At 74.5% G+C, this 57,671-nt stretch carries 45 protein-coding genes (1 of these 45 cut by a window edge); 18 read left to right on the forward strand and 27 right to left on the reverse strand.

The window, feature by feature from the left end:
- Positions 1–70: 70 nt before the first annotated feature.
- A complete protein-coding gene (locus ACFVVL_RS01540; protein ID WP_387670489.1) occupies positions 71–3,877 on the reverse strand; it encodes a ricin-type beta-trefoil lectin domain protein in 3,807 nt (1,268 codons plus the stop codon).
- Between the two features lie 621 nt (positions 3,878–4,498).
- Between ACFVVL_RS01540 and ACFVVL_RS01545 the strand changes: the two genes are divergently transcribed.
- From ACFVVL_RS01545 to ACFVVL_RS01555, 3 genes are all read left to right on the forward strand, one after another.
- Positions 4,499–11,950 (forward strand): ricin-type beta-trefoil lectin domain protein, encoded by a 7,452-nt coding sequence (locus ACFVVL_RS01545; protein ID WP_387670491.1) that lies wholly within the window; start codon positions 4,499–4,501, stop codon positions 11,948–11,950.
- 149 nt (positions 11,951–12,099) lie between these two features.
- Positions 12,100–12,591 carry a hypothetical protein gene (locus ACFVVL_RS01550; RefSeq protein WP_387670493.1) on the forward strand — a complete coding sequence of 164 codons (492 nt, stop codon included), beginning with the start codon at positions 12,100–12,102 and terminating at the stop codon, positions 12,589–12,591.
- 806 nt (positions 12,592–13,397) lie between these two features.
- Positions 13,398–13,730, forward strand: coding sequence for a hypothetical protein (locus ACFVVL_RS01555; protein WP_387670495.1), 333 nt, complete (start codon positions 13,398–13,400; stop codon positions 13,728–13,730).
- 84 nt (positions 13,731–13,814) lie between these two features.
- Here the strand turns inward: ACFVVL_RS01555 and ACFVVL_RS01560 are convergent, their stop codons facing one another.
- From ACFVVL_RS01560 to ACFVVL_RS01580, 5 genes are all read right to left on the reverse strand, one after another.
- Complete coding sequence (locus ACFVVL_RS01560; protein ID WP_387670497.1) at positions 13,815–16,352, reverse strand: ricin-type beta-trefoil lectin domain protein; 2,538 nt, start codon at positions 16,350–16,352, stop codon at positions 13,815–13,817.
- A gap of 389 nt (positions 16,353–16,741) precedes the next feature.
- Positions 16,742–17,755 (reverse strand): alcohol dehydrogenase AdhP, encoded by a 1,014-nt coding sequence (gene adhP / locus ACFVVL_RS01565; RefSeq protein ID WP_380287223.1) that lies wholly within the window; start codon positions 17,753–17,755, stop codon positions 16,742–16,744.
- Positions 17,756–17,908: 153 nt separating this feature from the next.
- Complete coding sequence (locus tag ACFVVL_RS01570; RefSeq protein ID WP_380287222.1) at positions 17,909–18,292, reverse strand: VOC family protein; 384 nt, start codon at positions 18,290–18,292, stop codon at positions 17,909–17,911.
- 82 nt (positions 18,293–18,374) lie between these two features.
- Entirely contained in the window at positions 18,375–19,298 is a 924-nt protein-coding gene (locus ACFVVL_RS01575; RefSeq protein ID WP_380287221.1) for a helix-turn-helix domain-containing protein, read from the reverse strand.
- Positions 19,299–19,369: 71 nt separating this feature from the next.
- Entirely contained in the window at positions 19,370–20,212 is an 843-nt protein-coding gene (locus tag ACFVVL_RS01580) for an SDR family NAD(P)-dependent oxidoreductase (RefSeq protein ID WP_387670500.1), read from the reverse strand.
- Between the two features lie 149 nt (positions 20,213–20,361).
- Between ACFVVL_RS01580 and ACFVVL_RS01585 the strand changes: the two genes are divergently transcribed.
- Positions 20,362–21,795, forward strand: coding sequence for an MFS transporter (locus tag ACFVVL_RS01585; protein ID WP_387670502.1), 1,434 nt, complete (start codon positions 20,362–20,364; stop codon positions 21,793–21,795).
- A 151-nt stretch (positions 21,796–21,946) separates the two neighbouring features.
- On the opposite strand, the gene galK is transcribed toward ACFVVL_RS01585, so the two are convergent.
- The 4 genes from galK to ACFVVL_RS01605 form a co-directional block, all read right to left on the reverse strand.
- Positions 21,947–23,104, reverse strand: a complete 1,158-nt coding sequence (gene galK, locus ACFVVL_RS01590) for a galactokinase (protein WP_387670504.1) — start codon at positions 23,102–23,104, stop codon at positions 21,947–21,949.
- Positions 23,101–24,366, reverse strand: coding sequence for a galactose-1-phosphate uridylyltransferase (gene galT, locus ACFVVL_RS01595; RefSeq protein ID WP_387670506.1), 1,266 nt, complete (start codon positions 24,364–24,366; stop codon positions 23,101–23,103). Before galT ends, galK begins: the two co-directional genes overlap by 4 nt.
- A gap of 153 nt (positions 24,367–24,519) precedes the next feature.
- Positions 24,520–24,873: a sulfurtransferase TusA family protein gene (locus ACFVVL_RS01600; RefSeq protein WP_387670508.1), complete on the reverse strand. Its 354-nt coding sequence runs from the start codon at positions 24,871–24,873 to the stop codon at positions 24,520–24,522.
- The gene (locus tag ACFVVL_RS01605; RefSeq protein WP_387670510.1) at positions 24,870–25,535 is read right to left on the reverse strand and encodes an ArsR/SmtB family transcription factor; all 666 of its coding nucleotides are present in this window, start codon (positions 25,533–25,535) and stop codon (positions 24,870–24,872) included. The genes ACFVVL_RS01600 and ACFVVL_RS01605 overlap by 4 nt, the downstream gene beginning before the upstream one ends.
- A gap of 99 nt (positions 25,536–25,634) precedes the next feature.
- Between ACFVVL_RS01605 and ACFVVL_RS01610 the strand changes: the two genes are divergently transcribed.
- The gene (locus ACFVVL_RS01610; protein WP_387670512.1) at positions 25,635–26,954 is read left to right on the forward strand and encodes an MFS transporter; all 1,320 of its coding nucleotides are present in this window, start codon (positions 25,635–25,637) and stop codon (positions 26,952–26,954) included.
- 149 nt (positions 26,955–27,103) lie between these two features.
- Complete coding sequence (locus ACFVVL_RS01615) at positions 27,104–27,640, forward strand: GNAT family N-acetyltransferase (RefSeq protein ID WP_387670514.1); 537 nt, start codon at positions 27,104–27,106, stop codon at positions 27,638–27,640.
- Between the two features lie 125 nt (positions 27,641–27,765).
- Here the strand turns inward: ACFVVL_RS01615 and ACFVVL_RS01620 are convergent, their stop codons facing one another.
- The 3 genes from ACFVVL_RS01620 to paaK form a co-directional block, all read right to left on the reverse strand.
- Positions 27,766–29,070 carry an MFS transporter gene (locus tag ACFVVL_RS01620; RefSeq protein WP_387670516.1) on the reverse strand — a complete coding sequence of 435 codons (1,305 nt, stop codon included), beginning with the start codon at positions 29,068–29,070 and terminating at the stop codon, positions 27,766–27,768.
- A 154-nt stretch (positions 29,071–29,224) separates the two neighbouring features.
- Positions 29,225–29,599: an ArsR/SmtB family transcription factor gene (locus ACFVVL_RS01625; protein ID WP_387670518.1), complete on the reverse strand. Its 375-nt coding sequence runs from the start codon at positions 29,597–29,599 to the stop codon at positions 29,225–29,227.
- A 149-nt stretch (positions 29,600–29,748) separates the two neighbouring features.
- Positions 29,749–31,098, reverse strand: a complete 1,350-nt coding sequence (paaK, locus tag ACFVVL_RS01630; RefSeq protein ID WP_387670520.1) for a phenylacetate--CoA ligase PaaK — start codon at positions 31,096–31,098, stop codon at positions 29,749–29,751.
- Between the two features lie 254 nt (positions 31,099–31,352).
- Here paaK and ACFVVL_RS01635 point away from each other — a divergent pair, with 254 nt between their 5' ends.
- Together ACFVVL_RS01635 and ACFVVL_RS01640 are read left to right on the forward strand one after the other, a co-directional pair.
- Positions 31,353–32,345, forward strand: a complete 993-nt coding sequence (locus ACFVVL_RS01635; protein WP_387670522.1) for an ATP-binding cassette domain-containing protein — start codon at positions 31,353–31,355, stop codon at positions 32,343–32,345.
- Positions 32,342–34,036: a hypothetical protein gene (locus ACFVVL_RS01640; protein ID WP_387670524.1), complete on the forward strand. Its 1,695-nt coding sequence runs from the start codon at positions 32,342–32,344 to the stop codon at positions 34,034–34,036. Before ACFVVL_RS01635 ends, ACFVVL_RS01640 begins: the two co-directional genes overlap by 4 nt.
- 28 nt (positions 34,037–34,064) lie before the next feature.
- On the opposite strand, the gene ACFVVL_RS01645 is transcribed toward ACFVVL_RS01640, so the two are convergent.
- Entirely contained in the window at positions 34,065–34,802 is a 738-nt protein-coding gene (locus tag ACFVVL_RS01645) for a hypothetical protein (RefSeq protein WP_387670526.1), read from the reverse strand.
- 92 nt (positions 34,803–34,894) lie between these two features.
- On the opposite strand from ACFVVL_RS01645, the gene ACFVVL_RS01650 reads away from it, so the two are divergent.
- Together ACFVVL_RS01650 and ACFVVL_RS01655 are read left to right on the forward strand one after the other, a co-directional pair.
- Positions 34,895–35,242 (forward strand): GntR family transcriptional regulator, encoded by a 348-nt coding sequence (locus ACFVVL_RS01650; RefSeq protein ID WP_387670528.1) that lies wholly within the window; start codon positions 34,895–34,897, stop codon positions 35,240–35,242.
- Positions 35,239–36,264: a DUF1648 domain-containing protein gene (locus ACFVVL_RS01655; RefSeq protein ID WP_387670530.1), complete on the forward strand. Its 1,026-nt coding sequence runs from the start codon at positions 35,239–35,241 to the stop codon at positions 36,262–36,264. The genes ACFVVL_RS01650 and ACFVVL_RS01655 overlap by 4 nt, the downstream gene beginning before the upstream one ends.
- Before the next feature lie 38 nt (positions 36,265–36,302).
- Here the strand turns inward: ACFVVL_RS01655 and ACFVVL_RS01660 are convergent, their stop codons facing one another.
- Positions 36,303–37,073 (reverse strand): LysR family substrate-binding domain-containing protein, encoded by a 771-nt coding sequence (locus ACFVVL_RS01660; protein WP_380293741.1) that lies wholly within the window; start codon positions 37,071–37,073, stop codon positions 36,303–36,305.
- A 58-nt stretch (positions 37,074–37,131) separates the two neighbouring features.
- Between ACFVVL_RS01660 and ACFVVL_RS01665 the strand changes: the two genes are divergently transcribed.
- On the forward strand, positions 37,132–37,566 hold the full coding sequence (locus tag ACFVVL_RS01665) for a DUF5997 family protein (RefSeq protein WP_380293739.1): 435 nt from the start codon (positions 37,132–37,134) through the stop codon (positions 37,564–37,566).
- 289 nt (positions 37,567–37,855) lie between these two features.
- The gene (locus tag ACFVVL_RS01670; protein WP_387670533.1) at positions 37,856–38,554 is read left to right on the forward strand and encodes a transglycosylase family protein; all 699 of its coding nucleotides are present in this window, start codon (positions 37,856–37,858) and stop codon (positions 38,552–38,554) included.
- A 57-nt stretch (positions 38,555–38,611) separates the two neighbouring features.
- Here ACFVVL_RS01670 and ACFVVL_RS01675 read toward each other — a convergent pair whose 3' ends face one another.
- Together ACFVVL_RS01675 and ACFVVL_RS01680 are read right to left on the reverse strand one after the other, a co-directional pair.
- On the reverse strand, positions 38,612–39,028 hold the full coding sequence (locus tag ACFVVL_RS01675) for a cupin domain-containing protein (protein WP_387670535.1): 417 nt from the start codon (positions 39,026–39,028) through the stop codon (positions 38,612–38,614).
- A 392-nt stretch (positions 39,029–39,420) separates the two neighbouring features.
- Positions 39,421–40,425 carry an MBL fold metallo-hydrolase gene (locus ACFVVL_RS01680; RefSeq protein WP_387670537.1) on the reverse strand — a complete coding sequence of 335 codons (1,005 nt, stop codon included), beginning with the start codon at positions 40,423–40,425 and terminating at the stop codon, positions 39,421–39,423.
- Positions 40,426–40,708: 283 nt separating this feature from the next.
- Between ACFVVL_RS01680 and ACFVVL_RS01685 the strand changes: the two genes are divergently transcribed.
- From ACFVVL_RS01685 to ACFVVL_RS01695, 3 genes are read left to right on the forward strand one after another with little or no spacing between them, the layout of a single operon-like run.
- Complete coding sequence (locus ACFVVL_RS01685) at positions 40,709–41,809, forward strand: ABC transporter substrate-binding protein (RefSeq protein WP_387670539.1); 1,101 nt, start codon at positions 40,709–40,711, stop codon at positions 41,807–41,809.
- Positions 41,810–41,850: 41 nt separating this feature from the next.
- Positions 41,851–42,690: a helix-turn-helix transcriptional regulator gene (locus ACFVVL_RS01690; RefSeq protein ID WP_380293729.1), complete on the forward strand. Its 840-nt coding sequence runs from the start codon at positions 41,851–41,853 to the stop codon at positions 42,688–42,690.
- Positions 42,691–42,700: 10 nt separating this feature from the next.
- On the forward strand, positions 42,701–43,537 hold the full coding sequence (locus tag ACFVVL_RS01695) for a GNAT family N-acetyltransferase (RefSeq protein ID WP_387670541.1): 837 nt from the start codon (positions 42,701–42,703) through the stop codon (positions 43,535–43,537).
- A 147-nt stretch (positions 43,538–43,684) separates the two neighbouring features.
- Here ACFVVL_RS01695 and ACFVVL_RS01700 read toward each other — a convergent pair whose 3' ends face one another.
- The 4 genes from ACFVVL_RS01700 to ACFVVL_RS01715 all read right to left on the reverse strand — a co-directional run bounded on the left by ACFVVL_RS01700 (position 43,685) and on the right by ACFVVL_RS01715 (position 50,075).
- The gene (locus ACFVVL_RS01700) at positions 43,685–45,031 is read right to left on the reverse strand and encodes a M64 family metallopeptidase (protein ID WP_387670543.1); all 1,347 of its coding nucleotides are present in this window, start codon (positions 45,029–45,031) and stop codon (positions 43,685–43,687) included.
- An 83-nt stretch (positions 45,032–45,114) separates the two neighbouring features.
- Positions 45,115–47,085: an amino acid transporter gene (locus ACFVVL_RS01705; protein ID WP_387670545.1), complete on the reverse strand. Its 1,971-nt coding sequence runs from the start codon at positions 47,083–47,085 to the stop codon at positions 45,115–45,117.
- Between the two features lie 334 nt (positions 47,086–47,419).
- Complete coding sequence (locus ACFVVL_RS01710) at positions 47,420–49,672, reverse strand: heavy metal translocating P-type ATPase (protein ID WP_387670547.1); 2,253 nt, start codon at positions 49,670–49,672, stop codon at positions 47,420–47,422.
- 121 nt (positions 49,673–49,793) lie between these two features.
- Positions 49,794–50,075 (reverse strand): heavy-metal-associated domain-containing protein, encoded by a 282-nt coding sequence (locus tag ACFVVL_RS01715; protein ID WP_387670549.1) that lies wholly within the window; start codon positions 50,073–50,075, stop codon positions 49,794–49,796.
- 189 nt (positions 50,076–50,264) lie between these two features.
- On the opposite strand from ACFVVL_RS01715, the gene ACFVVL_RS01720 reads away from it, so the two are divergent.
- Positions 50,265–50,546: a metal-sensitive transcriptional regulator gene (locus tag ACFVVL_RS01720; RefSeq protein ID WP_380293717.1), complete on the forward strand. Its 282-nt coding sequence runs from the start codon at positions 50,265–50,267 to the stop codon at positions 50,544–50,546.
- 62 nt (positions 50,547–50,608) lie between these two features.
- A complete protein-coding gene (locus tag ACFVVL_RS01725; RefSeq protein ID WP_380293715.1) occupies positions 50,609–51,655 on the forward strand; it encodes a hypothetical protein in 1,047 nt (348 codons plus the stop codon).
- Positions 51,656–51,738: 83 nt separating this feature from the next.
- Here ACFVVL_RS01725 and ACFVVL_RS01730 read toward each other — a convergent pair whose 3' ends face one another.
- Complete coding sequence (locus tag ACFVVL_RS01730; RefSeq protein WP_380293713.1) at positions 51,739–52,533, reverse strand: metal-dependent hydrolase; 795 nt, start codon at positions 52,531–52,533, stop codon at positions 51,739–51,741.
- Between the two features lie 194 nt (positions 52,534–52,727).
- Positions 52,728–53,981, reverse strand: a complete 1,254-nt coding sequence (locus tag ACFVVL_RS01735; protein WP_387670552.1) for a DUF418 domain-containing protein — start codon at positions 53,979–53,981, stop codon at positions 52,728–52,730.
- A 103-nt stretch (positions 53,982–54,084) separates the two neighbouring features.
- Between ACFVVL_RS01735 and ACFVVL_RS01740 the strand changes: the two genes are divergently transcribed.
- Positions 54,085–54,723: a GNAT family N-acetyltransferase gene (locus ACFVVL_RS01740; RefSeq protein ID WP_387670554.1), complete on the forward strand. Its 639-nt coding sequence runs from the start codon at positions 54,085–54,087 to the stop codon at positions 54,721–54,723.
- Between the two features lie 63 nt (positions 54,724–54,786).
- On the opposite strand, the gene ACFVVL_RS01745 is transcribed toward ACFVVL_RS01740, so the two are convergent.
- The 4 genes in view from ACFVVL_RS01745 to ACFVVL_RS01760 are tightly spaced (at most 58 nt apart) and all read right to left on the reverse strand, a layout consistent with a single transcriptional unit that may run on beyond the window.
- Positions 54,787–55,221 (reverse strand): PPOX class F420-dependent oxidoreductase, encoded by a 435-nt coding sequence (locus ACFVVL_RS01745; RefSeq protein ID WP_387670556.1) that lies wholly within the window; start codon positions 55,219–55,221, stop codon positions 54,787–54,789.
- Positions 55,218–56,168, reverse strand: a complete 951-nt coding sequence (locus tag ACFVVL_RS01750) for an NAD(P)-dependent oxidoreductase (protein WP_387670558.1) — start codon at positions 56,166–56,168, stop codon at positions 55,218–55,220. Before ACFVVL_RS01750 ends, ACFVVL_RS01745 begins: the two co-directional genes overlap by 4 nt.
- Before the next feature lie 58 nt (positions 56,169–56,226).
- Positions 56,227–56,871: a response regulator gene (locus ACFVVL_RS01755; RefSeq protein WP_380295476.1), complete on the reverse strand. Its 645-nt coding sequence runs from the start codon at positions 56,869–56,871 to the stop codon at positions 56,227–56,229.
- Positions 56,823–57,671, reverse strand: the 3' portion of a protein-coding gene (locus tag ACFVVL_RS01760) for a sensor histidine kinase (protein WP_387670560.1). Its footprint extends 498 nt past the window's final position; 849 of the gene's 1,347 nt are visible here — the last part of the coding sequence; its start codon lies beyond the right edge, outside the window; the stop codon is at positions 56,823–56,825. The genes ACFVVL_RS01755 and ACFVVL_RS01760 overlap by 49 nt, the downstream gene beginning before the upstream one ends.

Here is a 57,671-nt window from a genome sequence, read left to right on the forward strand (position 1 = left end):
TCGGCCCCTCCCCCCGGGTCCCGACCACGCGTGGGGCGGCGGGGCCCCGCGGGCCTGGTGGGGGCGCCGGTCAGGCGGTGTTGACGGAGAGCCTCCAGCGCTGGTTGGCGTTGACGTTCCCGTAGGCGTCCCGGTTGCACTGCCAGATGCCCAGGGCGGTGCCGTTGGCGTCGTTCCAGCCGGGCAGCTCCAGGCAGGCGTTCGAGGCGGGGTTGACGAGTTCGCCCTTGTCGCCGTAGGTCCAGATCTGGCCGCTGGTGCCCTGGCAGTCCGCGATGGCGGCCGGTGCGCCCCAGTCGGTCCGGTCGTCCCGGACGGTCACGCAGCGACCGCCGGTGCGCAGGGTGCCGTCGGAGGCGAAGGTGAACTTCTGGTTCGTGCCGTTCCAGCAGTTGTAGAAGCCCAGGAAGCCGCCGTTCGGAGCGCCGTAGTTGTCGACGCAGCGGCCAGGGTGGTAGGCGGATTCGATGTTGTAGCTGACGGGCTTCACCCCCGAGATCTCCTGCGGCGCGCCGAACCGCGGCTGGTTCCCCTGCGGAGCGGTTCCCAGGTACTGGATCAGGCGGCCGTCGACGACGGTGAGGACCAGGTCGGGGTAGCCGTCGGCGTTGATGTCACCGGGTGAGTCGACGTTGGGGAAGACGTCCGAGGCGACCCCGAGCGGCAGCACCGTGTGGGCGGCCGGGACCGTCCACTGCTGGGCCGGGCCCATGTGGCAGTCGAAGATCGTCAGGCGGTTGCCCTGGGTCGCGTTGGCCCCGGGAACGTCGAGGCAGCGGCCCGAGTTCGGGTTCACCAGCCGCCCGGAGTCGAGCACCCACGTCTGCGCCGGGGTGTTGTTGCAGTCCCAGAGGTTGACGTGCGAGCCGTTCGCGGTGACGCCGCCGGTGACGTCGAGGCACTTGCCGAGGACGTGCAGCGAGCCGTCGGTGCCGAGGGTGAACTCCTGGTTGGAGCGCGCGCCCTGGGCACAGTCCCACAGCTGGGCGGCGGCGCCGTTGGCCGTCCACGCGCCGTTGATGTCGGCGCACATGCTCTGGCCGGAGGCGCCCTGGAGCGCGGAGACCAGGGGCTTGCGGACGGGCGCCTTCAGGGGCTGGAAGCCGGTCACCAGCTTGCCGGTGGAGTCCAGCGGCAGGGGCAGGCCGGTGACGGCGCCGCTCACGCTGTCGCGCACCCAGAGCGCCGGGGCGCCGGCGACCTGGCCCGGCGTCATCAGGGTGAACCCGCTCCAGTCGGTGCCCTCGCCGAGTTCGACGCCGGCGCCGAAGACGCAGTTGACGAGCAGGGTGGCGGGGTAGTAGCGCAGGTGACCCTTCTCGATGGTGACGAGGTTGGGGCGCCCCTTGCTGGCGGGTGACGGCGTGATGGCCGTCATCTGCTCGATGTGGTTCCACGTCCCGTCGATGCCGCGGGCGCACTGGCCTTCGGCCGTGGCGACCTCACCGTGGTTGAAGGTGAAGTGGCCCGCGGTGCCCTGGGGGGTGTGGCTGGCGTCGTTGCGGTAGAGGTGGAGCTGCTTCGTCGCCTTGTTGTAGGCGAACAGGTCGTCGTAAGGGTCCTCGCTGACCGAGCCGCGGTGGGTCAGCAGGTAGTTGTTCCAGCTGTCGCCCTGGGGGCTGCGGACCTGGGTGGAGGCGACGCCCGGCTGCGCGGTGAAGTCGCTGTTGCCGACGAGCAGGGACAAGTTGCCGTCGGCCGTCGGCACCAGGTAGTCCGGGGTGCCGTCGTCGGTCACGTCACCGGGGACGATCTTGGTCGCCGGGTTCCAGGGCGCGTAGAACTCGTACTCGGCCCACTCCGACTGGGAGTTCCCGGCCCGGTCGACGGCGCGGACGTAGAGATGGTGGGTACCCCAGTTGCCGCGGTTGAGCTCGATCGGGATCTCGGCGGAGGCACTGCCGTCGGGCCCGGCCACGGCCGGGCTGCTGCCGAAGCCGTTCGGGGAGCTGAGGTTGTCCAGTGCGTACTGGAACTCCAGGACGCCGCTGGACACGCAGCTGCCGCGGGTGCAGCCGCCCGGCACCGGGTCGGTGCTGGTGACCTTGACCGTCACCCCGGTGTCTCCGGCGTGACCGGCGGGCTTGATACCGCTGCCCAGCGGCGGGAACACCGGGGAAGGGGCGATGCTCGCGAGCGTCGGCGCGCTGAGGTCGACGTTGAAGTAGCAGTACCCGGACGGGGGGCTGTCCAGGATGCCGTCGGTGGCCCAGGCGTTCCAGCCGTACTGGTGCCCGTCCTGGACCGTGAAGCCGAGCGTGGCCTCGCCCCAGCCGCCGCCGGGGCCGATCGTCTCGCTGGCCCGCCACGCTCCGCCGCCGGGTTCACCGTTGGCGCCGGCGGTCATGTTGTCCCAGACGTGGAAGCCGATCGTGATGTTGGTTCCGGGCATGGGGGTCCTGGCCCAGGCCCTCAACCGGATGTTCGACTCCGGCACCGTCCGGCCGATCCATCCGGGCCGGCTGCTTCCGCAGGCCTGGTCGTCGGGGTTCGAGGGCTGGGGGCTGACCTGCAGCGAGTCGGGGGTGTACGGCGCGATGTCGTACGTGGCCCGGATGTACGGGTTCGGGGAGAACCGCATGAAGTGGTTGACGTCGGTCGACCAGTTCTCGTCACCGATCAGGGCGACCGTCCACCGCTGGATGCCCTGCTGGGCGACCTCCCGCAGCTCGTTGGTCACCGTGAAGACGACGTCCTGCGGCTCGCATCCGTCGTAGGCGCTGCGGGGCCACTTCTCCGTGTCGATGCCCCGCAGGATCTGCGGCTGGTGGTTCCAGGTGGTCGCGGCGTCGATGCCCCCGGTCCACTTCAGCCAGACCGGCGCGGTGGCGTTGCAGTTGTGCGCCGCCGCGTAGGACTCGGAGAAGTACATGTGGGCCTCGTCGATGTACATCTGCGACGTCACGGCGCTGGTGTCCAGCTCGAAGTACGAGCGTTCCATGCCGTAGCAGTTCGGCCGCTCGTAGTGCTGGTAGCCGACGCCCTGGCCCCTGGTCTGGGGCTTGTCGTAGGTCGAGACGTTCGCACACTCCGCGGCCGACATCACCTGGGCGAAGTGGGTGGTGCCCATCGGCCGGGTCGGCTGGAAGGTCGGGTCGATGTACAGCGGCCAGACGGTGCCCTCGCCGTCGAGCAGCCCGGGATCGGGGGTCAGGGTCAACGCCGAGGAGTCGACGCTGACGCCGATCGGCTTCACGTGCGCGCCCGCGCCGGGGGCGTCGGCCGACGACGGGCTGCCGGCGGTGCCCGACGGGGCACCCCCGTCCGGCACCTCGCCGACGGCGGGCACCGCGGCGGCCCCGCTCCGCGCGGCGGCGGCCGCGGGAGCCTCCGCGGCGGAGTCCCACATCAGCGGGGCGGACGCCTGGAAGACGGGTGCGCCACCGGCGGGGCCGGCGGAGATGTTCCCGTGGCCGTCGTCGGAGACGACCAGGTCCTTCGTGGCGGTGCCGAACCGCAGTGACCTCAGCGCCGGGTTGGCGGCGGCGGTGGCGTCCTTGACGACCAGGACCTCGCGGACCGAGCCCTGGTCACCCACCTCGACCCGGAGGTCGACGCCCGGCATCACCTCGGCGTAGACGGCGGTGCCGCCGTCCACGGTGGGCGCGGGCAGGCGCACCGGGAAGGTCAGGGCCAGGCTCCGGCCCTCCCGGTCGGTGAGGGTCGCCAGCGGGCCGGTGCCACCGCCCGACACGGCGACGCCGGACGGCGTGGCCTTCGGGGCGTAGTTCCCGTCCGGACCCCGGACGAGCCCGGGGTCGACGTCGGCCCATCCGCCGTCGCGCTTCACCCGGGCCGGCAGCAGATGGCTGGTGAGGCTGAGCTTGCCGGTCGGAAGGGCGACCGTGAGCGAGGTCTCGGTCGTCAGTTCGTCCACGGCGACCGGCTTCCCGGTCGCCTTCGCCGTCCGGAGCGCGGTCTCGACGGCGCTCGGGGAGGACGCCGACCGGGCGTCGTCGCGGCCCGTGGCCGGTGACGCAGCGGGGGTCCGGGTCTCGGCGACGGCGCCCCCGGGGGTCGCCAGGACGAGGCCGACCGCGCACAGCGGGGCCAGGTATCTCGCCGGCCGGCCCCGTCTCCGCGGTCCGGATGGTGGGATTTCTCGCATGGTGTGTCAGTTCGCCTTCGCAACAGGGCTCGGCTTGCTCCGGAGGCCAGGTATGCCGCACGCCATACCGACCGCCACGCAAGGCGGCCTTTGTCCATTTTGATACCGATTCCGACCACGAGTCAGTTGAGCTGTCGTCAATTGCTGGCAGTTCGGCGGCAGGCGAACGCTATTGCGTGCACGACTGGCCTGGCAATACGGTTCCCGCCATCACCCTGGGACACCTGCGTCGGGCACATCGCCGCAGGTCACGAACCCATTGCGATTCTGTTAACGCGGAGACATCGAATGCAAACCGGTCCTGGACAAACTGTCCGCAATTCCCGAAGAGGAGGGAGCGGCTGGCGAAAGGCACTGACACTCGGCGCCCTGACCGCGACGCTCTCCCTCGTGGTCCCGCTCGTCGGTGAGGGATTCGCCCACACCGCGCTGGCGGCCGAACAGAAGCCGGAAACCCTTCCGGAACTGCCCAAGGTCGGCGGCCACGACGCCGACATCGATCGCCCGTCGGAACCGCTCCACCACCCCGGGGGCGCCCACGATCTGAAGGCCCACAAGCCGGGCGCCGTCCAGTGGCCGGCCGAGTCGACGGTCACCGTCGACCTCAAGGGCCGGCCGGACCTCGTCGCCGCCCGGCGGGACACCGGCAAGCCCGAGCAGCCCGCCGTCCGAGCGGGCTCGACGCCGGTGCTGCTGCGCACCGCGGCCGGTGCGCCGGCCACGGCCAGGGCCGGCGGTTCCGGTGACGACTCCGCCGCCGGCACGGCGCCGGGTGCCGTCGAGGTCAAGGTCGCCGGCCGCGCCCAGGCCGAGAAGGCCGGAGTGAACGGCCTCCTGGTGTCGCTCGACCGCGCCGACGGCGTCCCGACGCCCTCCGCCGTCGAGGTCTCCCTCGACTACGGCTCCTTCGCCGACGCCTTCGGCGGCGGCTGGGCCTCCCGGCTGCGTCTGGTCGCCATGCCCGCCTGTGCGCTCTCCACGCCGGAGCTCGCGCAATGCCGCACCCGTCAGCCGCTCGACGCGGCGCTCGACCCCGCGGCCCAGCGGATCACCGGTACCGTCGCCCTCCCCGGCGCCACAGGCGCCCCCTCGGAGGCCGGCGCGCCCGCCACGGCCCTCGCCCCGGCGACGGCCACCGCCCCGGCCACCGGCGGGATCGCCCTCGCGCTGGAGTCCGGCACGAGCGGCTCGCAGGGCGACTACGGCGCGTCCGACCTGTCCGCCACCGGCTCCTGGTCGAAGAACGCCTCGGGCGCCTTCACCTACAACTACCCGATCACCGTTGCGCCGTCCCTGGCCGGCAACGCACCCGGCGTGGCCCTCTCCTACGATTCGCAGTCCGTCGACGGGAAGACCTCCGCCCGCAACTCCCAGGCCTCCTGGATCGGCGACGGCTGGTCCTACAATCCGGGCTTCGTCGAGCGGTTCTACAAGACCTGCAAGAACGCGGGCGTGGCCGAGTCCGGCGACCAGTGCTGGGCCGGCTGGAACGCCACTCTGTCGCTCGGCTCCCACAGCGGTGAGCTCGTCCGCGACGGCAACGGCGCCTACCACCTCCAGAACGACGACGGCACCCGCGTCGAGCGGCTGACGGGCGCGGCCAACGGTCTGTGGCAGGGCGAGTACTTCAAGGTCACCACGACCGACGGCACCGCCTACTACCTCGGTCTCAACCACGCCCCCGGCACCACCTCCGACGCCGCCACCAACAGCGCCTGGGGCGTGCCGGTCTACCACCCGAACAACGGCGACCCCTGCTACAACGCCGCCAAGGGCGCGGGCTCGCAGTGCGACCAGCAACCCGGCTGGCGCTTCAACCTCGACTTCGTCGTCGACCCCAACGGCAACGTCCAGCGCTACGACTGGGCGGCGGAGACCAACCGCTACGCCATGGGCGGCGGTCAGGCCGCGGCCACCGGAGGCACCGGCACGCTGACCCCGTACACCCGTGGCGGCCAGCTCAGCCGGATCTCCTACGGCTACAAGCTCGCCGACGCCGTCGCCGGGCGCGAACCCTCCGCCCGGGTGAACTTCGAGACCGCCGAGCGGTGCACGGTCTCCGACGACACCTGCCGGCCCGAGAACCTCTCCGCCTCCACCGCCAAGAACTGGCCCGACGTCCCGTACGACCTCGCCTGCCCGGACGGATGGACGACCAGCGGCTCCGGCGCCAACGTCTGCTACACCGGCTCGCCCACCTTCTGGTCCACCAAGCGGCTGCGGCGCATCGGTACGGAGCTGCGCACCCAGGGCGGCTGGCAGGCCCTGGACCGCTACGACCTCACCCACATCTTCTCCGAGGCCGGTGCGCTCATCGACCCGGCGACCGGCCAGCCCGGGGACGCGAACTACAGCGACGGCTCCCTGCAGTCGGTGATGTGGCTGTCCTCGATCCAGCGCACCGGCCTGGACACCTCGGCCGGCGGTTCGGGCCCGATCACGCTCGACCCGGTGACCTTCGCCGGCACCGAGCTCAACAACCGGGTCGACGGCCCCAGCCCGCCGGCGCCGCTCTACCGGCCGCGGATCATCGGCATCGGCACCGAGTCCGGCGCCCGGATCGCCGTCACCTACCGCGACCCGGAGTGCTCGCGGACCACGGGCGCCATGCCGGCCTCGGCCGACGGCAACACCATGGCGTGCTACCCGGTCCACTGGTCCCCCGGGAAGAGCAAGGAACCGGTCGCCGACTGGTTCCACAAGACCCTGGTCGCGAAGGTCACCGTCAGGGACGGCACCGCGAGCGCCTCGCCGTCGCGGGTGACCTCGTACTCCTACGAGGGCGGCGCCGCCTGGCACCGTGACGACTCCGACCTGACCGACGACCGGTACCGCACCTGGAACGACTTCCGCGGCTACCGCACCGTCACCACCACGAGCGGCTCGGGCGACGACCCGGTCACCAGGAGCAGCGTCTCGTACTTCCGCGGTATGGACGGAGACTACAAGGCCGACCGCACGCCGCGCAGCGTCAGGCTGACAAACTCACTCGGCGAGGAGAGCGCCGACAGTCCCTGGCTCTCGGGCCTGGCCCAGGAGTCGGTCACCTACGGCTCGGCGGGCGGCCCGGCCGTCGCCAGGCAGTTCTCCGACCTGTCCGTGGCTTCGGACGCCACCGCCACCCGGACGCGCACCGCATGGAGTTCCAAGCCCCCGGCGCTCTCGCCGCTCCCGGAGCTGAAGGCCCTGCGCACCGTCACGTCGGGCACCCGGTCCAGCGTCCTGCTGTCCGACGGGACCTGGCGCACGGGCCGGACCGTTACCACGCTCAACGAGTGGGCCCAGCCCGTCAAGGCCGACAGCCGGCCGGACCTGACCACGGACGACAACCGCACCTGCACCACCACCGACTATGCGGATCCCCCGGCGGGCAATCCGATGATGCGCTCCTATCCGAGCAGCACACGGACCGTCGCCGGGCCGTGCGGCACCGCGCCCTCCGCCACCAGGACCATCAGCGACCGCCGGGTGATCTACGACGGCAACGCCGACCCGGCCGGCCCCGGAGCCTCGAAGGTCCTCGGCCAGAACGGCACGACCTTCGGCTACGCCACCGCCACCCAGACCGTCACGGGCTACGACGCCCAGGGCAACGCCGCCTACCGGACCGTGAGCGCCCAGGCGTTCGACGGCTACGGGCGCGTCTTGCGCAACGTCAATGAGGCGGGCCTCGCCGAGGACACGAGCTACAGCCCGGCGAGCGACGTCCTTCCCGGGACCGTGACGAAGACCAACTCGCTCGACTGGAAGAGCACGGACACCGTGTCGCCGGCCCGCGGTCTGGTGACCCGCTCCGTCGACGCCAACAACCGGATCACCGATTCGATCTTCGACGCCCTCGGGCGCCGCACCGCCGTGTGGCTGCCGGGAAACGCCAAGGCTGACGGCAGGCCCGCGAACCAGACCTTCGGCTACGACATGCGCGGTGCGCTCGCCGGGGACGAGAAGCGGGTCACCTCGCCCAGCGTCACCACCCGCACGCTCCGGGAGGACCAGAACTGGTCGACCTCGGTCGACATCCTCGACGGGTTCCTGAAGTCACGCCAGACGCAGTCCACTCCGGCCAACAATGACCCCGGCAGGGTCCTGACGCACACCCGGTACGACAGCCACGGCCAGGTCGCCAAGACCACTGCCGCCTGGTACGACAAGGACCACGGGGAGCCGGGCACCGTCCTGTTCGAGGAGAAGGACGACGAGTCCCCCTCCCAGACGTACTACACGTACGACGGAACCGGCCGTAAGACGTCCGAGCAGCTCTTCTCCCGGGGCCGCGAGCTGTGGCGCACCGTCACGTCCTACCCCGGCGCCGAGCGGACGGACATCACGCCTCCCGCCGGTGGCACGCCGAGCACCGTGATCACCGACGCGCTCGGCCGGACCACTTCCTCGGTGCTGCACGGCGGTGACCCGACGGGTGATGTGACGACCCGCTACGCATTCGACGCACGCGGCCTGCTCGCGTCCATCGCCGACAACGCCGGGAACACCTGGACGTACTCCTACGACGTCGAGGGCCGGCCCGTCTCCCAGAGCGACCCGGACGCCGGCACCTCCACGACGGCGTACGACGCCCTCGGCCGGGTGGCCACCACGACCGACGGCAGCGGCAAGCGGATGGCCTTCGCCTACGACCTCCTCGGCCGCGTCGTCGGCCGCTACGAGGGCGACAACACCAACAATCCGGCCAAGCTGCTCGCCTCCTTCACCTTCGACAACCTCGCCAAGGGCTACCCGACCGCCTCCACCCGCTACGTCGGGGGCGCCTCGGGGAGCGCGTACGTCCAGGCGGTCGACGGCTACGACGTCCGCTACCAGCCCACCGGCACCACGACCACCATTCCGGCGGCCGAGGGCAAGCTCGCGGGCAGCTACTCCCAGACCCTCACCTACAGCAAGCGACTCGGTCTGCCGACGGGCCCGCGCTACCACGCGCACGGCGGTCTGCCCGAGGAGACGTTCAGCATCTACCGCAACAGCGCCGACCAGGTCGAGGCCACGTCCACGGACTACTTCAAGATCCTGGCCCGGACCAACTACGACCAGCTCGGCCACGTGCTGCTGTCCCAGTACGGCGAGTCGGGGAAGCTCATGCGGACCGCCCGCTTCTACGACGACGTCACCGGGCGGCTGAAGGCGGCCGACGTCAAGTTCCAGGAGGCCGACACCAACCCGATCTCGGACATCACCTACGGCTACGACCCGGCCGGCAAGCTCGCGAGGATCTCGGAGCGGCAGTCCTCGGGCAGCGGGGACATGGCCGTCGAGACCCAGTGCTTCCGCTACGACGGGCTGAACCGCCTGACCGAGGCATGGACCGACGTCTGGGGCTTCACCACCCCGACGGCCGGTCAGGTCTCCCGCTGCACCCACTCCGATCCCGGCCCCGCCAACATCGGCGGCCCCGCGCCGTACTGGCAGAGCTTCCAGTACAACCAGCTCGGTGACCGGACCCAGCAGGTCAAGCACGACATCACCGGCGACACCGCCCGTGACGTCACACAGACCAGCAGCTACCCCGGCGAAGGCCGCACCCCCGCCGCCAAGCCGAACACCGCCACCAGCGTCACCACCCGCACCGGCCAGGCCACCCTGCGGCTCACCTCGGGCCAGACGACGACCGATGGCGCGGCACTCTGCCTGGACGTCTGGGGATCCCGGACGTCCGACGGCACCTCCGTCGGGACCTGGACCTGCCACAGCGGCGGATCCGAACGGTGGACCCGCCCCGGCGACGGCTCCCTGCGGGCCCTCGGCAAGTGCGCCCGGCCGGTCGGCGGGAACGCCTACGCCGGTGCCAGGATCGAGCTGGCCGCCTGTGACGCCGGCAGCCGGAAGTGGACGGACGGCGCGGACGGCGCCCTCGTCTACGACTCCCAGTACTGTCTGGAGATCCCCGGCGGGAACCGGACACCGGGCACCCAGCTCGGTCTGTGGTACTGCAACGGTCTCTCGCACCAGAAGTGGGCCGCCACGGTCAACGCGCCGAGCGGGCCCACCTACAGCGCGACCCTGACGCCGCAGTACGACGCCCAGGGCAACACCACCTCGCGCGCCATGACCAGCACGGGCACCCTGGTGTCGGGCGTCGCCACCGGCGGCACCCCGGTCTGCCTGGACGCCACCGGTGCCAACAGCGCCAACGGCACCCCGGTGGAGACCTGGACCTGCCACGAGGGCAGCGCCGAACAGTGGACCCTCGGGACGGACGGCACGCTGCGCGTGCTCGGTGTCTGCGCCCGCCCGACCGGCGGTCAGACCGGTCCGGGCACACAGCTCGAACTGTGGGCCTGCGACGGCAGTCCGAGCCAACGCTGGAGCACCGCCGCCGACGGCTCCCTCGTCCATCAGTCCGGCCTGTGCCTCGACGTCCCCCAGGGCAGCGGCACCCCCGGCACCCGCGTCGCCCTCTGGTACTGCAATCAGGGGTCCAACCAGAAGTGGTCCACCGGCACCACGGCGCAGCCCCTCGCCGGCTCCACCCAGACCTTCACGTACGACGTGGAGGGACGGACCGAGTCCGTCACCGCGCCGAGCGGATCGGGGACCGCGACGTCGAGGTACCTGTACGACGCCGACGGTGACCTGCTCCTCCAGCGCGGTCCCACCGGCACCATCCTCTACCTGTTCTCCGCCGCCGAGCAGATCACCCTCTCGGCCGACGGCAGCACGGTCACGGGAGAGCGCTACTTCCCGCAGCCGGACGGATCGGTCGCGGTCCGCACCAGCGGCGGAACGCTCTCCTACCAGATCACCACTCCGCAGAACACCGCGACGATCCAGGTCGACGCGGCCACCAAGGCCGTCACCCGCCGCCCGTTCGACCCCTACGGCAACGTCCGCGACGGCAGCCGGCCCCCGGGGTGGACCGGAAACCGCGGCTACCTCGGTAAGCCGTTCGACTTCACCACGGGCCTCAACCTCCTGGGCGCCCGCAACTACGACCCCGTCCTCGGCCGCTTCCTGACCGTCGACCCGCTCCTCGCCCCCGGCAATCCCGACCAGATGAGCGGCTACACGTACAGCAGCAACGACCCGGTCAACCGGATGGACCCGAGCGGACGCATCGACCACGACTGCTACGACGGACTCTGCGGAGGACACCGAACTCCTCAGCAGGACGTCGGCCCCGGCCCCCATCGCGACTTCAACACGTGGTACGGGCCGCTTCCTGCCGCGCCGCCGCCTCCCGCCGTCGTAGGACCTGTTTCGGGTCCCACACCGCGCCCGAAGGCCTCCGGTACTCTCCGGCACAACGCCGCCCAGGAGATGGCGTACGAGTACCTGAAGGCGACTCATCCCAACGCGTGGGTGGCCAAGGAATACGAGATTCCCGGAGCCGGGAAGAACGGAGCCACCGACGGCTCCGCGGACCTGGTCATGATAGAAGACAATGTCATGCACATCTGGGAGGTCAAGTCCGGACTGACCGGAAAGGATGAGGACGTGGCCTTCGGAGAGGTCACGAACTACGTTTCCGTGGAACAGAAGATACAGAAGGCAAAGGGGAGCCGCCTGACGGTCATGCCGGGTTTCGAAATACCTCAGCTGGTGGGCCCGGACCCGATGAACCTCAATGGCGTGCTGGTGGCGCAGTCGACCAGCAAGAAGGACAAGTACACAACCTCCCGCGGTAAGCCGGTAGAACTGAAGAAAGCCACCGGCGTGATCAGCTGGTGGGATCGGAAGAACGCCAAGCCGCCGGGTGACGACTGGGTCCCGCATCCCATTACGGTCACCACCACGGTCTGGGATCGCAAGACGACCACAGCCGTCGGGACGGCGGCAGGCCTGGCCGTCGGGTTCCTCATCTACGTGTCCACCTTCGGAACCGTGCAGTAGCGCTACCCTTCGGAAGCAACATGACCGGGGCGGGTCGACAGGAATTCGCTCGGCCCGCCCCCTGTCAACCGATCCTGCGCGGACCCGCCCCCGCCGCCCGGCGAGCACGGCGGGCGGCCGTCCGCCCGAGTTCAGAACAGGGAAAATCGATGGGCTACTTCACCGAATATCAGGGGTCGATCAGGATCCACCCCCCTCTGAATTCCGCAGAGGCCGCCTACCACGAGCGATTCATCGACACCCGCAGAATGCATCGGCACTCCGGCCCGTACTCGACCCCGGCCGAACAGCCGCTCTGGATTCCCGACGCCGACGTGATCAATGATTCGGAGCCGCCCGCCGGGCAGCCCGGCCTCAGCTGCCAGTGGGCCGTGGGCAGTGACGGCCGGGAGCTCTCGTGGAATCACCGCAGCAGGTTCTACTCCGGCGGACCTTGGATTCGGTACCTGATCGACACCTTCTGGCGCCCGGGATGCGCCCTGCAGTCCGAACTGGCCGCTCGGTTCGAAGGGCGCGACTACGCACCGGAGTTCGACGAGTTCACCTTCGACCATGTGCTGAACGGGGAGATCGAGGTCACCGAGGAGGACGGGACGAGCTGGCTGATCAAGGTGGTGGACAACGTCGTCTCCGAGACCTAGGCCGGCGCCGGTATCCGGAGGACTCCGCAGCCCGGAGGGTCCGGGAACGGCCGCGGGCCCGCGACGCGTGGTGCGTCGCGGGCCCGCTGGCCTGGTGGGGGCGCCGGTCAGGCGGTGTTGACGGAGAGCCTCCAGCGCTGGTTGGCGTTGACGTTCCCGTAGGCGTCCCGGTTGCACTGCCGGGACGATCCAGGTCGACGCGGCCACGAAGGCCATCATCCGTCGCCCGTTCGACCCGTACGGCAACGTCCGTGGTGACGGTCAGCCCCAGGCGTGGACCGGCAACCACGGCTACCTCGGCCAGCCGGTCGACCGCAGCACCGGCCTCAACCTCCTGAGCCACCGCAAACTACGGCGCGGTCCTCGGCCGCTTCCTGACCGTCGACCCGTTCCGGCCGCCGGCAACCCGGACCAGATGGGCGGTTGCACCTACAGAGCAACGACCCCGTCGACCGGTCCGGCGGCGGTGGCGCTCCGAAGCCGCCGAAGCCCGATACCGGGAGCGCGGACCCGCGCGTACCGACAGAAGAAGGGGAAGGCCAGCGACGACGACTGGACGATCAACTCGGGGCACGCAGACGATCGCGAACACGATATGGGCGGAGGCAGGAAGAGTCCGTCCCCGGCGTCCACGGGAATCTCCGCCGACGACATCGAGAAGGAAATCGTCGCCGATGTGTACCGGCGGATGGAGGGCGGCCAGGAGGTACCGGGGCCCGGCTCCAAACCGTCGCACCTGCAGGAAACGGGAGAACCGCTACAGCCTCGGCACGTACTGGCTCGAAAAGTAAGGTAAGGGCGACACCATGTCAGGACTCGACAGGTTGACCGAGGATTTCATCGAATCAACCTACGGAGAAAACGCGGAGAGCGTTTCGGATGCCACCAGGTATTTCATCGAGAAGCTCACGTTCGCGAGCCCCGAGGAAATCCTCACCGTGCTCCGGGGTGTTCTTCGGGAGGACATTCTGGGAATTCCGGTGTGGGCCCGTAACCTGGCCTACCGGCTCGCCTGTCTGCAGCGGCCCGACGATCCGGACCTGCTCCGCGAGGCGGCGGCCGACATCCTCTTCGTGGGTCCCGACTGGGACGACCAGGCGGAGGCGATGATGGAGCAGGCCGCACGACTGGAGTCCTGACCGGCCGCCGTCACGGCCCTCGGAGAAAACGCTCGGCCCGACCGGAGACTCCGGTCGGGCCGAGCGCGTCCCGGGCGAAGCCGGTCAGGCGGTGTTGGGGTAGAGGGTCCAGCGCTGGTTGGGGTTGCCGTTGCAGCCCCAGATGCCGAGGGCGGTGCCGTTGGCGTCGTTCCAGCCGGGCAGTTCCAGGCAGGCGTTGGCGGCGGGGTTGCGCAGGGTGCCGTCGGCGCCGTAGGTCCAGATCTGGCCGGTGCCGGCCCGGCAGTCGGTGAGGACGGCCTGGGCGCCCCAGTGGGTCGCGTTGTCGCGGACCGTCACGCAGCGGCCGCCGGTGCGCAGGGTGCCGTCGGAGCCGAAGGCGAACTTCTGGTTGGCGCCGTTCCAGCAGTCGTAGAAGCGCAGGCTGCCGCCGGCGGGCGCGCCGTAGTTGTCGAGGCAGCGGGCCGGGCTGTAGACGGAGTTGACGTTGAAGGCGGTGGAGCGGTCCCAGGGGACGTCCTGCGGCGCGGCGAAGCGCGGCCGGCCGGCCAGCGGGGCGGTGCCGGCGTAGCGGACCAGCCGGCCGTCGGAGACGGTGGCGAGCACGTCGGGGTGGCCGTCGGCGTTGAGGTCACCGGGCGAGTCCACGGTCGGGAAGACGTTGGCGGCCAGCGCGAGCGGGAGCACGGGCTGGGCGTCGGGGTACGTCCACGCCTCGCTCTGCGTCTTGCCGCAGTCCCTGATCACCAGGCGGGCGCCCAGCGGGGCGCTCGCGTCGGCGTCGAGGCACTTGTCGGCGTTCGGGTTCCGCAGGGTGTGCGGGTGGGGGCCCGGGAGCCACTGCTGGGCCGGGCTGCCGTTGCAGTCCCACAGGTTGACGGGCGAACCGTTCGCGGTGGCACCGCCGGTGACGTCGAGGCACTTGCCGAGGACGTGCAGCGAGCCGTCGGTGCCGAAGGTGAACTGCTGGTTGGGGGCGGCGGAGCCCGCGTCGGCGCAGGTCCACAGCAGGGCGGCGGTGCCGTTGCCGGTCCAGCCGTGGTCGATGTCGGCGCAGATGTCCTGGCCGGCGGACTGCAGGCCCCAGACCAGGGGCCGGTGGGCGGGCAGCGTCAGCGGGGTGAAGCCGGCGACCGGCTTGCCCGTGGCGTCCAGCGGCAGCGCCAGGCCGGTGACGGCCCCGGTCACGGTGTCGCGCACCCAGAGCGTCGGCACGCCGTTGACCTCGCCGGGGGACATCAGGGTGAAGCCGCTCCAGTCGGCCCCGGCCGCGCCGAGCTCGACGCCGGCGCCGAGGGTGCAGGCCAACTCGGCGGGGTAGTAGCGCAGGTGGCCCTGCTCGACGGTGACCAGCCCGGTGCCCCCGGTGCCGCGCTGGACGGCCGTCATCTGGGCGATGTGGTTCCAGGTCCGGTCGATGCCCTGCGGGCACGCGCTGCTGGTGCCCAGCTGGAGGGAGGTGCGGGTGAAGTGGCCGGCGACGGCCTCGCCCGGGTAGGCGTTCGCGTCGTTGACGTAGACGTAGAGCTGCTTCTCGCTCCTGTGGTACGCGAACAGCGAGTCGCCCTGGCCGTTGACGGCGCCGCGGTGGGCCACCAGGTAGTTGTTCCAGTCGTCGCGCCGGGGGCTGCGGTCGGCCGGGGAGGACGTCTCGGGCGTGCGGAAGGTGCCGTCGGCGCCGCCCCGGAAGAGGGTCAGCGAGCCGTCGGCGGCCGGAGTGAGGTGGTCGGCCACGCCGTCGAAGTCGACGTCGCCCGCCACGGCCGGTCCCAGCGTCCGGGCGGGGGCGTAGAAGGAGTAGGTGGACGCCTGGGGCTCGGTGTTGCCGGCCGCGTCGACGGCGCGCACGTTCAGCGTGTGGCTGCCCCAGTTGAGGACGCCGACGCTGATCGGGACGTCGGCGTACGCGGTGCCGTCGGCCGCGAAGGAGGCCGGGACGCTGGAGCCGCCGGAGACCGGGATGTTGTCGTCGAGCGCGTACGTGAACGCGCGGACGCCGCCGGCGGCGCAGGGGCCGTCGGTGCAGCCGCCCGGGACCGGGTCCTTGCTGGTGACGCGGACGGTGACGCCGGTGTCGCCGGCGTGGCCGGTGGGCGTGGCGCCGCTGCCCTGCGGCGGGAACACGGTGGAGGGCGCGATGGACGCCTGGGTCGGCGCGGTGAGGTCGACGTTGAAGGCGCAGTCCGCGGTCGGGGGGCTCTTCACGTCCCCGGCGGCGGACCAGGCGTTCCAGCCGTACCGGTGGCCGTCGGCCAGCGCGCGGCCGACGTAGGCCCGGCCGGTGCCCCCGCCGGAGGGGACGACCCGGGCGGTCGGCCAGGTGCCGGCGGCGGAGTCGCGGCTCTCGCCGGCCGTGGTGTCCCACAGGTGGAAGCCGACCGTGAGGTCGCTGCCGGGCTGCCCGTCGGCGTAGGCGGACAGCTGGACGTTGGAGGTGCCGTCCGGGAGGGGCGACGTCCGGCCGATCCACCCGGGGGTGCCGCCGCCGCAGGCGTTGTCGGCGGGGTTGACGGGCTGGGGGCTGGTGGTCAGCGCGCTGGGGGTGTTGGGCCCGGAAGCGCTCGCCGCCGGGGTGTCCGCGAACGCGGCTCCGGGGGCGGTTAGCACGAGGCCGGCCGCCCACAGCGGCACCAGGCCTCTCACCAGCGGGCCCCCCAGCCGTCCGGGGGGTCGGGATTCACGCATGATGTGTCAGTTCGCCTTCGCGCAGGTTCCCCCCGGCCGACGGCCGGCCGCCGCGCGCCCCGCGGGCGGACGACGGACGGAGGACGGCAGACGGAGGGGAATGGTCCGATGTGATGCGCTCTCCGATCGGCCGTCAGCTGACCGGCCCTCATGCTCGCGATCGGTGCGCGGTCGAACGCTAGTGCGTGGGGCGGGGGCCTGGCAATCCGTTTCCGCGATCACCGGGGAGCCCCGCGCCAGGTGAACGGCGCAGGTCAAGGGGGCCCCGGGACGGCGAAGCGCCCGGCCCCCGACCGGAGGGGGGATCCGGTCGGGGGCCGGGCGCCGTCGTGGTGCCGCGGGCGGGGTCAGCGCAGGTCGAAGACCAGGCGGGCGGATACCTTGCCGTCGAGGACCTCCTCGAAGCAGGTGTTGACGTCGGCGAGCCGGCGGGTCTCGCGGATCACCCGGGTGCGGCCGAGGGCGTGGAGGCGGAAGACCTCGGCGAGGTCCTCGCGGGTGCCGACGATCGAGCCGATGACCTTGGTGCCGTTGAGGACGGTGTCGAAGACGGGCAGCTCCAGCTTGCCCTCGGCGGGCAGGGCGACCAGGACGAGGCTGCCGCCGCGGCGCAGCGCCCCGTAGGCGGCCCGGAAGGAGGCGTTGCTGACGGCCAGGGCGATCGCGGCGTGGGCGCCGCCGAGCTTCTGGACCTCGGCGGCGACGTCCTGGACGCGGGCGTCCAGGACGTGGTCGGCGCCGAGCTCGCGGGCGAGGGCGAGCTTGTCGTCGGTGACGTCGACGGCGATGGTCTCGGCGCCGGCGATCCGGGCGTACTGGAGGGCGAGGTGGCCGAGGCCGCCGATGCCGGAGATCAGGACGCGGGTGCCGGGGCCGGCGCCGGAGACCTTGAGGGCCTTGTAGGTGGTGACGCCGGCGCAGGAGAGCGGGGCGGCGTCGAGGGGGTCGATGCCGTCGGGCACCGGGACGACGTAGTCGCCGTGGGCGAGGGCGTACTCGGCGTAGGCGCCGTCGACGGAGTAGCCGCTGTTGTGCTGCTGCGTGCAGAGCGTCTCCCAGCCGGTGACGCAGTGGTCGCAGCGCCCGCAGGCGTCGGCGAGCCAGGCGATGGCCACCCGTTCACCGACCCGGACGTGGCGGACCTCGGCGCCGGCCGCCTCGACGATGCCGACGCCCTCGTGGCCGGGCACGAACGGCGGGCTGGGCTTGACCGGCCAGTCGCCGTGGGCGGCGTGGATGTCGGTGTGGCAGAGGCCGGAGGCCTCGATCCGCACCCGTACCTGGTGCGGGCCGGGGTCGGGCACCGGGCGCTCCTCGATCACGAGCGGCTGGGTGAAGTCGTGGACGACGGCGGCCTTCATGTTCTGCTCCTGCCCTTCGCACCGGCGGGGCCGTTCCCGGGCCTCCGGGACCCCGTTCACCTCCATCCCACGCCACGGCCGCGCGGGCCGCCAGGGCCGGACGGGTGAACCCGGCGGGACCATGGTCCCGCCCCGCCGGTGCCGGACCAGCGGCTACGAGGAGCGGTGCACGATGCGGCGGACCAGTTCGGGGACCCACTCGACGTATTCGACCTCCGCGCCGTCGGCGTGGCGGGCGTAGAGGAAGCGGCCGGTCGGCGAGGCGGTCTCGGGGGTGGTGACGACGGCGCCCGCGGCCTCCAGGGCCTCGCTCAGCTCGTCGAGGTCGGAGACCACGACGGTGGCCGAGGCGTGCGCGTACTTGGCGCGTTCGGAGGGCGGGCCGGCGATCACCAGGAAGTCGCCGATGGCGGCGAGTTCGATCTCGTGGAAGCGGAACAGCAGGTCCGGCTCGGCCCCGGTGAGGGTGCGCAGCAGCGGGAGCGAGTGGTCCAGGCCGTCGGCCCAGAGCCGGGCATAGGTCTTGAGGATGGGCATGGGTGCTCCGAGTCGTCCGACGAGGTACCGGATCACCGTAAGCGGGTGAACTCCCGCACAGAAGACCGCACTTTGCGGTGCGTCAGTGCCCGACGGTAACCGACCCGCCACCTGCGGCGGAGCGGCCGGGGCCGGTCCGGTCGGCGTCCCAGGCGATCAGCATCCGCAGGGCGTCCTCGGAGGGGCTGCCGGGGTCGGGGGCGTAGGTGATCAGCGCCTGGTCCGGGTCGTCGGCGGAGCGCAGCGTCTCGTAGACCAGTTCCAGCCGGCCGACCAGCGGGTGGTGGAACACCTTGCGTCCCGAGGTCTTGTCGCGCACCGGGTGCTCCGCCCACCACTGGCGGAACTCCGGGCTGCGCACCGAGAGTTCGCCGATCAGCTCGGCGAGGCGGGGGTCGTCGGGGCGGCGGCCGGCCTCCAGGCGCAGGAAGGCGGCGTTCTCGCGGGCGCAGCCGACCCAGTCGTCGTAGAGGGTGCGCGAGGCCGGGTCGAGGTAGGTGATCCGGGCGATGTTGCGCTCGGCCGGGGGGAGCGCGCCGTAGTCGCCGAGGAGGGAGACGGCGGCGCGGTTCCAGGCCAGGACGTCCATCCGCCGGCCCATCACCACGGCGGGCACCTCGGGCATCGCCTCCAGCAGCCGGGCCATCGTGGGGCGGACCTTCTGCGGGCCGGAGCCCCGGGCGCCGGCGGCCCGGGCGGGGCGGGTGCGGGCGAGGCGGTGCAGGTGGCCGATCTCCTCGGGGTCGAGGCGCAGGGCGCGGGCGACCGCGTCGAGCACGGAGTCCGAGGGGTTGCCGACCCGGCCCTGTTCGAGGCGGGTGTAGTAGTCGACGCTGACGCCGGCGAGTTGGGCGAGTTCCTCGCGGCGCAGCCCGGCGACGCGGCGGCGGCCGCCGAGTTCGGGCAGGCCGACGTCCGCGGGGCGCAGCCGCGAGCGGCGGGTGCGCAGGAACTCGGCGAGGCTGCCGGCGGTGCCGGCGACGCGGGTCGGGCTCGTGCTGCTCATGCGGTCATTCTCGTCGTTCGGCGCCCCCGCAGCCTGGCCCTGTCAGGACCAGGCTGCGGAACGGGCGGTGATCACCAGCCGTTGGCGACCGCGACCACGCCGCCGTCGATCACGAGGTCCTGGCCGGTGATGTAGGAGGCGCGGGGCGAGAGCAGGAAGGCCACGGTCTCGGCGACGTCCGCCGCCTCGCCGAGCCGGCCGAGCGGCACCAGGGTGCGCACGGCCGCCTGCTGGGCCGGTTCGGTGATCACCTCGTGGAACATCTCGGTGACGATGTAGCCGGGGCTGACCGAGTTGATGCGGATGCCGCGTCCGGCGAAGTCGCTGCCGAGGGTGCGGGCGAGGTTGTGCACGGCCGCCTTGGTCGCCGCGTAGACGGGGGCGTTGGGCAGGCCGCGGTGCAGCGTCCAGGAGGCGTTGAGGACGACCGACGCGCCGCCGGCGGACTTCTCCAGCAGGGGCAGGGCGTGCTGGACGGTGAAGAAGACGCCCTTGAAGTTGACGTCCACGGTGCGGTCGAAGCTCTCCTCGGTGACGTCCTGCGGGGTCTCGAAGACGCCAACGCCGGCGTTGGCGAACACGCCGTCGAGGCGGCCGTGGCGCTCCCCCACCAGGGCGGCGAGCCGGGCCAGGTCGGCGGGGCGGGCGGAGTCGGCACGTACGGCGAACAGCCTTTCTCCGGCGTCGAGTTCGGCTTCGGCGCGGCGCAGCCGGGTGTCGTCGCGGCCGGTGATCACGACGTCGGCGCCGCGGTCGAGCAGCAGCCGTGCGGTGGCGAGGCCCATGCCGCTGGTGCCGCCGGTGATCAGGACCGCCCGGCCGTCGAAGTCGTGGGCGCCGTCGGGGGTGTTCTCGTCGGGGGTGTTCTCGTCGGGGGTGTTCTCGTCGGTGGTGTTCTCGTCGGTGGTGGTCATGCGTCCACCCTCGCGGCGGCGGGGCGGGCGGACCAGGCCCGCCCGGACCCGGGGTCCGGCAGGACCACCCTTGCGCACGGATACCCCCCAGGGGTATGTTTCCTGACGCCTCGAAGACATACCCCCACCCGGTATAGGAGAACGTGGTCATGCCCAAGCCCACCACCGCGTCCGCGGCACCGGCCGCACCGCCCGCGGCGCCCTCGCCCCGCCGCTGGACGGCCCTCGGGCTCATCGCCCTCGCCCAGTTCATGGTGATCATGGACACCTCGATCATCGGGGTCGCCCTGCCCGGGATGCAGTCCGCGCTCGGCTTCACCCAGGAAGGCCTGTCCTGGGTCTTCAACGCCTACGTCGTCGCCTTCGGCGGGCTCCTGCTGCTCGGCGGCCGGCTCTCCGACCTGTTCGGCGCCAAGCGGCTGTTCGCCACCGGCTGGGCCGTGCTCGCGGCCGGCTCGCTGCTCGCCGGCCTCGCCGGGAACCCCGGACTGGAACTCACCGGCCGCGCCGTCCAGGGCGCCGGTTCCGCGCTGATCGCCCCGGCCGCGCTCACCCTCCTGATCAGCCTGTTCGGCGCACGCCCGCAGGAGCTGGGCAAGGCGCTCGCCCTCTACGGCGCGGCGGCCCCGGCCGGCGGCACCGCCGGTGTCTTCCTCGGCGGCGTGATCACCCAGTACCTCAGCTGGGAGTGGGTCTTCTACGTCAACATCCCGGTCGCCCTCGGTGTCCTGCTCGCCACCCCCGGCGTGATGCCCGCCGCCTCCGCCCGCCGCGGCTCGGTGGACTGGCTCGGCGCGCTCACCGTCACCGCCGGACTCGCCGTCTCCGTCTACGCCGTCGTCCGCGCCCCGGAGACCGGTTGGGGCTCCGCGAGCACCTGGCTGGTCCTTGCCGGCGGCGCGCTGCTGATCCTCGCCTTCGTCGCCCTCCAGGCCAAGCGGCGCGAACCGCTGATGCGCCTCGGCATCTGGCGCAGCCCCAACCTGGCCGGCGCCAACCTCGCCCAGCTGCTGATGGCCGCCGCCTGGATCCCCATGTGGTTCTTCCTGAACCTCTACCTCCAGCAGGTGCTCGGCCTGAAGGCCTTCGCCTCCGGGGCCGCGCTGCTGCCGATGACCGCCGCCATCATGCTGATGATGATCGTGCTGGCGCCCCGGCTGATCGCCCGCTTCGGCCCCAAGCCGCTCGTCGTCACCGGCCTGCTCGCCCTCGCCGGCGGCATGGTCTGGCTCTCCTTCGCCCGCCCCGACGGCTCCTTCGCGGTCGACGTGCTGCCCGCCTCGCTGCTCGCCGCCGTCGGCATGTCGCTCGCCTTCATCCCCTCGCTCGGCACCGCGCTCGCCGTGCCGGACCCGGCGGAGGGCGGCCTCGCCTCCGGCATCGTCAACACCAGCTACCAGATCGGCTCGGCGCTCGGCCTCGCCGCGATGACCGCCGTGGCCGCCGCCAACGGCTCGCGGGAGCTCGGCGACCCGGTCGCGCTGACCGACGGCTTCTCCGCCGCCTTCCTCGGCGCCGCCGCCCTCGCCGTGCTCGGGGCGCTCGTCTCGGCGCTCACCATCCGTACCGCGAAGAGCCGTTGAGGACGGCGCTCCGCTCCCCCGGCCCGTCCGCCGGGACGCCTCCACTCCTCGGAGCGCCCCCGCCCACCGGAAAGCCCCGTCCTCGAAGAAGCCCCCGCCCTCGCCGGACTCGGTGAGGGCGGGGGCTTTCCCGGGGACGGGGCGGGGCGCGTCAGGCCTCCCGGCGGGCCCCCGCCGACGGGACCGCCCGGTACACGTGCGGCTCGGCGTAGCCGGCCGCCGCGAAGGCGTCGACCACCGCCCCGGCCACCGCCTCCGCCCGCTCCGTCGCCACCAGCGCGATCACCGAGCCGCCGAAGCCGCCGCCGGTCATCCGCGCGCCGAGGGCCCCGGCGGCGACGGCGGTCGCGGCCGCGAGGTCGGTCTCCGGGCAGGAGGTCAGGTAGTCGTCGCGCAGCGAGGCGTGGCCGGCGGTGAGGATCGGGCCGAGCGCGGCGGGCCCGTGCCGCTCCAGCTCGGCGACGGCCTGCCGGACCCGGTCGTTCTCGGTCACCACGTGGCGCACCAACGGGACCAGGTCGGCGGGCAGTCGGGTGAGCGCGGCGGGCAGGTCGGCGGTGGCGAGATCCCGCAGGGCGGGCAGCCCGAGCAGCGCGGCCGCCCGCTCGCAGCCGGCCCGCAGCGCGGCGTACGCGCCGTCGGCGAGGTCGTGCTGCACCCGGGTGTCGAGCACCAGCAGGGTGAGGCCGGCGCCCGCCAGGTCGAGCGGCACGTGCCGGGCGGAGAGGTCGCGCGTGTCCAGGTGCAGCGCGGCCCCGGCCCGGCAGGCCATCGAGGCCATCTGGTCCATGATCCCGCAGGGGACGCCGACGAACTCGTTCTCGGCGCTCTGCGCGAGCAGGGCCAACTCCTCGGCACCCAGGCCGAGTTCGTACATGTCGTTGAAGGCGGTGGCGACGGCGCACTCCAGCGCGGCGGAGGAGGACAGGCCCGCGCCGCCGGGCACGTCGCTGTCGAGCAGCACATCGGCGCCGCCCACCTCGTGCCGGGCGGCCCGGCGCAGCGTCCACACGACGGCGGCCGGGTACGCCGCCCAGCCGGCCACCCCGCCCGGGGCGAGGCCGGCGACGTCCAGCTCGACGGCCGCGCCGGGCACCCTGGTCGAGGCGAGCCGCAGCACGCCGTCGTCGCGGCGGCGGGCGTAGGCGCGCACGGCCTGCGGGATCGCGATCGGCAGCACGAACCCGTCGTTGTAGTCGGTGTGTTCGCCGATCAGGTTGACCCGGCCGGGGGCCGCCCAGACGCCCTCGGGGGCGTGGCCGTAGAGCTCCTCGAAGACGCCGGCGACAGTGGTTCCGGTCGTGGTCATCCCTGCGGTCCTCCGTCGGTGGGCGTGGGCGTGGGCGTGGGCGCGGGGGTGGACGCGGGTGCCTGGACCGGTGCCGCCTCGCGCAGGCGCCGGGCGGCGTCCTCCGGGGCGACGTCGTTCATGAACGCCTCCATCCCGGACTCGGTGCCGGCCAGGTACTTCAGCTTGTCGGCCGTCCGCCGGACGGTGAACAGCTGCAGGTGGAGGGCGAATTCGGCCTCCTGCCCGACGGGCGCCTGATGCCAGGCGGCGATGTACGGCGCGCGCACGCGGCGGCGGCCGTCGTCGGGCCGCCCCGCGGGGGCGGCCGGATCCGCCGGGTCGGTGAAGAGGTTGTCGAACCGGCGCAGCAGGTCGAGGTAGATCCGCGCGAACTCGGCGCGCTCGGCCTCGGAGAGGCGGGTGAGGTCCGGGACGCGGCGGTTCGGGTGGAGGTGGACCTCGTAGGGCCAGCGGGCGGCGAAGGGCACGAAGGCCGTCCAGTGCTCGCCGGCGAGGACGAGGCGCGGGGAGGTCCGCTCGGCGGCGAGGAGGTCCTCGAAGAGGTTGCGGCCGGTGGCGGCGCGGTGGCGGGCGGCCCGGTCGAGCATCCGGGCGGTGCGCGGGGTGGTGAAGGGCAGTGCGTAAATCTGGCCGTGCGGGTGGGCGAGGGTGACGCCGATCTCCGCGCCGCGGTTCTCGAAGCAGTACACCTGCTCGACGCCGGGCCGGGCGGACAGTGCGGCGGTGCGGTCGGTCCAGGCGTCGAGCACCAGGCGGGCGCGGTCCTCGTCGAGGTCGGCGAAGGAGGCATCGTGGTCGGAGGTGAAGCAGACCACCTCGCAGCGCCCGACACCGGGCCGGCTGCTGAGCAGCGGGTCACCGGCGGAGACCGGCACGGGGTGACTGCCGGGCTCGCCGGCGAGGGAGGGGAAGCGGTTCTCGAAGACGGCCACCTGGTAGTCGGCCGCCGGGATCTCGCTGAGCCGGCCGTCGCGGCTGGGGCAGAGCGGGCACTCGTCGGCCGGCGGGTGGTAGGTACGCGCCTGCCGGTGGGCGGCGATGGTCACCCAGGCGCCGGTCAGCGGGTCGAGCCGCACCTCGGAGGAGGGCGCGGCGGCGTCCAGCGGCCGCCGGTCGGCGACCGTCCGGCCGGCCGGCGGCGTGCCCCGGTCATAGTAGATCAGCTCACGGCCGTCGGCGAGTTCGGTGACGGTCCTGGTCGTCGTACCGGCCGGCCCGGCCTGGTCGGCCGGGTCGGTGGCGGTCACGGTCGCGGGCATGACGTGCTCCCTCTCATGGGGCTTCCCTTCAACCACATGAACAAACAATATCGAACAGGAACCAACATGCACGCCACCGGCCCCGGCGCGGCCGCCCCGGTGGCCCGCCGACCTCTCAGGGGTGCCGACGCCGGAGGCCCGCCGACGCCGGGATCAGCCGGCGACCGGGTGCCACGGGGCGTCGGGCCGGGTCGGCGTCGGGTCCGCCGCGAGCCGCAGCGCGTAGACGTCCCGCCCCGCAGGGTCGGGCACCGGGCCGAGGTAGTCGTGGCCGGTGAGGTGGCACCAGGCCGGCAGGTCGAGCGGAGCCGCCGGATCGGTGCTGACGACGTGCACGGTCGTCCCGGCGGAACGGCCCGCGATGCGCTTGCGCAGATGCAGCAGCAGGGTGACGCAGAGCATGCCGGTGCCGTCCACGACGATCGCGCCGCCGGCTCCCGCCCCCGCGCCACCGGCTCCGGCTCCGGCTCCGGCTCCGGCTCCGGCTCCGGCGGCAGGGGCCGTCATGCGGCACCCGCCTCGACCGGCAGGGCGGCCAGGCGCCATTCGAGCATGCCCTCGGCGAGCCGCTTCGCGCTGCGCCCGCGCGCGGCCAGCAGCCGGACGGCGTCATGGGCGAGGACGCAGTTGACGCCCCGGCAGTACGCGACGACCTCCGCCCCGGCGGGCAGCTCCGCGAGCCGGGCCTCCAGCTCGTCGAGGGGGACGGACAGGGCACCCGGGATGTGTCCGGCGGCGTACTCCTCGGCCGGGCGCACGTCGATCACGGTGGCGGTGCCGGCCTTCACCCGCGCCAGCAGCTCCTCCCGGGTGAGGTGGTCGGTGTCCGGCGGCCCGAGGTAGGCGGCCCGCGCCTGCCCGGTGGCTGCCAGGTGGGCGAGCCCGACCTGCTGGAGCTGCGCGTACAGGGCGGCGACGTCGTCCCCGGCCAGCCGGTAGTGGATGCGCACACCGTCCCGGCGGGTGGTCACCAGCCCGGTCTGCTTGAGGGTCTGCAGATGGGCGGAGGCGGTGGTCAGCCCGAGCCCGGCGGCCCTGGCGAGGGCCTCGACGCTGCGCTCGCCCTGGGCGAGCAGGTCCAGCAGCTCCAGGCGCTTGCCGTTGGCCAGCGCCTTGCCGGTGGCGGCCAGCGCGTCGAACAGCGCGGCCTTGTGTGCGGGATCTCCCATGGGCTTCCTCCATAAATCCATGGAATATTGTAGAAGCAATCGGGTGAGCCTGTCACCCGACTCCCCCACCCGGATCCCGCCCATTCTGGAGGACGGCTCGTGACCGCCACCGCACCCGGCAGCGCGCCCCCCGCCCGCTCCGAGGCCGCTTCCGGGTCCGGCCCGGGAGTCCGGCTCGGGCTGCGCGCCAACCTCGCCCAGTTCACCCTGCTGGTCGCGGTGAACGCCCTGGTCGGCGGCATGCTCGGCCAGGAGCGCACCGTCCTGCCCCTGCTCGCCGACCGCGCCTTCCACCTCTCCGCCTACTCGGCCACGCTGACCTACATCGTGGCGTTCGGCGCGACCAAGGCCGTCACCAACTTCTTCGCCGGCGCGCTGTCCGACCGCTACGGCCGCAAACCGGTCCTGGTCGCCGGCTGGCTGCTCGCCTTCCCGGTGCCGCTGCTGCTGATCTGGGCGCCGACCTGGGGCTGGGTGGTGTTCGCGAACGTCCTGCTCGGCGTCAACCAGGGCCTGACCTGGTCGACCACCGTGATCATGAAGATCGACCTGGTCGGCCCCGCGCGCCGGGGCCTGGCCATGGGCCTCAACGAGGCCGCCGGCTACCTCGCCGTCGCCGCCACCGCGATGGGCACCGGCGCCATCGCCGCCCACTGGGGCCTGCGCCCCCAGCCGTTCCTGCTCGGCATCGCGTACGCCGCCCTCGGCCTCGGCCTGTCCGTGCTCGCCGTGCGCGAGACCCGCGCACACGCCCGCGCCGAGGCCGCCCTCCACCCGGCCCCCGCCGGCCCCGGCCACCACGCCGCGCTCACCACCGCCCAGGTCGCCCGGACCACCAGCCTCACCGACCGGGCCCTGTCCTCGGCCAGCTGGGCGGGCATGGTCAACAACCTCAACGACGCCCTCGCCTGGGGGATCTTCCCGCTGCTGTTCGCGGCCCACGGCCTGTCGGTCGCCCGGATCGGCCTGCTCGCCGCCCTCTACCCGGCGGTCTGGGGGCTCGGCCAGATCCTCACCGGCTGGTGGTCCGACCGGATCGGCCGCAAGCACCTGATCACCGCCGGCATGCTCCTCCAGGCCGTCGCGATCGCCCTGGTCGCCGCCGGCACCACCTTCCCGGTGTGGGCCCTGGCCCAGATCCTGCTCGGCGCCGGCACCGCGCTCGTCTACCCGACCCTGCTCGCCGTCATCGGCGACGTCGCCCACCCCGCCTGGCGCGCCCGCGCCGTCGGCGTCTACCGCCTCTGGCGCGACGGCGGCTTCGCGGTCGGCGCGCTCCTGGCCGGCGCCCTCGCCGACGCCTATGGCGTGACCACCGCCGTCCGGGCCGTCGCGGTGCTCACCGCCGTGGCCGGCGTGGTGGTCGCCGTGCGGATGCGCGAGACCCTTCCCGGGGCGGGCCGCCCCGAGGGCCCCTGATCCCTCCGCCCCACCCGGAGGACGGCGGCGCGCCCCCGGCGCCCGGGGATCGGCCCCGGTCGCCGCGCACACCGGGCGTCCACGGTCGGCCGGAGCGGCCCCACCCCCCGTGGCCCGACGGGGCGTTCGCCCGTGAGAGGGTGACCGGCATGACCGATGGCGTGACTCCGGACAGCGAGGTCGTGCTCGAAACGAGCCGCCTGCTGCTCAGGCCCTGGCGGGTGGCCGAGGCCGATGTCCAGCGCGAGCTGTGGACCGAACGCGACCCACGCGTACCGCCACACCGCCGGATCGACGCCGACGGCCGTCCCACGGTCGCGGAGCTCGCGGAGTCGATCCGCGCCCACCGGCTGTGGTCGACCGGCTTGCTGGCGGTCGAGCGGAAGGCCTCCCACGACGTCATCGGCTACTGCGGCCTGGTGGACACCGGGCGGGGACCGGCAGGGGAACCGGAACTGGCGTTCGAGCTGCTCCGCCGGGTGTGGTGCCAGGGATACGCGACCGAGGCCTCGCTGGCGGTCCTGGAGTGGGCGAGGTCGTCCGGGCACGAGCGCCTGTGGGCGACGGTCTGGGACTGGAACACCGCTTCCCGCCGCGTTCTGGCGAAGGTCGGGTTCACCGAGACCGAACGGAAGGAAGTGGACCCGGAGCGCGGGACCACCCTGTTCACCGTGATCCGGCTCTGACGCGCCCGGGGTCCGCCCGTGCGGACGGCTCGGTGCAGCACCGGCAGGCCGCGGCGTCCCCCTGCAGCAGGCAGCAGCGGATGCGGCACGCCCCCGGCGCCGGGGCGCCGGGAACGCCCGGGGCGTCAGGGGGCCGCCGGGCGGTGGCGGGGGCCGGTGGCCGAGGTGCGGAGGGGGCGGCGGGCGCGGACGTGGGCCGGGGTGCGCCAGGTGTGGGTGGCGAGAGCCGCGGCGGCGAGGGCGAGGGTGCCGAGCGCGGCGGTGGCGGCGGGGAGGCCGGCGGTGGCGCCGAGCCGGCCGGCCAGCGGGTAGGCGAGCAGCCAGCAGCCGTGCGACAGCGAGAACTGGGCGGCGAACACGGCGGGCAGGTCGGCGGGCGGCACGGCGGAGCGCAGCAGGCGCCCGCCCGGGGTGAGGATCAGCGAGCCGGCCGCGCCGAGGCCGGCCCACAGGGCGAGCAGCGCGGGCCAGCGCCATCCGCCGCCGCCCGCCACCGGCCCCGCCGCGGTGATCGCCGTCAGGGCGGCGAGCAGTCCCGCGATCGCGAAGGCGGCGGGCAGCATCACCGCCCGGTCCGCGACCCGGCCCAGGACCCGGGGCAGCAGCAGCGCGACCAGCATCGACCCGCCGCCGTACGCGCCGAGCGCGAGCGGGACGTCGCTCGCGGGCCGGCCGAGCTGGTCGCGGACGTGGACGACGGTGTTGACGATCACCGTCGCGCCGCCGGCGGCGACGGCGAGGTCCAGGGCGAGCAGCGCCCGCAGCCGGGGCACGGAGAGGAAGAGCCGGATCCCGGCCAGTGAGCGCGCCGGCAGCGGCTGCGCGCCCGCCGTCCCCGACGCCCCCGCCGCCCGGGCCGCGCCGCCCGGCAGGGCCACCGAGACGACCAGCAGCGCCGAGGCGAGGAATCCGGTCACCGTCCCCCAGAACAGCCACCGGTAGCCGACCAGCGCCAGCAGCCCGGCGGCCAGCGCCGGGCTGACCAGGCTCTCGGTGTCGTAGGCGAGGCGGGAGAGGGACAGCGCCCGGGTGTAGTCGCCCTCCTCGGGCAGGACCTCGGGGATCACCGACCGGAACGCCGGGGTGAAGGTGGCCGAGGCCGCCTGCAGAACGAAGATCAGCAGATAGACCTGCCAGACCGAGCCGACGAACGGCAGCCCGAGCGCCACCGCGGCCCGGGCCAGGTCGGCGCCGACCAGCAGCCGGCGGCGCGGGATCCGGTGCGCGAGCGCCGCGACGACGGGGGTGATCCCCACGTAGGCGACCATCTTGATCGCCAGCGCGGTGCCGAGCACCGAGCCGGCGGCCGGCCCGGCGAGGTCGTAGGCGAGCAGCCCCAGGGCCACGGTGGCCAGGCCGGTGCCGGCGAGGGCGACGACCTGGGCGGCGAACAGGTGGCGGTAGGTGCGGTTGCGGAGGACGGAGAGCATCGGGGACTCCGTTCGGACTCGGCGCGGGCCGGGGCGTCCCGTCCGGCGGGCGCCTTCCCTCCACCTTAGGGCAACATGTGCATACGTGTGCACATGTTGCCCGGAAAAGTGCCGCCCGATCCGGCGCGGGCGGCGGGGCGGCGGCCGGCGGCGCTCAGTCGTGCGGCGGCAGCCCGCTGATCTGGTGGTCGGCCACGCTCAGCGCCTCCTGGACCAGCCTCCGCAGGTGCCCGTGCCGCAGTGCGTACACCACCCGCCGGCCGTCCTTGCGGGTCGACACCAGCCCGGCGAGCCGCAGCTTGCCGAGGTGCTGGCTGACCGACGGGCGCGCCGCTCCGGCCGCCTCGGTCAGCGTGGTCACGTCCGCCTCCCCCTCGCCGAGCCGCTGGAGCAGCGCGAGCCGGGTGCGGTCGGCGAGCAGGGCGAGGATGCCGGCGGCCACGTCCAGCCGCTCGTCCGCACCGGGCTCCTGCGACAGGTGTGCACCTGAGGACGCCTGTGCACCTGATATCTGGACGCTCCCGCTCATGGGCTCAGCTTAGAGGGCGCACGAGCACCGTTCACCCGGTCCGCCGCGCCCGGTCACGTCGTCGGGAAGTGACGCCCGGCGGCACGGCACCGCCCGCCCGCTGAGCAGCGGCGGGCGGTCGGGGCGGCCCCACCGGCCGTCGGCGCGGGTCAGCCCTCGCGGAGGTCGGCGATCCGGCGGATCTTGCCGACCGAGCGCTCCAGGGTGTACGGATCCACCACCTCGACGTCCACGCTCACGCCCACCCCGTCCTTGACGCCCCGTGCGATCGCCGCGGCGGCCGCGTCCCGCTGGTCGGGGGCGGCCTCCGGGCGCGCCTCGACCCGCACGGTCATGTGGTCCAGCCGGCCCCGGCGGGTCAGCCGGAGCTGGAAGTGCGGCGCCACGGCGGGCACCCGCAGCAGGACCTCCTCGACCTGGGTCGGGAAGACGTTGACCCCGCGCAGGATGATCATGTCGTCGCTGCGCCCCGTCACCCTGGCCATCCGGCGGAAGGCGGGGCGGGCGGTGCCCGGCAGCAGGCGGGTGAGGTCGCGGGTGCGGTAGCGGATCACCGGAAGCGCTTCCTTGGTGAGCGAGGTGAAGACGAGTTCGCCGCTCCCGCCGTCCGCCAGCACCTCGTCGGTCAGCGGGTCGACCACCTCGGGGTAGAAGTGGTCCTCCCAGATGTGCAGGCCGTCCTTGGTCTCCACGCACTCCTGGGCGACGCCGGGCCCCATCACCTCGGAGAGGCCGTAGATGTCGACGGCGTGCAGGTCCATCCGCCGCTCGATCTCGGCGCGCATCTCCTCCGTCCAGGGCTCGGCGCCGAAGATGCCGACCCGCAGCGAGGTGGTACGGGGGTCGACGCCCTGCCGCTCGAACTCGTCGAGCAGGGTGAGCAGATAGGACGGGGTGACCATGATGATCTCGGGACGGAGGTCCTGGATCAGCTGGACCTGACGTGCCGTCATGCCGCCGGACGCGGGGACGACCGTGCAGCCGGCGCGTTCGGCGCCCGCGTGCGCGCCCAGTCCGCCGGTGAACAGGCCGTAGCCGTAGGCGATGTGCACCGTGTGGCCGGGCCGCCCGCCGGCCGCCCGGATCGAGCGGGCCACCACGTCGGCCCACACGTCGAGGTCGTGCTCGGTGTAGCCGACCACCGTGGGGCGGCCGGTGGTGCCGCTGGAGGCGTGGATCCGGCGGACCTTCTCCCTCGGGACGGCGAACATGCCGTACGGGTAGGTGTCGCGCAGGTCGGCCTTGGTGGTGAAGGGGAAGCGGGCGAGGTCGGCGAGGGTGCGGCAGTCCTCGGGGGCGAGGCCGGCCGCGTCGAACTTGCGGCGGTACAGCTCGACGTTGTCGTAGGCGTGGCGCAGCGTGGCCCTCAGGTGCTTCAGCTGGTGCGCGCGCAGTTCCTCGCGGGTCATCCGCTCACCGGCGTCCAGCAGCCGTTCCGGCGGCGCCTCGCCGAGCCGGGCCGAGGCTGCGCCCGGCCCGGCGGCCGTTCCGTCACTCATCGCGGCTCCCTCCGTCAACACCGACCGATCATTCGGTTGGCCCCTCGGACAGGGCCAAGTAATCCAGCACCCGAACCCCCTGTCAAGGGCCGACGCGCGCCGGCCCCGGTCCGTCGCCGGGGCCGGGGCCCGTCGCGCGGCCGTCGCAGGACGAGGGCCGATCTCTGCCGAACGGCAGATGGCAGCGGAGCGCCGATCGGGGAGGCTCGTCGACGTCACGCACCGTCCACGCACCGGCCGGAAGAGCAGAGCCCATGAGCCGACCCGAGATCCACCCCGAAACCCCGGCCGGGAGCCGGGCCGAAGCCCGCCCCGGCGGCCGTCCCGACGACCGCCGCACCGACCCTCCCCACCTCGAACTGACCGACATCGGCAAGGTCTACCGGAGCGGCAAACGCGCCGTCGACGGCCTCTCGCTGCGGCTCGGCCCCGGGCTGCTCGGACTCCTCGGCCCGAACGGCGCGGGCAAGTCCTCGCTGATGCGGATCGTCGCCACCGTCACCCGGCCGACCACTGGCCGGCTCACCTACCGGGGCACCGACGTACTCGCCCGGCCCGAGCGGCTCCGGCGCGAACTCGGCTTCCTCCCCCAGGACTTCGGCGTCCACCCGCAGCTCACCGCGCGCGAGTTCCTCGCCTACCTGGCCGCCGCCAAGGGGCTGTCCGCCCGCTCCGCCCGGGCCCGGATCGACGAGCTGCTCACCCTGGTGAACCTGACCGAGGCGGTGCGCCGCCCGCTCGGCGCCTACTCCGGCGGCATGCTGCGCCGGGTCGGCATCGCCCAGGCGCTGCTCGGCGATCCGCACGTCATCGTCGTCGACGAGCCGACCGCCGGGCTCGACCCCGAGGAACGGGTGCGGTTCCGCAACCTGCTGAGCGTGCTCGCCGAGGACCGGGTGGTGCTGCTGTCCACCCACATCGTCTCGGACGTCGAGTCGGTGGCCGGGGACATCGCGGTGGTCGCCGGCGGGCGGCTGCTGCGCCGGGGCAGTCCGGAGGAGCTGCTGCACGGCCAGTCCGGCCGGGTGTGGGAGGTCCTGGTCGACCCGGGGGCGGTGGCCGCCGTGCAGGCGCGGTACGTGGTCAGCCGGATGGTGCGCACGGGCGAGGGCCGGGTGCGGCTGCGGCTGCTCGCCGACGCTCCGCCGTTCGCCGACGCGGCCCCGGTCGCGCCGGACCTGGAGGACGCGTACCTCGGCCTGGTCCGGCCCGCCGCCGCGCACGAGCGCGCGGAGGTGCGGCGATGAGCGCGGACACCCTCGCCGCGGGCCGGCCGCCGGGCGCTCCGGCGGGCGCTCCGAGCGGCGCCGCGCCCGCCCGCGCCGGGGTGCTCGCCCGCCTCCGGCAGCTCGCCCTCGGCGACTTCCGGGACCGGGTCCGGCGCCCCGCCTACGCGGTGACGCTGCTGGCCGCCGTCGGCCTCGGTCTGCTCGCCGTCCCGCCCGCCGACGGACACTGGGCGATCCTCGCGCTCGGCCGCTACCGGGGCGAGTACAACAGCGCGTACACCGGCACCGCGACCGCCCTGGCCGGCGCGCTCTGGCTCACCCTCGGCGGGTTCTACGCGGTCCGCAAGGGGCTCGGACGCGACGAGGAGACCGGGGTCGGCCTGATCCTGGCCGCGACGCCGCTGCGGAACGTCGAGCTGCTGCTCGCGAAGTTCCTCGGCAATCTGCTGGTGCTCACCTCGATGCTCGGCGTGCTCGCGCTCACCGCACCGGCCCTGCAGCTGGTCCGGGGCGAGGACCGCTCGCTCGACCCGGTCGCGCTGCTGACACCCTTCCTGGTGCTGACGCTGCCGCTGCTCGCGGCGACGGCCGCGCTGGCGGTCCTGTTCGAGACGGTGCCGCCGCTGCGCGGCGGGCTGGGCAACGTCGTCTGGTTCGTCTGCGCCCCGGCCCTGCTGATCGCCGGTGAGCGCCCCGGCACCCCGTTCGGCGGGCTGGGCCTCGGCCCGGCGGCCGCCTCGCTGAGCGACGCCCTGGCCGCCCGCGGGGCCGACCTCGGCGGCGACGAGTTCAGCCTCGGCCTGACCAGGGTGGACACGCCGTTGGAGCCCTTCCGGTGGGACGGCACGGGTCTGGAGGGCGGCTTCGTCGCCCAGCGGCTGCTGCTGGTGCTGCTCGCGGTGGCGGTCGCGGCGCTGCCCGCGCTCTGGTTCACCCGCTTCGACCCGGCGCGCGGGGCCACGGCCGGGCGGCGGGCACCGGCGGACACCGGCGAGGCGGCGGCGGTCCCCGCCGCTCCCCCGGTGCTCCCGCCCGCCCCGCTTGCCACGCCCGCCACGGCCCCGGCGGGCCCGCGCCGCGGCGTCGGCTTCGGCGTCGGCGTCGGCTTCGGCCGGCTGCTGGTCGGGGAGGCGCGGGTCCTGTTCGCCGACGCCTCGCGCTGGTGGTGGCTCGCCGCCGCCGGCCTGCTCGCGGCCGGCCTCGCCGTCCCGCCGGACACCGGCGCGGGCGCGGTGCTGCCCGCCGCCTGGATCTGGCCGGTCCTGCTCTGGTCCCGTCTCGGCAGCCGCTCGGCCGAGTACGGCCTGGAGGCCCTGCTCGGCGCCTACCCCGCCGCCCGCACCCGGCTGCTCGCCGAATGGGCCGCCGGGGTCCTGCTCACCGCCCTGCTCGGCGCGGGCGTGCTGGTGCGACTGGCGGCGGCCGGCGACACCGCCGGTGCGGCCGCCTGGACGGCCGGCGCCCTGTTCATCCCCTCACTGGCCCTCGCCCTCGGCACGCTCTCCCGCAGCCACCGGCTCTTCCAGGCCCTCTACCTCCCGCTCTGGTACCTGGCGGTGAACCAGGTCGCCGCCCTCGACTTCATGGGCACCGTCCGCCGCGCCGGCCACCCCGCCGGCCCCGCCCCGGTCCTCGTCGCCGCCCTGGCCCTGGCCCTGCTCGCCGTGACCCTTCTCACCACCACCGTCCGCCGTGCGCTCCGCGACTGATCACCCGGGCACGCGGCGGCCGGCCGGCTCACCGGTCGGAGGCGATCGCCTCGGCGAGCACGAAGTCGGCCTCGCACACGGGACAACCCGCACGACCGAAGACATACGTCAGCACACCGGCCACCTCACACCGGCCGTCGGCCGACGCGAGCTCGTGGAGGCGCCGACCGATGCCGTCGAGACCGGCAGGCGCCGCCGGACGCAGCGGACGGGTCTCGACGCCCTCCCCCGAGAGCGCGTAGTCCTCGGCGGCCGAGAAGAACCCGCGCTCGCCGAGGGCGACGAACAGATCGGTCCCGCAGCCCGGGCAGGCGATCTGGTACTCCTCGTCGACGATCCCCCGGGCGAGCTCCTCGCTCCAGCCGGGGACGCCTTCGAGGCCCAGCATGGCCTCCAGGAGGTACACGTAGTCGGTGGGGTCCGTGGCGGCCCGCAGCTGCCGGTTCACCGCCGCGAGCAGGGTGGCGACCGTCGCCGCGAACTCCGTGCGGACGTCACCGGCCCCGTGCGCCTGCCGGTCCCCGGCCATGATCGCGCCGGCCAGGAGCAGGGCGTTGACCTCCTGCTCCCGGTCCCCGCACCCGGCCCTTCCGGCCAGCCAGGGCAGGGCCGCGAAGGAGGCCGGGTAGACGCTGCCCTGGTGGCAGAGCGCCGACCACAGGTCGCCCCAGAGCTCGTCGGTCGGGGCCGAGGCGATCCGGTCCAGCAGCTCCGGGATGTCGTCGGCGGGGCCGTAGGCGTGGCTGAGTCGCGACCAGTCCGTCATACCGGGATCCAACCAGCCGGAGGGCAACCACCGTCGGCCGGGGCGCTTCCCTCGTGGCAGGACACGGATATGGTGCTACGGTCACTAGCACCATGTTGCTGAAGCTGGAGACCGGGGACGCGCGGCCGCTGCACGAACAGGTCGCGGCGGCGATCCGGCGCGCCGTCGGGGAGGGCGAGTGCGCGCCCGGGGAACGACTGCCCCCGGCACGGGAGTTGGCGGCGGCGCTCGGAGTGAACGCGAACACGGTGCTGCGGGCACTGCGGGCGCTGCGCGACGAGGGGGTGCTGGAGTTCCGGCGGGGGCGCGGCGTCACGGTCCTCCAGGGCGCCGACCGGCGCGCCGACCTGCTGAATGCGGTGCGCCGGCTGGTGGCGGACGCGGAGCACGCGGGCTTCGGCAGGGAGGAGATCGTCGAGATGATCAGGGGGCTGGAGTGAGCGACGGTTCGGGACGGGACACCAGGCCGCACGGCGGGGCGGTGGCGCTCCGGGCCGTCGCGGTGTCCGGGGTGTTCGCGCTGCTGGTCGGGCTGCCGTGGGTGGCGCGGAGCCGGCTGCCGGAGCCGCTGGCCACGCACTGGAGCGGATCCGCGCCGGACGGTTCGATGCCGCTGACGGCCGCGGCGCTCGTCCCCGCCGGCCTCTGGGTGGCGGTGGTCGTGGCGGGCGCCGTCGCCCGGTGGCGCGGCGGGGAACAGGCCCGGCTCTGGTCGGCGGCCGGACTGGGCTTCGGCGGGGCCATGCTGACGGGTGTTCAGGCCTCGATCGTCTCGGCCAACCTGGACCGCCCGAGCTGGCAGGAGGCCCGCCCGGTGGGAGCCGAGGCGGCGCTGGTCCTGGCCGCGGCCGTCGGGGCGGGCCTGCTGGCCGGGTGGCTCGCCCGGCGCGGCGGGCCGGGGCCGCGCGCCGTGACGGCCGCCGACGAAACGCGGCTCGAACTCCCGGACGGGCAGCGCGCCGTCTGGCTCTCCCGGGCGGTCAACCCCTGGCTCGGCCGGCTGGCCGCCGTCGCCGGGCTGGGCGCCGCGGGTTCGGCGCTGGGCGCCGTCGCCGGGCTGGGCGGCCCGGCCTGGGCGGCGGCCGCCCCGCCGGCGGTCGTCGCCCTGGCCGCGGGCGGCTGCTCGTCGGTGCGGGCGCGGGTCGGCGAGCAGGGCCTGACGGTGGCGTTCGGCCCGCTCGGCCGGCCGTCCCGGCACTGGGCGCCGGAGCAGATCGCCTCGGCCCGGGCCGAACGGCGCACCCCGGCCCAGGTGGGCGGCTGGGGCTACCGGCTGAGCGGCCTGGGCACCACGGTGATGCTGCGCCGCGGCGAGTGCCTGGTGATCACGCCCCGCACGGGTGCGGACTTCGCGGTGAGCGTGGACGACGCCGAGCGCGGCGCCGCCCTGCTGAACGCCGTGATCGCCCACCGGAACGCCCTCGACGGACACGCCGACCGGCCGCCGCCCAGCACGGATTGACGCCCCGTCAGCCCCGCCGGAGCCCCCGGCGCCGGGGGTCAGCCGCGGCGCTTGGGGCGGCCGCGGCGGGGGGCGTTGCCGGAGGCGCCGCGGGAGCGGGCGGCGCCGGTGGTGCGGGTCGGCGACGGGCGGCCGCCGGTGCTCCTGCCCTTGGCGGAGCCGGGCTGCTGCTGCTTCGCCGGGGTGGGGGCGGTCTGGCCGCGGCCGCGGGAGCTGTTGACCGTGCGGCCGCGGACGATGCCGATGAACTCCTCCACCAGGTCCGTGGTCCGGTCCTCCAGCCAGGACAGCGCCACCCCGGACTGCGGGGCGTCCGCCATCGTCCGGTAGGTGAGGTCGCGCCGGTGGTGCAGGCGGGCCAGGGACTGCGGGACGAGGAGCACGCCGACACCGGCCGCGACCAGTTCGATCGCGTCCGCCGTGGTCGCCGGCCGCTCGATGGCCGGGCGGCCGGGCAGCTGCTCCCAGACGAGGGTGTCGTCGAGCGGGTGGAAGACCACGTCGTCCGCGAGGTCCTCGACGGTGACCTCCTCGGCCGCCGCCAGCCAGTGGTCCTTCGGGAAGACGACCACGGTCGTCTCGGTGTACAACGGAATGGCGCTCAGGCCGGTCCGGTCGACCGGCAGCCGCACCAGGCCCGCGTCCGCGCCGCCCGCGCGCAGCGTCGGCTCGCCGTCGGCGGCTTCCACCGCGACCAGGGCGAGCGGAACGTCCGGCAGTCGTTCCGACCAGACGCGCGCCCACTTGCCGGGGGTCACTCCCGGGACGTAGGCCAGCCGGAACGAGGGTGTCACCTGCATCTCTGTCACCCGACCAAGGCTACCGACCGTGACGGGGAGCGTCGGCCGCTCGCTTACCCTGGTGACCATGACATCGCTCAAGCAGAAGACCACGCAGACCATGAAGCCGGCGACGGCGGCGAAGAAGCTCGGGGTCTACCTCGGCGCCACCCCCGCCGACTTCCAGTCGGGCGTGATCTCCCGCGAGGAGCTCACCGCCCTGCAGACCACGCCGCCGCAGTGGCTGCAGGACCTGCGCCGCAACGGCCCGCACCCGCGCTCCGTGGTGGCCTCGCGGCTCGGCGTCTCGGCGTCCGGCCTGGCGCGTGGCGGCATCACGGAGGCGCTCACCACCGAGCAGATCGAGGAGCTGCGCGAGGAGAACCCGGAGTGGCTCCAGCGCGAGCGCACGATCCAGCTGGAGGTCCGCAAGGAGACCGTCCGGGTCAAGGAGAAGCACGAGAAGGACGAGAAGCGTCGCAAGCAGGCCGCCGCGGCGGCCGAGCGGCAGCAGACCCGCTGACCCGGCAGGCCCGCTGACCTGCGGATTCACCGCACTTTCGAATACGCTTCCCGCTCGGCCCCCCGGCGTCCGCGCCGGGGGGCCGTCGTCTGTCCGGGACGGCGGGAGGGAGGCGTGAGCGGTACGGGCGCGGCACGGGCGACGGCCGGGGCCGGCCGGGTGGCGGCGCGGGGCCGGGCGGGTGACCCGCCCGACGTGTCGGCGGCGAAACCGCGCCCCCGGTGTGCGTCGGTGGGAACGCGCCGCTCCCGAGCGGCGCAAGCCCTGTCTCCGGACCTGAGAGCCGCCCATGCCCCCCACCGCGCACCTGCGCCGCCTGCTCCCCACCGCCGCCTGCACCCTGGCCGCAGCCGTCCTCGCCGCTCCCGCGGCACACGCCGCGCCACCGGGTCGGGGAGGTGGGGCGGGCACCGATCGGGGGGCCGTGATCGACTGGGACCGGGTGGCCGCCTGCGAGAGCAGCGGGAACTGGCGCATCAACTCCGGCAACGGCTACTTCGGTGGTCTCCAGTTCGACCAGCCGACCTGGCGGGAGAACGGCGGCCTGGCCTACGCGCCGCGCGCCGACCTCGCCAGCCGCGAACAGCAGATCGCCGTCGCCGACAACCTCGCCGCACGGCGCGGGCTCAGCCCGTGGCCGGTCTGCGGCACCCGCGCCGCCCGCACCAGCGAGCGGCCGCCGGTGAAGACCCGGCCGGCCGAGAAGAAGGCACCGGCCGAGAAGAAGGCGCCCGCCGAGAGGAAGGCGCCCGTCGAGAAGGAGGAGACCACGACCGCCCCCGGAACGTCCGCGGAGACCTCCGCCGCACCTCCCCCGGCCGACGGGTCCGGCATCTGGACGGTGCTCCCGGGCGACACCCTGGAGAGCATCGCCGACCGGTTCGGGATCCCCGGCGGCTGGCCGGTGCTGTACGAGCGGAACCGCACCCTGCTCGGCGAGGACCCGGACCTCATCCAGCCCGGCCAGGACCTGGTCCTGCCGATCTGAGCCGTCCGAGCCGCCCCGAGCCGCTCGACGGAGGCCCGCCCCGGGCCGCCGGCCCCGTCAGCCCACCGTGGGCTGCCAGGGACCGCGCTCGGGGCGGGCCTCCGTGGTCGAGCCGTCCGGCCAGGGCGGCATGGTGACGGCGACGATCCGCAGCGGGCCGGGGCTGTCCTCCTCGGCGCGGAACTGGAAGGCCGTCCCCAGCGGCACCGAGACCGACGTCCCCGCGCCCAGCGCGTCCACGCTCTCCCGGCCGGACTGCCGCCGCCAGATCCGCCCGCGCCCGGCCGTGACGTACCAGAGCTCCCGCACGGTGGCGTGCGACACCGCCCGGGTCACCGCGCCGGGGGCGAGTTCGAAGACGGCCTGGCTGCCGAGGCCGTCCAGCGCCAGCAGCGGCCTGACGACGGCGCCGTCCGGGGCGAGGACGACCGGGGCGTCCCCGGCCTGCGCGGTGCGGAACGGTTGCTCGTCCATGCGAACCCGACCCCTCTCGGCTCCGGCAGGCCCCCACCCGCCCCTCGTCGCGATGGGACCACACCCCGGCCCGTCCCGCCAGAGCGCCGCACGGGGCCGCGGGCCGGGGCGGCGTCAACCGCCGGACACCCCCACGACCCACAGCCCGACGACACCACGCGACCACACCCCCGCCAGAACGCCGCACGGGGCCGCAGACCGGGGCGGCGTCAGCCGGTGAACACCTCCACGGCCCACGGCCGGACGACGCGATGCGACCACACCCCCGCCAGAACGCCGCACGGGGCCGGGGCGGCGTCAACCGCCGGACACCCCCACGACCCACAGCCCGACGACACCACGCGACCACACCCCCGCCAGAACGCCACACGGGACCGCAGACCGGGGCGGCGTCAGCCGGTGGACACCTCCACGGCCCACGGCCGGACGAAGGGCCGGTTGAGGTGCGCGGTGGCGAGCACCGCGCCGCTGCGGCGGGCGTCGTCGAGGAGCTGTTCGCGGCTGCGGCGGGCCGTCGCGGGATCGGCCTCGTAGCGGTAGCCCACGGCGGGCGAGGCCAGCTGGACGGCGTGGACCAGGACGTCCCCGGTCACCAACAACCGATCGCCGCCGCCCTCGACCAGCACCGACTGGTGGCCCGGGGTGTGCCCGGGGGTGGGCAGCAGGGTGACGGCGCCGCCGGGACGGCCCCGGCCGGAGAGCACCGTGCGGCCGTCCACCTCGTCCAGCCGCCCGGCCCGGAGCAGCGGTTCGACGACGTAGGTGCGGGCCGTCCGGGTCGGCCCCAGGGCCGCGACCTCGGCGTGCTGCACCAGGTAGCGGGCGTTCGGGAACACCGGCGCGCCCTCGGGGGTGACCGACCAGCCGTAGTGGTCCTCGTGCAGGTGGGTCAGGACCACCGCCTCGACGTCCGCCGGGGCGATCCCGGCCCGCGCGAGCACCGCGGGCAGCCTGCCGGGGACGGGCGCCCAGCCGGAGGCCGGGCTGCCGACCGGGCCGATGCCGGTGTCGACCAGGGTGACCCGGCCGCCGGGGCGGCGGACGGCGTAGCAGCGGAAGTCCGGCTCCCAGGTGTCGCCCGGGCCGAACGCCGCCGGGTCCAGACGGCGGGCGCGCTCCCAGTCGGCGGCCGTCGCGTCGGGGAAGGCGGCCTGGCGGGTTCCCGGGAAGGGGCCGTGCGCGTCGAGCAGGGCCAGCACCTCGTAGCGGCCGAACCGCCGCACGGCGACGGCGGACCCGGTGGGCGGCGCAGCGACGGCGGGCGACGGCGCGGCCAACGGCGGCAGCGCCATCGCACCGGCGAGGGCGAGCGCCCCGCGCAGCACCCGGCGCCGGCCGGGCGCGGCGGAGGACGTGGAGGACGTGGAGGACGCGGAAGGGGTGGTCGGATCGTTCACCGGGACTCCTCGCTCGGGGCGGTGCAGCACGGGGGCCGACGGACCGGGCCGGCGCCCCGACCCCCGTCCGGGGCGCCGGCCACCTCCAGCCTCCCGCCGGGCCCGCCCCCGCGGCTTGTCGTTTCTTGCGCGATCGCGATCCGCTCCCCGCCCGGGCAGGGCGCCGATAATCGCTTGCTTCCGGGCGGTGGTCGTGGCTGCAATGTCGGGCATGATCACGGGCCGCGGCGCCCTGCGGTCCGGGCCCGCCGCCACCGACTCGCCACCCGGGAGACACCGACCCATGAGCCCGTCACCCTCACGACCCGAAGCGCAGCGGACCGACGGCCCCGACGGCGCGTCCGTGCGGATCGGCGCGCTCGTCCCGCTCACCCGGCCCGGCTGGGCCGAGGCGGGCCGGCACCTGCTGGCCGGACTCGACCTGGCCGTCGCCGAGGTGAACGCGGCCGGCGGGATCGCCGGACGGCCGCTCGAACTGGTCGTGCGGGACACCGCGGCCGACCCTCAGCGGGCCGCGGCGGCCGTCGACGAACTGGCGGCCCTCGGGGTGGCCGCCCTGGCCGGGGAGTACCACAGCGTCGTCGCCCGCACCGTCGCCGCCCGGGCGGACGCCCTCGGTCTGCCGTTCCTCTGCTCGTCGGCGGTCCTCGACGCGCTCACCGACCGGCCGACCGACCGGGTGGCGCGGCTCGCCCCGGCGCAGTCCCACGGCTGGCGGATCTACGCGGACTTCCTGCGCGACGCGGGTCACCGCCGGATCGCCGTGGCGGCCGAGCCCAGCGTCTACTGGGCGTCCGGGACCGGCATCCTGCGGGACCGCCTCGGCGCGAGCGGCGGCAGCCTCGTCGAGCTCGACGCCCGTGCCCTGTCCCCCGCCGCCCTGGCCGACGCGCTCGCCGACAGCGGGGCGACGGCCCTGCTCCTGCTGACGGGCACCCCGGAGCCGGCGGTGCCGATCGTCCGGGCCGTCCGCCGCGACCGGCGCCTCGCCGGGGTGCTGATCGGGGCCCCGGCCGGCCAGCCGGAGTTCGCCGAGTGGCGGGCCCTGCTGGGCGACGACGGCGCCGCCGTCCCGTTCCTGCGCTACCTGCCCGAGCAGCCGGGGCCGCTCGGCGCACGCGTCGGCGCGGCGCTGCGCGAGCGGCTGGCGCAGGCGCCGTCCTTCGTCGCCTTCGAGGGCTACGACACGATCACCGTGCTCGCGGAGGTGCTGCGCTCCCCCGGCGCGGACTGGCGGCGCGTGGCGGTGGAGGGGACGCGGGGGCCGGTCCGGTTCTCGCGCACGCCGGGCGTCGGCGTCTGGCAGTGGGTGTGGCCGCCGGTCCAGGTCGTCGACCGGGATCCCGCCGACCCGGACAACTTCCGGATCCTGCACACCGGTTGAGCCGGAGGGTGGCCCTCGGAGGGAGCGGGTAGGGTGCGGGCATGGCGGTGGAGCGTGCGTGCCTGCTGGACGAGGGCGACCTGTACGTCGCCGATGTGAGCTGCCTCGATCCGCCGCACGGGTGGACGGACCTGCGGCCGGCGCCGGTGTTCGGGCTGGCCCTGGTGCGGCGCGGGATGTTCCAGGGGCGCGCCGACGGGGTCGAGCAGGTGCTGGACCCGGCCTGCGTGTATGTCGAACGGATGGGCTGCGAGCAGCAGTTCGCGCATCCGCGGGGCGGGGACGTCTACACCGAGGTGCTGCTCTCCGAGCCGCAGGTGGCCGCCCTGCTGGGCGGCGACCCCGAGGTGCCGCAGGGGCTGGTGTTCACCACGGCCCGGATGGCGGTGGCCCACCGGCTGCTGACCGCCCGGGCGCGCGACGGCGCGGACTCCTTCGAACTGGCCGAACGGACCCTGGCGTTGACGGGTGAGGTGCTGTCGGCCCTGGCCCCGGCGGCCCGGGTCGAGAGCGGCCGACCGGCCCGGGACGCCGCGCGCCGGCAGCTGGTGGACGCCGCGCGGGCGGCCCTGGCGGCCGACCTCGGGCTCGGGCTGGACCAGCTGGGGCGGGCGGTCGGCTGTTCGCCGTACCACCTGAGCCGGATCTTCCGGGCCGCGACGGGCGAGGGCATCGCCCGCTACCGCAACCGGCTGCGAGTCGCCCTCGCGCTGGAGCGGCTGACCGAGGGTGAGACGCGACTCGCGCTGCTGGCCCAGGAGTTGGGCTTCAGCGACCAGGCACACCTGACCCGGGTGATGCACCGGACCGCCGGTCTGCCGCCCGGCCGGCTGCGTGCGCTCCTCGGCCCGGCCGACCGGGGAGCGGACGGGCGGGCGTAGGCTCGGCGGGGTGTCCTCCGATTCCGCTCCTTCGGCCTCGTCCGCCCCTTCGGCCGCTTGGGCCCCGCTGACCAGCCTGCACGACCGGGCGGTGCTCGCCGACCGGTTCGGCCGCGACCCGGAGCTGCACCTCTTCGAACTCGGCGATCTGGACGAGCCGTTCTGGTCGCACACCGCCTGGTACACCGCCTCGGCGGACGGCCCGGTGGCGCTGCTGTACACGGTCGGGGAGGTGCCGACCCTGCTCGGTCTGGCCCGGCCCGAGCGCACCGGCGAACTGGCCGGGCTGTTGCGGGCGATGCGGCCGGTCCTGCCCCGGCGCCTGCTCGCCCACCTCACCACCGGCGGGGTGGACGCCCTCGCACCGGCCTACCGCGCCGAACGCCGGACGGCGATGCTGCGGATGGCGCTCACCGACCGCACCGCCCTCGCGCCCCACCTCGGGCGCGGCGCCGGGCTGCTCGGCCCGGCCGACCTGCCGGATCTGCTCGCCCTGTTCGCCGCCGGGTACCCGGGCAACTGGTTCGACGAACGGATGCTGACCGCGGGCCCGTACGTCGGGATCCGGGACGACGCGGGCCGGCTGGTCGCGACCGCCGGGGTGCACGTCTCCTCGCCGCGACGTCGGGTGGCGGTGATCGGCAACGTCACCACCCACCCGGACGCCCGCGGCCGGGGCCTCGCCGCCGCCTGCACGGCCCGCCTCTGCGCGCTCCTCGCGGAGGGCGGCGCCGACCACATCGGCCTCAACGTCCGCGCCGACCACCCCACCGCCCTCGCCCTCTACCGCCGCCTCGGCTTCACCCCCGTCACCCCCTACGACGAGACCGTCCTCACGGCGGCCTGACGCCGCGCCCCGGAGCAGAAAGTCGGCCCCGCCGACTCTGCGCGCCGAAGGCCGGGCGGGGCCGTGGCCCGGGAGTGGAAAGTCGGACCCGCCGACTTCTCGTGCCGCAGGCGTGCGGGTGGGGGCGGCGGGCCGGGGAGGGTCCGGTCAGCGGGTGACGGGCCAGGTGAGGGTGGCGGTCAGGCGGGGGCGGAGGGTGGGGTCGAGGACGGCGGGGGTGGGGTCGGTGGCGGTGGCGGTGAGGGTGTGGACGCGGCCGGGCGGGCCGGGGAGGGGGGCGGTGGCCAGGTTGACCGACGTGCGGCCGCGCCACTGCGGCAGCTCACGGCCGTCCACCGACCAGCGCAGCACGGTGCCGGTGACCGGGAGGTCGACGGTGAGGCGGTCGGCGCGGGTGAGCGGGGTGCCGGCCGGGGTGGGGCTGGTGAGCGGGACGGCGTGCCGGTAGAAGCCGGCGATCATCGCCTCGCGCCCGGGCAGGTTGAACTCCCGCCCCAGCGACCGCATGATCGAGTTCTCGGTGGGCCGGTACAGCCCCTTGGGGTAGTAGCCGCCGCCCTCGTAGCTGCCGACCACTCCCCCGTCGGGCGAGGTGCGGCCGAGCCAGCGGTACCACTTGGCGTGGTCGCGGGCCAGCCGGTCGGCGGTGGACATGCTGATGTTGGGCTCGTCCGGCTCGCCCAGTTCGGCCGGGTAGACGTCGTCGCCGTCGTAGAAGTACTCGTCGGCGAGCTTGCCGAGTGAGTGGCCGGTCTCGTGCACCGCGATCTGGCCCGCCCTGGGGTTGCCGCCCGCCACGGTGGCGATGCCGTCGTAGCCGAGCGGGGAGGCGACGTTGTACCCGGCGCCGCCGTACTTGGCGGTGTTGGCGACGACGAGCACGAGGTCGGCCTGCGGGGCCTTGGCGGCGTAGGTCTCGACGGCCGCGGTGTCGACGCAGAGCAGGCGTTCGATGTCCTCGCACCAGAAGTAGGAGCCGAGGGCGGTGTCCCGGACGGTGGCGCGGTCCGGATCGCCGGTGATGCCGGACTCGGCGGAGACGGTGGCGACCGCCCAGACGTTGAACAGGCCCCGGTAGGCGGCGTACGGCTCGACGGCGCTCAGCTCCTGCCACTTGGCGAGGGCGTCGGCACGGAACTTCTGCTGCTCGGCGGCGGTGTAGCCGTCACCGATGACGACGACGTCGACCTTGTCCGCCGGCTCGCCGCCGCGCAGGATCGGCGTGACCTCGCCGTCCCCGGGGGCGGGCGCGAGTCCGGGCCGGCCGCCGGTCAGGTACGGGGAGGCGGCGGGCACGGTGGCCCGGCCGATCGAGCCGTCGTCGCCGAACACCTCGACACCGTGCCGCGGGCTCCCCGGGGCGGCGGCGACGCCTGGGGAGCCCGCGTCGGCCGGGGCGGCGACCGGGGAGGCGGCGACGGCCGGGGCGGTGCCGAGGGCGGCGAGGGCGAGGGCCCCGGTCAGGGCGATCGAACCGAACCTTCGATGGCGCACGGGCGTTGCTCCTCTGCGGAAGGGCGGGGCGGGGCCGGCGGGGCCGCCATGGTAGGCATCTGACGCCCCATCGGCACAACCCCTCAGCCGACGTGCACCCGCGGGCGGCGGGTGCGGTCCGGCTCGGCCTCGCGCAGGACCTCCCTGGTGACCGGCGCGACCTCGCCCTGCCCGAACAGGAAGAACCGCAGGAACTGCGCGAACGGATTGCCCTCGGTCCACTCGAAGTAGATGTGCGGCTGCTGGCCGGTGCGGTCGCGCACGGTGAGGAGCAGCGCGGCGAGCGCGTTGGGGACGCTGGAGCTCTCCAGCGAGAGCACCCGGTAGCGGTCGTGCAGGACCTCGCCGTGCACGGTGAGCACCGCCTCGAACTCGGACGGGTCACGGACCGTCACCTCGACGAAGACCAGGTCGTCCTCGGCGGGGATGTCGTTGTCGGCCCGGATCTGGTGCTTCTTCGCCTGGTACTCGGCGAGGTCGCGGCGCTTCGGCTCGTTGGCGATCAGCCGCAGCGGCCGGTGGGTGTAGTCGCGCACGAAGCGCTCGGCGGCCTCGTCGAAGACGACGTCGGTGACGCGCAGTTCGAAGGCGCGTTTGAGGCGGGAGAGGAAGGAGACGAGCATGATGGCGGCGATGAAGCAGGCGCCGATCTTCACGCCGTCGGGGCGTTCGGCGATGTTGAGGGCCGTGGTGTAGAGGAAGACGGCCGCGATGGCCGCGAAGCCGATCGTCCAGCGGTGCTGGCGGGCGGCGCGGGCCGCGATGGTGACGGCGATGGCGGCGGAGCTGATCAGCACCAGGACGCCGGTGGCGTAGGCGCCCCCCTGCGCGTCCACGCCGGCGTCGAAGATCCAGGTGACCAGGAAGGCGATCAGGGTGAGCACGATGACCATCGGCCGCACCGCCTTCGCCCAGTGCGGGGCCATGCCGTAGCGGGGCAGGTAGCGCGGCAGCAGGTTGAGCATGCCGGCCATCGCGGAGGCGCCGGCGAACCAGAGGATGGCGATGGTGGAGAGGTCGTAGACGCTGCCGAAGGTGTTGCCGAGGTACTCGTGGGCCAGGTAGGCGAGCGCCCGGCCGTTGGCCTGGCCGCCCTTCTCGAAGGCCTCCTTCGGGATCAGCAGGGTGGTGATGAAGCTGGTGGTGATCAGGAAGACGCTCATGATCAGGGCGGCGGTGGTGAGCAGCTTGCGGGCGCCGCGGATCCGGCCGGTGGGTTTCTCCTCGGTGTCGTCGGGGTCGCCCTCGATGTGCGGCATGACGGCGACGCCGGTCTCGAAGCCGGAGAGGCCGAGCGCCAGCTTGGGGAAGGTCACCAGGGCGACGCCGACCATGGCGAGGACGTTGCCGTGTTCGGCGGTCAGCGCGTCCGCCCAGTCCCCGACCACGTGCGGGGACCGCAGCACGTGGTAGAAGCCGGTGACGACGACGACCACGTTGAGCGAGAGGTAGATCCCGACCAGGAAGACCGCCAGCCCGATCGCCTCGCTGAACCCCTTGAGGAAGACACCGCCGAGCAGGGCGATCAGCACCAGCGTGATGGGGACCTGGCGGCCGGTCAGGGCGTCGTGCAGGTGCGGGTTCTCGACCAGGTGGGCGGTGGCGTCGGCGGCGGACAGGGTGATGGTGATCATGAAGTCGGTGGCGGCGAAGCCGAGCAGGGCGAGGACGAAGAGCTTGCCCTGCCAGAACGAGAGCAGGCGTTCCAGCATCGCGATCGAGCCCTCGCCGTGCGGGCTCTCCCGGGCGACCCTGCGGTAGACGGGCAGGGCGCCGCAGAGGGTGACGACGACCAGGACGACGGTGGCCACCGGGGAGAGCAGGCCGGCGGCGAGGGCGGCGATGCCGGGCTGGTAGCCGAGGGTGGAGAAGTAGTCGAGGCCGGTCAGGCACATCACCCGCCACCAGGGGCGGCCGCGTTCGGCGGGTGCCTGGGCGTGCGGTCCGGGGTGCTGCTTGGCCATGTCGGAGAGGCCTTCGAGCAGCCAGGCCCGGAACCGCCGGCCGTGCCCCGGGGCGCCTTCGCCCGGGCCCTCCGTCGCCGAGGAAGCCACCCTGCACCCCTTGTCCACGGTCCCGAGAGCCGTCCGGCCGACGGCGGGGCGGCAAGGCGCCAGGCTATGTCACCGGGCCGCCGACCTGCGGGAACGCCTCGGCGGTGTCCCCTCATCGGGCCAGTGCGGCTCCTCGGGCCGGTGCGGCCGGGCGGCCCGGGGCGGCCGGCCCGGGGCGTGCGGGCGGCCCGGGGCGTGCGGGCGGACACGCCCGAGCCCCCGGAACCGGGTGGTTCCGGGGGCTCGCGGGACCGGCGGGCGGGATCCGGGGGGCGGGATCCGGGGGGCGGGATCCGGGGGCGGGATCCGGGGGCGGGATCGGCGGCCCGGAGGGTCAGCGGAAGGTCCGCAGCCGGAGGCTGTTGCCGACCACGAAAACCGAGGAGAAGGCCATCGCCGCGCCCGCGATCATCGGGTTGAGCAGGCCGGCGGCGGCCAGCGGCAGGGCGGCGACGTTGTAGCCGAAGGCCCAGAAGAGGTTGCTCTTGATGGTGCCCAGGGTCCTGCGGGAGAGGCGGATGGCGTCGGCGGCCGCGCGCAGGTCGCCGCGGACCAGGGTGAGGTCGGCGGCCTCGATGGCGGCGTCGGTGCCGGTGCCCATGGCGAGTCCGAGGTCGGCCTGGGCGAGCGCGGCGGCGTCGTTGACGCCGTCGCCGACCATCGCGACGACCTTGCCCTCGCCCTGCAGCCGCTGGACCACCGCGACCTTGTCCTCGGGCAGCACCTCGGCGATCACGTCCTCGGCGGGGATGCCGACCTCGGCGGCGACGGCCTCGGCGACCAGCCGGTTGTCACCGGTGAGCAGCACCGGCCGCAGGCCCAGGGCGCGCAGTTGGGCGACCGCCTCGGCGCTGGTGGGCTTGACCGCGTCGGCGACCTCCAGGACGGCCCTGGCCTCGCCGTCCCAGCCGACCGCGACAGCGGTGCGGCCGGCGGCCTCGGCGGCGCGCTTGGCCCCGGCGAGCGCGGCGGGCAGCTGCTGCGACCACGCGGCGAGCAGGGACTCGCGGCCCGCGACCACCGCGTGGCCGTCGACGACGCCCTGGACGCCGAGGCCGGGGACGTTCTCGAAGCCCTCGACGGCGGGCAGGGTGCCGAGGCGCTCGGCGGCGGCGGTGGCGATGGCGGCGGCGATCGGGTGCTCGGAGGCGTGCTCCAGGGCGCCGGCCAGACGCAGCGCCTCGTCCTCGCTGACGCCCTCGGCGGTGCGCACGGCGAGCAGGGTCATCCGGCCGGTGGTGACGGTGCCGGTCTTGTCCAGGACGACGGTGTCGACCCGGCGGGTGTTCTCCAGCACCTCGGGGCCCTTGATGAGGACGCCGAGCTGGGCGCCGCGGCCGGTGCCGACGAGGAGCGCGGTCGGGGTGGCCAGGCCGAGGGCGCAGGGGCAGGCGATGATCAGCACGGCGACGGCGGCGGTGAAGGCGGCGGTCCAGCCCTCGCCGGTGCCGAGCCAGTAGCCGAGGGTGGCCAGGGCCAGGGTGATGACGATCGGCACGAAGACGGCGGAGATCCGGTCGGCGAGCCGCTGGGCGGCGGCCTTGCCGCTCTGGGCGTCCTCGACGAGCCTGGCCATCCGGGCGAGCTGGGTGTCGGCGCCGACCCGGGCGGCCCGGACGACCAGGCGGCCGCCGGCGTTGACGGTGGCGCCGGTGACGGTGTCGCCGGGGCCGACCTCGACGGGCACGGACTCGCCGGTCAGCATCGAGGCGTCGACGGCGGAGGCGCCCTCGACGACCACGCCGTCGGTGGCGATCTTCTCGCCGGGGCGGACCACGAACAGCTCGCCGACGGTCAGTTCGGCGACCGGGACGCGGAGCTCGGCGCCGCCGCGCAGCACGGTGACGTCCTTGGCGCCGAGTTGCAGCAGCGCCTTGAGCGCGGCGCCCGCGGTGCGCTTGGAGCGGGCCTCGAAGTAGCGGCCGGCCAGGATGAAGGCGGTGACCCCGGCGGCGGCCTCCAGGTAGATGTTGGACGAGCCGTCGGAACGGGCGATGGTGAACTCGAAGCCGTGCCGCATGCCGGGCATCCCGGCGTGGCCGAAGAACAGCGCCCACAGCGACCAGAGGAACGCGGCGCCGGTGCCGAGCGAGACCAGGGTGTCCATGGTCGCGGCGCCGTGCCGGGCGTTGGTCCAGGCGGCCCTGTGGAAGGGCCAGGCGGCGTAGGTGACGACGGGGGCGGCGAGGGTGAGCGAGAGCCACTGCCAGTTGTCGAACTGGAGGGCGGGGACCATCGCCATGGCGATGACCGGGACGGCCAGGGCGAGCGCGGTGATCAGCCGCTGCCGCAGCGGGGCGAGTTCGTCGGCGGGCTCGGCGCCGTCGTCCGGGCCCGCGGCGGACTCGGCGGCGGCGGGGCGGGGCACGGCGGCGGTGTAGCCGGTGGCCTCGACGGTGGCGATCAGGTCGGCGACCTCGACGGCGCCGGTGACGTTCACCTTGGCCTTCTCGGTGGCGTAGTTGACGGTGGCGGTGACCCCGTCCATGCGGTTGAGCTTCTTCTCGATCCGGGCGGCGCACGAGGCGCAGGTCATGCCGCCGATCTGGAGTTCCACCTCGGTGGAGGCGGGCGCCTGGGTGGTCATCTGGGCTCCTCGTGGGTCGTCGGTGGGGCGGTGGGGCGGGCGGGGGTCCGGGGCCCGATACCCCCAGGGGGTTCGGGGAGGCGGCGCCGGCCGGGGGCCGGGCCCCGGACCCGCCGGGCGGTCAGGCCCGGCCGGTGAGCTCGTAGCCGGCGTCGTCGACGGCGGCGCGCAGGGCCGCCTCGTCCGGCTCCGCGGCGGCGGAGACGGTGACCAGGCCGGCCGGGACGTCGACGCGCACGGCGGTGACGCCGGGGAGGGCGGAGACCGCCTTGCCGACGGCCTGCTCGCAGTGGCCGCAGGTCATCCCGGCGACGGCGTAGGCGGTGGTGACGGCCGTGGCAGCGGGGTCGACGGTGATGGTCGAGCCGGTGGAGCAGGTGCCGTCGCTGGAGCAGCAGGACATGGGGTCCTCCGTGAGTAGCAGGGTCGCGATACCCGGCGGGGGTATCGGCTGGCGATGACTCCATTTATACCCCTGGGGGGTATGCCTCGCAAGCCCTCGCCCGGGATCGGCCACCCTTGACCCCATACCCCTAGGGGGTATCTAATCAGCGGCGTCGGAGGACCAGCTCGACGACCCCTGGAGATCCCCATGCCCGGCTACCACCACGAGAAGGACCAGGTGCAGCGCAGGCTGCGCCGGGTCGAGGGCCAGATCCGCGGACTGCAGCGGATGGTCGACTCGGACAGCTACTGCATCGAAGTGCTCACCCAGATCTCGGCCGTCACCAAGGCGCTCCAGTCGGTCGCGCTCCAGCTGCTGGACGACCACCTCGGGCACTGCGTCCAGGACGCCATCGCCAAGGGCGGCGCGGACGCCGACGCCAAGGTCACCGAGGCCTCGCAGGCGATCGCCCGCCTGATGCGGGCCTGAACCGCCGCTCCCCCACCAGCCCCCGCCCCACCCGGCCACGCCCGCGCACCGAGGAGTCCGCCATGAACACCGCCCTGAAGATCGCCGCCTTCGCCACCGGCGTGACCACCGCCTTCGGCGCCGCGTACGGCGTCGGCCACCTCACCGGCGACGGGACGCCCGCCGCGCGCCCCACGAACGCCGCGCACGCCGGGCACACCCCGGCCCCCGCCGACACCGGCGCGGCGGGAACCGAAGCGGCAGCAGCAGCCGAACGGCTTCCCGGCGGCCTGCAGATCTCCGAACGCGGCTACACGCTCGCCCTGGAGAACCCCTTCGCCACCGCCGGCGCCCCGGCCGAGCTGAGGTTCCGCGTCCTCGGCGCCGACGGCCGCCCGGTCACCGCCTACCGCCCGGCGCACGAGAAGGAACTGCACCTGATCGTCGCCCCGCGCGACCTCTCCGACTTCCAGCACCTCCACCCGGTCCGGGCCGCCGACGGCACCTGGAGCGCGCCCGTCGCCCTGCCGGCCGCCGGGGAGTACCGGGTGTTCGCCGACTTCACCCCGGCCGACGCCGCCGAGGGCCTGACCCTGGGCGCGGACCTACACGTCGCCGGCGAGCTGCGCCCGGCCCCGCTGCCGCAGACCGGACGGACCGTCACCGTCGACGGCTACACCGTCACCCTGGACGGCGAGCTCACCCCGGGCCGGGCCGGGCAGCTGACGCTGAACGTGGGCCGGGACGGGCGGCCCGTCACCGACCTCCAGCCGTACCTCGGCGCGGCCGGCCACCTGGTCGCGCTGCGCGCCGGCGACCTCGCCTACCTGCACGTCCACCCCGACGGCCGGCTGCCCGAGGGCGCCGCCACGGCCGGCGGGCCGGCGATCACCTTCACCACCACGGCGCCCAGCGGCGGCGAGTACCGGCTGTTCCTGGACTTCCGGCACGAGGGCACCGTGCACACCGCCGCGTTCACCCTCCCCGTCGGCGGCACCCCCGCACCCGTCACCCCCGCACCCGTCACCCCCGCGCCCGCCATCCCCGCGCCCGCCACCGGGCCGGCCGCCGGGACCCCGGCACCCGCCGCCGAGCCGACCGGGCACGGCGGTGCGGGCCACCAGCACTGAGAGCGCCCCCGCCCGCACGGCACGGGCCCCGCACCGGAGGAAGTCCTCCCGGTGCGGGGCCCGTGCGCGGGCGGCCCGCCGGATCAGCCGAAGTAGCCGAGCGCACCCACCGCGCACAGTCCGCCGGCGCCCATGAACACCGGCATCAGCACCTTCAGCTCCACCCAGCTGCCGGCCCGGAACCGCATCGCCTTCGGCGGCCCCAGCGGGTACCAGCGCTTGCGGCCGATCGGGATCGGCCACAGCACCGGGCAGCCCGAGACGGTCAGCGCGTCGCCCAGGCAGTGCACCAGCGCGCCGAGGGTGATCGGCAGGCCGATCCACAGGTACTCCTGCCCCGGCTGGTCGAACAGCCAGAGCGCGCCGTTGCCGGGCTTGTCCAGCACACCGGTGATCAGCCAGGTGGAGGCCGCGCCGAGCAGCCAGACCAGGACGTCGCTGGAGACCCGGGCCTGGCGCCACAGCAGGCCCTCGATCGCCAGCACCATGTGCACGAAGAGCACCACCAGCACGCCCCACCGGCCGCCCCACACGGTGACGGCCGACGCGCCCGCGCCGCACAGCACCGCCCAGAGCCAGGTGTGGGTCAGGGTGCGGTGGCCGCCGGAGCGGCGCGGGTCGTGCCTGCTGCGGGTCGCCTTGTACACGGCGTAGGAGAGCTTGTCGATCACCTCGCAGAGGATCCTCGACACCGGGCCGAACGCCCGGGATATGGTCGCCGCCTTGTGGTCGAGGTCCGGCGCCAGCGCGGCGCCCGCGCAGATCAGCGCCCCTGTCAGCAGTACCGGCCAGGGCATCGGTTCGCCCATGGCCTCCGCGATCGCTCCCACGCCCAGCCATGCCGCCGCGCCCGACAACGAATGCGCCGGTCCCATCATCTTCTCGGCTCCCGCCCTCGTCCCGAAGCGCCCGTCGCGAGGGCTTTCGCGAGGGCCTGACCGGGCGGCAGCATAGCCGCCCATGATCGAAAACATCGGAAGCCACGAATTCACCCGGATGGCGTACGGCAATCAGCCGTGGGAGGGAGACTGCCGAGCAGGGGAGCTGACGGTGCGTCACCGCCAGGGACGGCTCAGCCGCCCGGGCGCGTCGTGCCCGCGTCCGCCGCGCCGCGCAGGCGCGGCCAGGACAGTGTGGTGAGCGCGCGCAGCAGCCACTCCACCGGGCCGTACGGGTGCCGGGCCAGCCACCAGCGGCAGAACACGGCCTGCGCCGCGAACAGCGCGACACCGATCAGCGCCACCCCGGCCGGCGCCACCCGCCCGACCAGCCCGGCCCCCACGCCGGTGAACACCAGCACGCAGACCAGCGACTGCGTCAGGTAGTTGGTGAGCGTCATCCGCCCGGGCGGCGCCAGCACCGCCACCAGCCGCCGCCCGTGGCGCCCGGCGGCCAGCCGCAGCACGGTCGCCGCGTACGCCGCGGCCAGCGCCGGCGCGGTGATCACGTCCACCCCGAGCGCGAACACCTCGGCGGCCGGACCGGGGTGGCCGAGCGCCGACCAGGTGTAGACACCGGCGCCGAGCAGTCCGAGCGGGAAACCGACGGCCTGGAGCCGGCGCAGCGTCCGGTCGTGGCGGGCGAGGTCGGCCAGGGCCCGGTGCCGGCCGGCCGCCAGGCCGAGCAGGAAGGCCGCGAGGGCCGCCGGGGCCTGGAAGAACACCAGCAGGAACAGCACGTTCGGCAGCTGGTCGAGGTGCGCCCCGACGACCGCCCCGAACCCGCCGCGCAGGGCCTCGGTGGCGCTCTGCGCGTCGGCCGCGGCGGCGGCCCGGTCCCCGCCGTCGGCGCCGCGCAGGGCCAGGGCGAGCAGCCAGTAGGCGGCGGCGGTGACCGCGAGCAGGGCGACGGCCGTGCGCACCGCGGTGCGCGGCCGGATCCGGTGCAGTGCGAGCAGGACCAGTCCGAGCACCGCGTAGGTGGTGAGGATGTCGCCGGGGAAGAGCAGCACGGCGTGCAGCAGCCCGAGCGCGAAGAGGCCGGCCAGGCGGCGCAGGAAGCGCGGGGTGAAGCGAACGCCGCGCCGTTCGGCGGAGTCGAGCTGGAGGGTGAAGCTGTAGCCGAAGAGGAACGAGAACAGCAGGAAGAACTTCGCCTCGAACAGCAGCGCCACCACGGCCCGCACGGCGGTGTCGAGCGGTGAGCCGAAGCCCGGTTCGTCCACGCCGGTGCCGTGGTAGGCGGAGGCGAGGTAGGTGATGTTGACGGTCAGGATGCCGAACAGCGCGAAGCCGCGCAGGGCGTCGACGTCCGCGAGCCGCGTCGGACCGGCCCCCTCGCGGTGCGCTGCGGCGGCGGTGGCCGCCCCGGTTCGATTCTGCTCCATGGAATCCCCTCCAGAACTATCGCCATAGAAACTCTCGTTTCGAGAATGAACGTTGTATGGTCGATCACGCAAATCCGGAACGCGACGAGAGGGGCGCACCACCATGGGGAGCGAGGACGGGGGCGGTGGGCCCGCGCTGCTGCGCGCGGTGCCGGCCGGCGCCGAGGCGAGGGTCGCCGCGCTGTACTGGGAGGCCTTCGGCCGCAAGCTCGGCCCGGCGCTCGACCCGCCCGAGGCCGGCCGCGCCTTCATCGCCGGGCACCTCCACCACGACCGGGGGATCGTCGCCGTGCGGGGCGGGGAGGTCGTCGGCGTCGCGGGCTACCGGCTCGGCGGGCGCGGGCTGACCGGCGGCGGCGCCGGTGACGTGCTCGCCGCCTACGGCCCGGTCCGGGGCCTGCCCCGGCTCGCCGTCCTCGCGCTGTTCGAACGCAGGCCCGGGCCGGGAGAACTGGTGATGGACGGCATCGCCGTGGACGCCGGGCAGCGCGGGCGGGGCATCGGCGGACTGCTGCTCACCGAGGTCGCGGCGGTCGCCGCCGAGCAGGGCTGCCACCGCATCCGCCTCGACGTCATCGACGTCAACCCGCGCGCCCGCGCCCTCTACGAGCGCCACGGCTTCACGGCCACCCGCACCGAGCGGACCCCGTACCTGCGGACCCTGCTGGGCTTCGGCGCCGTCACCACCATGCACCGCCCGGTCACCCCGGCGGACGCCCGCGCCCGACCGCCCGCCGGGTGACTCCGGGGGCGGTCGGGCGCGGGCGGTGGGGGCGTCGCCGCCCCCGGAGGTCGACCGGGGCGGTCAGCCGAGCTGCGCGCCGTAGACGTGGTCGACCGCGAGGATCATGAGGACCCGCCGGTCGGCGACCATCACGGCGCGGTACTCGTCCCAGTCCGGGTGCTCACCGGCGGCGCGGCGGTAGTAGTCGACCAGCACCTCCACCTCGGGCCCCGCCGGGTCCTCCGACGGGCCGACCAGGGTGACCGTGCCCTCGGCGGTGGCCCAGGCCCGGCCGTCGGCGCGGGTGACCTCCAGGGCGGCGCGCGGGTCGCGGCGCAGATTGGCGGTCTTGGCGCGGCCCTCCGTCATCGACACGTAGAGCCGCTCGGCGGCCCGGTCGTAGTACGGCATCACGGGCGAGAGCTGGGGCCGCCCGTCGGACTTGATCGTGGCGAGCACGCCGAGGCGGCTCTCGGCGAGCAGGGTGCGGGGATCGAAGGTCGTCATGCCGGTCATTCTCCGCCGCCCTCCCCGCCGGAGGGCGCAGGACGGCGGAACTGCTCGATCAGCGAGGCGTAGCTCGCGCCGCCCTGCCCGGCCGCCAGCGCACGGCCCGCCAGCGTCCGGACGAGGTCCGGGAGTTCGGTGCTCACGCCGAGGCCGGCGCTCTGTTCGGCCAGGTGGTCCATCGCGGCGACGTGGGTCTCCAGGGTGGCGTCGTCGGCCGGGTAGGCACCGGCGTCGATCTGGTCGGCGTACCCCTCCAGCCAGCCGGCCACCGTCACGGTCGAGCGGGCGGCGAGCGGGGCGAAGGCCGCCGCATCCACGCCCGCCGCGCCGAGCAGCGCGGCGCCGTGCAGGAAGCCGTTGAGAACGCTCCACATCAGGCCGAGCACGGCGGCGTCGTAGAGCGCGGCCAGGCCGTGGTCCTCGCCCAGGTGGACGGTGGCGTCGGGGGCGAGGACGCGCAGCGCGGGCTCGTGGCGCTCGAAGTCCGCGCGGACGCCGCCGTACACCACGGCGGCCTCGGGCGTGCCGACGGCCGGCGGCACCGCGAGGATCGCGCCGTCCAGGTACCCGCCGCCCGCGGCGGCCACCCGGGCGGCGTTCTCCCGGGCCTGCGCGGCGGTACCGGAGGTCAGGTCGACCAGCACCCGGCCGGCGAGCGGTCCGGGGCCGGCGGCGTCGAGGCGGTCGAGCAGGTCGCGGACGGCGGCGTGGTCCGACACGCAGACCACCACCAGCCCGGCGGCGGCCACCGCCTCCTCGGGCGAGGCGGCGGCGCGGGCTCCCGCCGCGACGGCGGCGGCGGTCTTCGAGGGAGTGCGGTTCCACACCGTGGTGGGGTGGCCCGCGCGCAGGAACGCCCCGGCCAGGGCCCGTCCCATCAGCCCGAGGCCGAGGACGGCGACGGGGGTGTCCTTCGCCGGTGCGTTCCGGGGTCCATTCCGATCATCGGTCATGGCGCCATCCTGAACCCTCACACCAATGTGAGGGTCAAGGCGGGAAGGTGACGACGGATCAGCGCTTGAGGTAGGCGAGCACGGCGAGCACCCGGCGGTTGTCGTCGGCGGAGGCCTCGATCCGCAGCTTGGCGAAGATGCTCGCGGTGTGCTTGGCGACGGCGCTCTCGCCGATGTGCAGGGTGTTCATGATGGCGGCGTTGGAGCGGCCCTCGGCCATCAGCCGCAGCACCTCGTGCTCGCGCGGGGTCAGCTCGGCGGTGGTGCCCCGGGCGTCGCTGCGGGCCAGCAGCTTGGCGATCACCTGCGGGTCCATCACCGTGCCGCCGGCCGCGACGCTGCGCACCGCGTCCACGAACTGGGCGGTGTGGGTGACCCGGTCCTTGAGCAGGTAGCCGATCGCGCCCTCGCCGCCGGCCAGCAGCTCCTGGGCGTAGAGCTGGTCGACGTACTGGGAGAGGATCAGCACCGGCAGGCCGGGGCGCGCCCGGCGGGCCTCCAGGGCGGCGCGCAGTCCCTCGTCGGTGAAGCTCGGCGGCAGCCGGATGTCGACCACGGCGACGTCCGGCCGCTGCTCGCGCAGCGCGCGCAGCAGGGCCGGTCCGTTGTCGACGGCGGCGACCACCTCGCAGCCGTGTTCCTGGAGCGTGCGGATCAGGCCGTCCCGGAGGAGGAAGAGGTCCTCGGCGAGGACGACGCGCAGGGGGGCCGGGAGGGGCTCGGGGAGGGGATCTCGGAGCGGATCTCGCACGGTATCTCCAGGGTCACGGTGGTCGGGCCGCCCGGCGGGCTGTGCAGGGCGAGGGTTCCGTCGACGGTACTCAGCCGGCGTGCCACGCCGCGCAGGCCGGTGCCCCCCTCCGGGCGGGCGCCGCCGCGGCCGTCGTCCGCGACGACGGCGCGCAGGGTGCCGTCCGCGTGCGTCAGGCGGACCGTCACCTCGCGGCCGCCCGAGTGCTTGGCCGCGTTGGCGAGCAGTTCGGCGACGGCGAAGTAGGCGGCGGTCTCGACCGGCACCGGCAGGCGCCCCGGCAGCTCCGCCGTGACGTGCACGTCGAGGAAGCTGTCCAGCGCGAGGGAGCGGACGGCGTCGCCGAGGCCGCGGTCGGTGAGGATCGGCGGGTGGATGCCGTGGACCAGGTCGCGCAGGTCCTGCAGCGCCCGCGCCGACCCGGCCCGCACCTCGCGCAGCAGGGCGCGGGCACCGGCCGGGTCGGCGTCCAGCAGCCGGGTGGCCTCGTCCAGCGCCATGCCGACGGCGACCAGCCTGGCCTGCGCGCCGTCGTGGAGGTCCCGCTCGATGCGCCGCAGTTCGTCCGCCCGCGCGTCCAGCGCCTCGGCCCGGGTGTCGGTCAGGTGCTCGATCCGCCGCACCAGTTCGGTGGTGTACGGCGCCGCGAGCGCCCGGCGGCTCCAGTTCGCGTGCAGTTCCAGCGCGGCGGGCGCCAGCCGCAGGCCCGCCCCGGCGAACAGCAGGCCGAGCACGGCGGCGGCCAGCATCGA

This window comes from Kitasatospora sp. NPDC058115 (assembly GCF_042884635.1).
GTDB lineage: Bacteria > Actinomycetota > Actinomycetes > Streptomycetales > Streptomycetaceae > Kitasatospora.

Coding starts and splice junctions, on each gene's coding strand:
- ACFVVL_RS01650 (WP_387670528.1), top strand. CDS start 34,895: ATGTTGCTGAAGCTGGAGACCGGGGACGCGCGGCCGCTGCACGAACAG.
- ACFVVL_RS01625 (WP_387670518.1), bottom strand. CDS start 29,599: ATGAGCGGGAGCGTCCAGATATCAGGTGCACAGGCGTCCTCAGGTGCA.
- ACFVVL_RS01635 (WP_387670522.1), top strand. CDS start 31,353: ATGAGCCGACCCGAGATCCACCCCGAAACCCCGGCCGGGAGCCGGGCC.
- ACFVVL_RS01725 (WP_380293715.1), top strand. CDS start 50,609: ATGAACACCGCCCTGAAGATCGCCGCCTTCGCCACCGGCGTGACCACC.
- ACFVVL_RS01750 (WP_387670558.1), bottom strand. CDS start 56,168: ATGACCGATGATCGGAATGGACCCCGGAACGCACCGGCGAAGGACACC.
- ACFVVL_RS01600 (WP_387670508.1), bottom strand. CDS start 24,873: ATGACGGCCCCTGCCGCCGGAGCCGGAGCCGGAGCCGGAGCCGGAGCC.
- ACFVVL_RS01575 (WP_380287221.1), bottom strand. CDS start 19,298: ATGAGCAGCACGAGCCCGACCCGCGTCGCCGGCACCGCCGGCAGCCTC.
- ACFVVL_RS01605 (WP_387670510.1), bottom strand. CDS start 25,535: ATGGGAGATCCCGCACACAAGGCCGCGCTGTTCGACGCGCTGGCCGCC.
- ACFVVL_RS01585 (WP_387670502.1), top strand. CDS start 20,362: ATGCCCAAGCCCACCACCGCGTCCGCGGCACCGGCCGCACCGCCCGCG.
- ACFVVL_RS01620 (WP_387670516.1), bottom strand. CDS start 29,070: ATGCTCTCCGTCCTCCGCAACCGCACCTACCGCCACCTGTTCGCCGCC.
- ACFVVL_RS01550 (WP_387670493.1), top strand. CDS start 12,100: ATGGGCTACTTCACCGAATATCAGGGGTCGATCAGGATCCACCCCCCT.
- ACFVVL_RS01720 (WP_380293717.1), top strand. CDS start 50,265: ATGCCCGGCTACCACCACGAGAAGGACCAGGTGCAGCGCAGGCTGCGC.
- ACFVVL_RS01735 (WP_387670552.1), bottom strand. CDS start 53,981: ATGGAGCAGAATCGAACCGGGGCGGCCACCGCCGCCGCAGCGCACCGC.
- ACFVVL_RS01710 (WP_387670547.1), bottom strand. CDS start 49,672: ATGACCACCCAGGCGCCCGCCTCCACCGAGGTGGAACTCCAGATCGGC.
- galK (WP_387670504.1), bottom strand. CDS start 23,104: ATGACCACGACCGGAACCACTGTCGCCGGCGTCTTCGAGGAGCTCTAC.
- ACFVVL_RS01690 (WP_380293729.1), top strand. CDS start 41,851: ATGGCGGTGGAGCGTGCGTGCCTGCTGGACGAGGGCGACCTGTACGTC.
- ACFVVL_RS01640 (WP_387670524.1), top strand. CDS start 32,342: ATGAGCGCGGACACCCTCGCCGCGGGCCGGCCGCCGGGCGCTCCGGCG.
- ACFVVL_RS01580 (WP_387670500.1), bottom strand. CDS start 20,212: ATGACCACCACCGACGAGAACACCACCGACGAGAACACCCCCGACGAG.
- ACFVVL_RS01665 (WP_380293739.1), top strand. CDS start 37,132: ATGACATCGCTCAAGCAGAAGACCACGCAGACCATGAAGCCGGCGACG.
- ACFVVL_RS01745 (WP_387670556.1), bottom strand. CDS start 55,221: ATGACCGGCATGACGACCTTCGATCCCCGCACCCTGCTCGCCGAGAGC.
- ACFVVL_RS01730 (WP_380293713.1), bottom strand. CDS start 52,533: ATGATGGGACCGGCGCATTCGTTGTCGGGCGCGGCGGCATGGCTGGGC.
- ACFVVL_RS01670 (WP_387670533.1), top strand. CDS start 37,856: ATGCCCCCCACCGCGCACCTGCGCCGCCTGCTCCCCACCGCCGCCTGC.
- ACFVVL_RS01740 (WP_387670554.1), top strand. CDS start 54,085: ATGGGGAGCGAGGACGGGGGCGGTGGGCCCGCGCTGCTGCGCGCGGTG.
- ACFVVL_RS01645 (WP_387670526.1), bottom strand. CDS start 34,802: ATGACGGACTGGTCGCGACTCAGCCACGCCTACGGCCCCGCCGACGAC.
- ACFVVL_RS01615 (WP_387670514.1), top strand. CDS start 27,104: ATGACCGATGGCGTGACTCCGGACAGCGAGGTCGTGCTCGAAACGAGC.
- galT (WP_387670506.1), bottom strand. CDS start 24,366: ATGCCCGCGACCGTGACCGCCACCGACCCGGCCGACCAGGCCGGGCCG.
- ACFVVL_RS01715 (WP_387670549.1), bottom strand. CDS start 50,075: ATGTCCTGCTGCTCCAGCGACGGCACCTGCTCCACCGGCTCGACCATC.
- ACFVVL_RS01685 (WP_387670539.1), top strand. CDS start 40,709: ATGAGCCCGTCACCCTCACGACCCGAAGCGCAGCGGACCGACGGCCCC.
- paaK (WP_387670520.1), bottom strand. CDS start 31,098: ATGAGTGACGGAACGGCCGCCGGGCCGGGCGCAGCCTCGGCCCGGCTC.
- ACFVVL_RS01570 (WP_380287222.1), bottom strand. CDS start 18,292: ATGCCCATCCTCAAGACCTATGCCCGGCTCTGGGCCGACGGCCTGGAC.
- ACFVVL_RS01675 (WP_387670535.1), bottom strand. CDS start 39,028: ATGGACGAGCAACCGTTCCGCACCGCGCAGGCCGGGGACGCCCCGGTC.
- ACFVVL_RS01555 (WP_387670495.1), top strand. CDS start 13,398: ATGTCAGGACTCGACAGGTTGACCGAGGATTTCATCGAATCAACCTAC.
- adhP (WP_380287223.1), bottom strand. CDS start 17,755: ATGAAGGCCGCCGTCGTCCACGACTTCACCCAGCCGCTCGTGATCGAG.